The organism is Niastella vici, assembly GCF_002077945.1.
Taxonomy (GTDB): Bacteria; Bacteroidota; Bacteroidia; order Chitinophagales; family Chitinophagaceae; genus Niastella; species Niastella vici.
In genome coordinates this window covers 1-57,671 of sequence record NZ_LVYD01000049.1, presented here as the reverse complement: position 1 = coordinate 57,671, position 57,671 = coordinate 1, and the positions used below count along the sequence as shown (strand labels likewise).

At 48.8% G+C, this 57,671-nt stretch carries 33 protein-coding genes and 2 riboswitches (1 of these 35 running past the window's edge); of the genes, 24 read left to right on the top strand and 9 right to left on the bottom strand.

Annotated elements, in window-relative coordinates; translation table 11 throughout:
• Positions 1 to 374: the beginning of a PorP/SprF family type IX secretion system membrane protein gene (locus A3860_RS18920; protein WP_081148458.1), read on the bottom strand. It extends 661 nt beyond the left edge of the window; only the first 374 of its 1,035 coding nucleotides appear in the window; the start codon lies at positions 372 to 374; its stop codon lies beyond the left edge, outside the window.
• A 47-nt stretch (positions 375 to 421) separates the two neighbouring features.
• The gene (locus tag A3860_RS18915) at positions 422 to 2,344 is read right to left on the bottom strand and encodes a T9SS type B sorting domain-containing protein (protein WP_081148456.1); all 1,923 of its coding nucleotides are present in this window, start codon (positions 2,342 to 2,344) and stop codon (positions 422 to 424) included.
• 358 nt (positions 2,345 to 2,702) lie between these two features.
• Between A3860_RS18915 and A3860_RS18910 the strand changes: the two genes are divergently transcribed.
• Together A3860_RS18910 and A3860_RS18905 are read left to right on the top strand one after the other, a co-directional pair.
• Complete coding sequence (locus A3860_RS18910; protein WP_081148454.1) at positions 2,703 to 5,270, top strand: phosphocholine-specific phospholipase C; 2,568 nt, start codon at positions 2,703 to 2,705, stop codon at positions 5,268 to 5,270.
• Between the two features lie 166 nt (positions 5,271 to 5,436).
• Positions 5,437 to 7,818: a hypothetical protein gene (locus A3860_RS18905; RefSeq protein WP_143774176.1), complete on the top strand. Its 2,382-nt coding sequence runs from the start codon at positions 5,437 to 5,439 to the stop codon at positions 7,816 to 7,818.
• Positions 7,819 to 7,974: 156 nt separating this feature from the next.
• On the opposite strand, the gene A3860_RS18900 is transcribed toward A3860_RS18905, so the two are convergent.
• From A3860_RS18900 to dusB, 3 genes are all read right to left on the bottom strand, one after another.
• Positions 7,975 to 9,039 (bottom strand): YncE family protein, encoded by a 1,065-nt coding sequence (locus A3860_RS18900; RefSeq protein WP_081148450.1) that lies wholly within the window; start codon positions 9,037 to 9,039, stop codon positions 7,975 to 7,977.
• A gap of 9 nt (positions 9,040 to 9,048) precedes the next feature.
• Entirely contained in the window at positions 9,049 to 11,049 is a 2,001-nt protein-coding gene (locus tag A3860_RS18895; RefSeq protein WP_081148448.1) for a TonB-dependent receptor plug domain-containing protein, read from the bottom strand.
• A 157-nt stretch (positions 11,050 to 11,206) separates the two neighbouring features.
• Positions 11,207 to 11,412: riboswitch (cobalamin riboswitch) on the bottom strand.
• Positions 11,413 to 11,442: 30 nt separating this feature from the next.
• Positions 11,443 to 12,480 (bottom strand): tRNA dihydrouridine synthase DusB, encoded by a 1,038-nt coding sequence (gene dusB / locus A3860_RS18890; RefSeq protein WP_081148446.1) that lies wholly within the window; start codon positions 12,478 to 12,480, stop codon positions 11,443 to 11,445.
• A gap of 110 nt (positions 12,481 to 12,590) precedes the next feature.
• Here dusB and A3860_RS18885 point away from each other — a divergent pair, with 110 nt between their 5' ends.
• The 4 genes from A3860_RS18885 to A3860_RS18870 all read left to right on the top strand — a co-directional run bounded on the left by A3860_RS18885 (position 12,591) and on the right by A3860_RS18870 (position 21,020).
• Positions 12,591 to 14,213, top strand: coding sequence for a hypothetical protein (locus tag A3860_RS18885; RefSeq protein WP_081148444.1), 1,623 nt, complete (start codon positions 12,591 to 12,593; stop codon positions 14,211 to 14,213).
• A gap of 14 nt (positions 14,214 to 14,227) precedes the next feature.
• Entirely contained in the window at positions 14,228 to 15,568 is a 1,341-nt protein-coding gene (locus tag A3860_RS18880) for an SWIM zinc finger family protein (protein ID WP_081148442.1), read from the top strand.
• An 11-nt stretch (positions 15,569 to 15,579) separates the two neighbouring features.
• A complete protein-coding gene (locus A3860_RS18875; RefSeq protein WP_081148440.1) occupies positions 15,580 to 18,468 on the top strand; it encodes a DUF6493 family protein in 2,889 nt (962 codons plus the stop codon).
• A 146-nt stretch (positions 18,469 to 18,614) separates the two neighbouring features.
• Positions 18,615 to 21,020: an ABC transporter permease gene (locus A3860_RS18870; protein ID WP_081148437.1), complete on the top strand. Its 2,406-nt coding sequence runs from the start codon at positions 18,615 to 18,617 to the stop codon at positions 21,018 to 21,020.
• 2 nt (positions 21,021 to 21,022) lie between these two features.
• Here A3860_RS18870 and A3860_RS18865 read toward each other — a convergent pair whose 3' ends face one another.
• Positions 21,023 to 23,410, bottom strand: a complete 2,388-nt coding sequence (locus A3860_RS18865; protein ID WP_081148435.1) for an ABC transporter permease — start codon at positions 23,408 to 23,410, stop codon at positions 21,023 to 21,025.
• A 153-nt stretch (positions 23,411 to 23,563) separates the two neighbouring features.
• Between A3860_RS18865 and A3860_RS18860 the strand changes: the two genes are divergently transcribed.
• The 18 genes from A3860_RS18860 (at position 23,564) to A3860_RS18775 (ending at position 54,195) form a co-directional block, all read left to right on the top strand.
• On the top strand, positions 23,564 to 24,598 hold the full coding sequence (locus A3860_RS18860) for an aldo/keto reductase (protein WP_081148433.1): 1,035 nt from the start codon (positions 23,564 to 23,566) through the stop codon (positions 24,596 to 24,598).
• Between the two features lie 12 nt (positions 24,599 to 24,610).
• On the top strand, positions 24,611 to 26,086 hold the full coding sequence (locus tag A3860_RS18855; RefSeq protein WP_081148432.1) for a cobyric acid synthase: 1,476 nt from the start codon (positions 24,611 to 24,613) through the stop codon (positions 26,084 to 26,086).
• Positions 26,087 to 26,089: 3 nt separating this feature from the next.
• Positions 26,090 to 27,109 (top strand): pyridoxal phosphate-dependent aminotransferase, encoded by a 1,020-nt coding sequence (locus tag A3860_RS18850; protein WP_081148430.1) that lies wholly within the window; start codon positions 26,090 to 26,092, stop codon positions 27,107 to 27,109.
• Positions 27,088 to 28,029, top strand: a complete 942-nt coding sequence (gene cbiB / locus A3860_RS18845) for an adenosylcobinamide-phosphate synthase CbiB (protein ID WP_081148428.1) — start codon at positions 27,088 to 27,090, stop codon at positions 28,027 to 28,029. Before A3860_RS18850 ends, cbiB begins: the two co-directional genes overlap by 22 nt.
• Before the next feature lie 7 nt (positions 28,030 to 28,036).
• A complete protein-coding gene (locus tag A3860_RS18840; protein WP_081148426.1) occupies positions 28,037 to 28,594 on the top strand; it encodes an AAA family ATPase in 558 nt (185 codons plus the stop codon).
• An 11-nt stretch (positions 28,595 to 28,605) separates the two neighbouring features.
• Positions 28,606 to 28,904: riboswitch (cobalamin riboswitch) on the top strand.
• 32 nt (positions 28,905 to 28,936) lie between these two features.
• The gene (locus A3860_RS18835; RefSeq protein ID WP_216823470.1) at positions 28,937 to 30,154 is read left to right on the top strand and encodes an ABC transporter substrate-binding protein; all 1,218 of its coding nucleotides are present in this window, start codon (positions 28,937 to 28,939) and stop codon (positions 30,152 to 30,154) included.
• Entirely contained in the window at positions 30,154 to 31,233 is a 1,080-nt protein-coding gene (locus A3860_RS18830; protein ID WP_081148422.1) for an iron ABC transporter permease, read from the top strand. The genes A3860_RS18835 and A3860_RS18830 overlap by 1 nt, the downstream gene beginning before the upstream one ends.
• Entirely contained in the window at positions 31,230 to 32,240 is a 1,011-nt protein-coding gene (locus A3860_RS18825; protein WP_081148419.1) for an ABC transporter ATP-binding protein, read from the top strand. The genes A3860_RS18830 and A3860_RS18825 overlap by 4 nt, the downstream gene beginning before the upstream one ends.
• Before the next feature lie 31 nt (positions 32,241 to 32,271).
• Complete coding sequence (locus tag A3860_RS18820; protein ID WP_081148416.1) at positions 32,272 to 34,434, top strand: TonB-dependent receptor; 2,163 nt, start codon at positions 32,272 to 32,274, stop codon at positions 34,432 to 34,434.
• A gap of 10 nt (positions 34,435 to 34,444) precedes the next feature.
• Positions 34,445 to 35,044, top strand: coding sequence for a cob(I)yrinic acid a,c-diamide adenosyltransferase (locus A3860_RS18815; protein WP_081148413.1), 600 nt, complete (start codon positions 34,445 to 34,447; stop codon positions 35,042 to 35,044).
• A 526-nt stretch (positions 35,045 to 35,570) separates the two neighbouring features.
• A complete protein-coding gene (locus A3860_RS18810) occupies positions 35,571 to 37,673 on the top strand; it encodes a fibronectin type III domain-containing protein (protein ID WP_081148410.1) in 2,103 nt (700 codons plus the stop codon).
• A 15-nt stretch (positions 37,674 to 37,688) separates the two neighbouring features.
• Positions 37,689 to 39,494, top strand: coding sequence for a hypothetical protein (locus A3860_RS18805; RefSeq protein ID WP_081148408.1), 1,806 nt, complete (start codon positions 37,689 to 37,691; stop codon positions 39,492 to 39,494).
• 25 nt (positions 39,495 to 39,519) lie between these two features.
• Positions 39,520 to 43,770 (top strand): hypothetical protein, encoded by a 4,251-nt coding sequence (locus A3860_RS18800; protein ID WP_081148405.1) that lies wholly within the window; start codon positions 39,520 to 39,522, stop codon positions 43,768 to 43,770.
• Positions 43,771 to 43,863: 93 nt separating this feature from the next.
• Complete coding sequence (locus A3860_RS18795) at positions 43,864 to 46,059, top strand: fibronectin type III domain-containing protein (RefSeq protein WP_158085306.1); 2,196 nt, start codon at positions 43,864 to 43,866, stop codon at positions 46,057 to 46,059.
• 21 nt (positions 46,060 to 46,080) lie between these two features.
• The gene (locus A3860_RS18790; protein ID WP_081148401.1) at positions 46,081 to 48,831 is read left to right on the top strand and encodes an ADP-ribosyltransferase domain-containing protein; all 2,751 of its coding nucleotides are present in this window, start codon (positions 46,081 to 46,083) and stop codon (positions 48,829 to 48,831) included.
• A gap of 3 nt (positions 48,832 to 48,834) precedes the next feature.
• Positions 48,835 to 49,323 (top strand): hypothetical protein, encoded by a 489-nt coding sequence (locus A3860_RS18785; RefSeq protein ID WP_081148399.1) that lies wholly within the window; start codon positions 48,835 to 48,837, stop codon positions 49,321 to 49,323.
• A gap of 46 nt (positions 49,324 to 49,369) precedes the next feature.
• Complete coding sequence (locus A3860_RS18780) at positions 49,370 to 49,711, top strand: hypothetical protein (RefSeq protein WP_143774175.1); 342 nt, start codon at positions 49,370 to 49,372, stop codon at positions 49,709 to 49,711.
• A 50-nt stretch (positions 49,712 to 49,761) separates the two neighbouring features.
• Entirely contained in the window at positions 49,762 to 54,195 is a 4,434-nt protein-coding gene (locus A3860_RS18775; protein ID WP_143774174.1) for a hypothetical protein, read from the top strand.
• 186 nt (positions 54,196 to 54,381) lie between these two features.
• Here A3860_RS18775 and A3860_RS18770 read toward each other — a convergent pair whose 3' ends face one another.
• The 3 genes from A3860_RS18770 to A3860_RS18760 are packed head-to-tail and all read right to left on the bottom strand — an operon-like array spanning position 54,382 to position 57,455.
• Positions 54,382 to 54,879 carry a hypothetical protein gene (locus A3860_RS18770; RefSeq protein ID WP_081148393.1) on the bottom strand — a complete coding sequence of 166 codons (498 nt, stop codon included), beginning with the start codon at positions 54,877 to 54,879 and terminating at the stop codon, positions 54,382 to 54,384.
• Positions 54,880 to 54,882: 3 nt separating this feature from the next.
• Positions 54,883 to 55,638: a succinate dehydrogenase/fumarate reductase iron-sulfur subunit gene (locus A3860_RS18765; RefSeq protein ID WP_081148391.1), complete on the bottom strand. Its 756-nt coding sequence runs from the start codon at positions 55,636 to 55,638 to the stop codon at positions 54,883 to 54,885.
• A gap of 5 nt (positions 55,639 to 55,643) precedes the next feature.
• The gene (locus tag A3860_RS18760; RefSeq protein WP_081148389.1) at positions 55,644 to 57,455 is read right to left on the bottom strand and encodes a fumarate reductase/succinate dehydrogenase flavoprotein subunit; all 1,812 of its coding nucleotides are present in this window, start codon (positions 57,453 to 57,455) and stop codon (positions 55,644 to 55,646) included.
• Positions 57,456 to 57,671: the final 216 nt, after the last annotated feature.

Sequence of the window (57,671 nt, the reverse complement as noted above, 5' to 3'; positions counted from 1 at the left end):
AAAGTAGTTTTATCTTCATTCAACAGTTTGTGGTAATTAACAACAGGAAATAATTGGGTGCGTTGCAGTTTGGCATCACCGGCCACATCATTGGTAACCTGTATGCCGGTGGTTATAAAATCACCGGTGGCAAAACCGCGCAACATTTTACATTCGGCACTTGCCGCCATTGTTCTATAGGGAACGGTAACGCTTTGCCATTGATTGCGATACGCAGCGGTGAGGCGGAAATTGCCGTTGAAGATGCCCGCCAGCGCCGGGTTACGCAACAACGGGAATTCATAGAATTGCGAAAAATGAATATCCTGCGCCCTTATGATCAGCACAGGAAAGCATAGCAATATAAAAAAATAGCAGGGTAAAGATCGGCGCATGAGCTTTGAACTTTTAAACTATGAACTGTCAACTTTGAACTGTGAACTTATTTCAACAGCGTAACATTTCCTTTATACGTATTGATAAGGTCATTCTCGCAAACCACATCGGCCATATATACATATACTTCGGCCGGCCCTGTCACTCCTCTTACTTTTCCATCCCAGCCAAATGCAGGATCATTGGGGGGAAAGTTCGTTTTTTCAAACACCAGCTCGCCCCAGCGTGAGAAGATGCGGAACGAACGCACCAGGGCAATGCCTTTGCCGCGCACCATCAGCACATCATTCAGTCCATCACCATCAGGCGTAAATGCATTCGGAATGAACACCTGCGTGTTCAGGCAAAATGTTTTGATGCTCATACTATCGGTGCCCACACAACCATTTTGATTGGTGACCGTAGCGCGGTACGTAATACTCTTTTTAACGGAAGCTACCGGTGCTGAACAGGTATCACAACTAAGGTCATTGGCAGGTGTCCATTTCCACGACACAATTGGCCCATTTTGCGTTTTTGGCGCCAGTGTATATGTGGTGCCGGTTGCCTGCACTACATCGGGCCCCACATCAACCCGGGGTTTTGGATTTACATTCACCTTTACAAAACCGGTATCGGTAAAACACTGGTGCCCGTCGAAGCCCACAACCCGGTAAGTAGTGGTGGTAGTTGGTGCAGCCACCGGGTTAGCAATATTACTCCGGCTTAAGCCGTACCCCGGCGACCAGCTGTATTGCACGGCACTGCCCTGTGCCTGCAGATTCACGGTTTGCCCCTCGCAAATGGTTTGATCGGGCGATACCGTCACGTCTATAGGTTGAAACACAGTTATGTTCATGGTGTCTTTATCAACACAACCACTTTCAATACTGGTAACTGTTACTATATAGGTGGCCGGCCCGGGCATGGTACCAACCGGTTGGGCAACCGTTGTATCTGACAAAAAACTGGCGGGCGACCACGCATAGGTGAACCTGTTATCGCCGGGTGTGCCAATGGTTATCTGTTTACCGGGACATACCAGGGTATCGTTACCCGCATTGGCCAGTGGCAAAATGGGATTAATGGAAGCCTGTAAGGTATCGCTGCAACCAAAGCCGTTGTAAGGGATCACCACTACATTTATTGTATGAATTTCCGGCGCGGGGTCAAGAACCAGGTTCTCACCCGTGCCCAGGTATGTTTTAAAATTATCATCGTACCATTTGTATTCCTGAAAACCACCCGGCCCTTTAAAGCTGGCAATATTCACTTTGCAGTCATAATGCGCCGAAGCGGTCACATTGCATTCGCCCACATCTATATAAGCATAGCCCCAATGCGCCCCACGGGTACAGTCAGCCGTAGTGAATTCGAGTTGCAGGGTTTTGCCTGCATACGCATCGAGGTTCAGGAAAACCGATGACCAGGTTTTGAATTTAACAGAAGCATCCACTGAAGAAACCTGGAATCCTGGCAGCGAAGCAGTGGCAATGTATTCGCTGGAAGCACAGGTGAGGTAAGAATTGGTTTGCACATCGAGCATGCGGGCAATAAACCGGGGCTGCTCGATCTGGTCGTGACCGGGGTCCTGGAACACCACGGCATAGCGGTAAGTAAGGGAGGCGTCTTTTGAATTGGTGGGAACCGTAAACTGATAAGTAATGCGTTCGGCTTCCGACCCATTGATATTATTACCCAGCCGAACGGCATAGCCACTGCCATCGGGCGGATTTATGGGAAATAAACCATATGGATCAACGGTAGTGGCGGCCCCTTTGGCATATAGGGTATGCCTGCCTGTGACCGGTGGCGATGGCGAAACAGTTATGGTATTCTTATTATTGCTTACACTGGTAAACCCGGTGTAGCATTGCCAATTGGTAAACGAGCCCGATTCAAAGTCAATGTTAGCCGGACAGGTATTGGCTTGACCGCAGGCATGGTGTATATAAACAATAAATACGAATAAGGTAAAGATCCCTTTCATAGGCGTACGAATTAACGGATTGCCGGCAGGGAATGGAGGTAGGTATCAATTCATTTTACAAATACTGTGCAATTATTCTTTATGTCTCTTTTTGTTTATTAACATCATTTTAATTTTTTATGCATTCAACCCGGGAATGTCATTTAACCCTATTTTTATGTGGTGAGTGGTGAATGCCCGCCCGGCTGAACGTCGTTCGGGCGGGGTCAATCGATTGCACAATTTTGAGCATCCTTTTAATTCGTAATATTTATTTTCGGAGATTATTCACCCTTGTCCTTTGATCATTCACGAACTGCAAATGCATCATCATTGCTCTTTAACTCATTTGATTATTTGATTAACCAATTACCCAAACATGGACACCCGCAGAGAATTCCTTAAAAAAGCCTCGCTGTTAACAGGCGGCGCCGGCCTTATGCAACTGTTGCCTCCTTCCATTGCCAAAGCCCTTGCCATTGATCCCGAAGCCGGCAGTACCTGGAAGGATGCGGAACATATTGTATTCCTGATGCAGGAGAACCGGTCATTCGATCATGCGTATGGAACGCTGCAGGGCGTGCGGGGCTATAATGATCCGCGGGCCATTCGCCTGCCCAATAAAAACCTGGTGTGGTTACAAACCAATAAGGAAGGCGAAACCTACGCACCCTTCCGGCTCGACATCCACAATACCAAGGCCACCTGGATGAGCTCCCTCCCCCACTCCTGGGCCAACCAGGTTGATGCCCGCAATGAAGGCCGCTACGATAAATGGCTCGATGCCAAACATTCGGGCAACAAGGATTATTCCGCCATGCCCCTGACCATGGGTTACCATACCCGGGAAGATATTCCCTTCTATTATGCGCTGGCCGATGCCTTCACGGTTTGCGATCATAACTTTTGTTCATCCCTGACCGGCACTACCCCCAACCGCCTGTATTTCTGGAGCGGCACCATCAGGGACAAACAGGAAGAGAACGCCCAGGCCAATGTCTGGAATGAAGATGCCGATTATAATACCATGGTGAACTGGGCTACTTTTCCCGAGCGGTTGGAAGATGCCGGTGTTTCCTGGAAAGTATACCAGAACGAATTGAGCGTGGGTGTGGGGTTTGAAGGAGAAGAAGATGGCTGGCTGGCCAATTTTGGCGATAACCCGCTGGAATACTACAAGCAATACAATGTGAAATTTCACCCGGCGTATATCGAGCACCTGCCGAAAGAAATTGAAAAGACCACCGCTGAGATCAAAAAACAGGAAGCGCTTTTACAATCAACTGCGGCGGGACCAAATGGTTCCGATAAAGAGAAAATACAAAAACGCATAGAGCAGGGTAAGAAATACCTGGCCATGCTGGAAGCCGATCAAAAAAAATACACGCGGGAAAATTTCGAACGTCTTTCGGCCCGGGAAAAAGCCCTGCATACAAAAGCATTCGATACCAATAAGAAAGACCCCCACTATCACGAGCTCACTACCATCACTTATAAAGACGGCGATACCGAACGCCAGATGCAGGCGCCCAAAGGCGATGTACTGCACCAGTTCCGTGATGATGTAAAGAATGGCAACCTGCCAACCGTATCGTGGATCGTGGCGCCGGAGAATTTTTCAGACCATCCATCTTCTGCCTGGTTTGGCGTATGGTACATCAGCGAAGTGCTCGACATACTTACGCAAAATCCTGAAGTATGGAAGAAAACCATCTTCGTACTGACCTATGATGAAAATGATGGTTATTATGATCACCTGCCGCCATTTGTTGCACCGCACCCGCACAAAAAGGAAACCGGCAAAACTTCAGAAGGCATTACTACCGGCGCCGATTATGTAACCAATCCGGCTCAGCAATCAATAAAAGACCAGGTACGCGAAAGCTCGATCGGATTGGGCTACCGCGTTCCCATGGTAATAGCATCGCCCTGGAGCCGCGGCGGCTGGGTGAATTCAGAAGTGTTTGATCATACTTCTTCCCTGCAATTCCTCGAAAAGTTCTTATCGCACAAGACCGGAAAGAAGATCGAGGAACCCAATATCACCAAATGGCGGCGCACCGTGTGCGGCGATCTCACCTCTGCCTTCAGACCCTGGAATGGCGAAAAGATCACGCTGCCAAAATTCCTGGAAAGAGATGAATTTATAGAAGGCATTCACAAAGCACAGTTCAAACAATTGCCTAACAATTATAAAAAGCTGAGCGCCGATGAAATAGCTACTATCAATAAAGACCCGCGCCATGCCCCCTTTATGCCGCAGCAGGAAAAAGGCATTCGCGATGCCTGCGCCATTCCTTATGAATTGTATGCCGATGCCGCGTTGAGCAATGCTAACCGCAACATCCTGAACCTCTCCCTGCAGGTTGGTAATAAAGTGTTCGGTGAGCAAACTGCCGGCTCGCCCTTCCAGGTGTATACACCCGGTAAATACCAGCAACAGGTTATGCATAACCGGGCTTATGCGGTAGCAGCAGGCGATGTGGTAACAGATGAATGGCAACTGGGCGATTTTGAAAATGGCATCTATCATTTGCAGGTGTATGGGCCCAATGGCTTCTTCAATGAATTCAAAGGCGACCAGCACGACCCATCAGGCGTAGAGGTAGCCTGCAAATATGAATTCGATCCTGCCAATCATAACCCAACCGGTAATATTGTGCTGCGGTTGGCCAATACGATCCTTAAGCCGGCCGATGGCCGGGGAACGGTTGAATTTGAGCTTGTTGACAATGCGTATAAAACGCCTGCACAGCAGATCACCGTGCCTTCAACCAATCAAACAATCAAGTATCAATACGTTACCATCAATACCGCCAAAAGCTTTGGCTGGTACGACTTTACCGTAAAGATCAAAGGCAATGCCGTCTTTGAACGCAGATATGCCGGCCGCGTAGAGAACGGGCAACCCGGCAAAACAGATCCATTTATGGGCCGGGTTATTTGATCGTTGGGTGCTTCCTCTTATTAGCAGAAGCACACCCTTACAAAAGACATGACGATGGTCAATGGCTCACCAGCAACCAGTAAAATACATTGGCAGTATTATATTAGTTTATTTTAACTTTATAGTACTGCCTCTTTTCATTTTACTCACCGCTAAATACTGCGTCATGCTCGAAACAACTGCCCCTGTTGGCAACTGCGTTAAGATATTAGCCGCTGATACAAATGTGTTCGATAACCAGGTAACTATTGACAGCAAGATCTCCTTTCGGCCATTTGTCAATTACCTGAAAGATAAAATACACCACAGCTCCAATACAAAAGCAAGAATATACAATTATCTCATTGAACGATTTGAGGAAGTGCCGGCATTGATGGAACCGGTAACAGATGCGCATTTGCTGGAGGAACACCACGACCTGCTCGAACTACTCGGCACCACACTTTTTCCCGCTGTAAGCGAAGAGGAAAAAAACATTTTCACCATGGGTGTGCCGTATGAGTTCTCCATCTTCAATTATGCAGAGCCATTCAGAAAATTATTCACTGATGAGAACGGGGAACATTTTATGCTGCCCGATAATATGACAGGCGATTTTCTGAAAGAAACACAATGTGCGTTGTTGTATGAACACGTGCTCGATAAATTCTACAATATAAAACTGAACGAAGACCCGCACCTGGTATATTCGATAGTTGATAAAGACACCGGCATGAAACGGTTTTACCGGTTGCGGTACGATAGGCGTTTCATTGATATTTCCCTGAAAGGCAGCTTACCCAATATAGGCAACTGTGCGGTTTGCCTGAACTCGCTGCGCATACTTGACCTTGACCGGCAACTGCAAACCATGCCGCTCGATCTCTTTGAAGTGGAAGGCTTTGGCGTATGGATCGCTGAAGACTTCACCATTCAGGAATCACTTGACTCTATCAGAAAAATATTATTGCGTCATGAAGACTGCGACCTGGGCGTGGTGCAGAACCTGAAAAAACACATCCATGCCCTGGTGGGGGTTAGTGATGTGGAAGTAGGAATTACGCCGTTTATGCAACTCAATGGCCGGTTCGTGCTCGATGAAAATTGTGTAAAGCACGGCATCGTGGGTAAGAACTGGCGTTTGAGTGACCCCGAAAGCGTGGCCACTTACAATGGAGTTGTTGGTTTTTTCAGCGAACACCCCGAACCTGTTGCGCTGAGTGTTTTCGATGAAAAAGTACTGCAGGTAGCGCCTTTTACCAAACCGTTATTAGAAGCCGGGGTAAGAAGTTATATGCTGTACCCCATTCAGAATAATGATGGTTTACTGGGCTTACTCGAACTGGCCTCACATATACCTAACAAGATAGACCAGGAAGTAATGAACCGGGTTGAAACAGCCATGCCCCTGTTATCACTGGCGTTACTGAAGAACCGCGACACATTCGGCAACCGCATTGAAAAGCACATCAAGGAAAAATTCACCGCCCTGCAACCAGCCGTTGAATGGAAGTTTGCCGAAGTGGCCTGGGAATACCTGCACAACGAAGATAAAGAAGAAGCACGCCCCGTCAGTGGCAATGTGGTCTTTGATAATGTATATCCATTATATGGCGCCATCGATGTGCGCAATTCTTCTGTTGAAAGAAGCCGCGCCATTCAAAAAGACCTGAAAGCCCATATTCAACTCGTTAACGAAACCTTTGATACGCTGCAAAGCCGGTTACAACTGCCATTACTGGAAGGATTGAAGTTCAAGAATTTTACATTCAGTCAGGCCATTGACAATGGATTAGCGGCCGAGGATGAAGTGCGCATCAATGAATTCTTCGAAAAAGAAGTGCAACCGGTGCTCCTGCATTTGCAAAGCAGCCATCCGCAGGCCCGGGAAATAATCACCAATTATTTTAACCTGGTGAACGACAGCGATGGTTATTTATACCGCAACCGAAACGATTACGAACAATCTATGGCGGCTATCAATGAGGCAGTGCTGGAGAGTTTCGAAAAGCAGGAAGAAGCGATGCAGCAGTCGTACCCGCATTATTTTGAAAAATACAAGACCGATGGCGTTGAATATACCATCTATATTGGTCAGTCTATAGCGCCCAATAACCCGTTCAATATGCTGTACCTGAAGAACATCAGGTTATGGCAGTTGAACTCCATGGCCGAGATCGCGCGCATTACCCATGCATTGATACCTTCATTACCGGTACCGCTGCAAACCACCCAGCTGATCCTGATCCATAGCCTGCCCATCAGCATTGGTTTCCGCAAAGATGAACGGCGTTTCGATGTGGAAGGATCGTATAACATCCGCTACGAGATCATGAAGAAGCGGCTCGATAAAGTGAATATCCGCGATACCAATGAACGGCTTACACAACCGGGAAAGATAGCCATGGTGTACAGCAACCCCAGGGAAGCGCAGGAATACCAGGAATACATTTTATTCCTGCAAAGCAAGAACCTGTTGCTGCCGGGTATGGAATCACTGGAGCTGGAAGAATTACAGGGCGTAAGCGGGTTGAAGGCGCTAAGGGTGAGTATTAACCTGGAGGGATAACCAACATGTCAGGTTGGTTGTAAAATAGAGATATCAGGAAAATGAAGTAAGAAGTAGGAAGTAAGAGATAAGAAATCCGCGAACTTCGTACTTCCTACTTCCTACTTCCTACTTCCTACTTCATATAACTACGACCTCAAAGATCAAATGTCTAAACTATTGCCTGATAAACGCCACCGTATTCGGACTGATCCCCGGCGTTACCTTAAACGAAAATTTCTTCTTACCGTTCTTGTCAAAACAAAAAACTTCGCCGGAAGAATTATAATCTTTGGCATCTGTTATATAAACATCACCAGAGTTAGCATCGATATTTAATCCATATGGCGTGGTCACCCTGGTGCCATCGGTTATGAAGTTGCTGCTTTTCTGTGAAAAATCAGTGGTGCTTAAAACCCGTACATAAGGCACACCCAAATAACCACCGTTAGCATACAGTTGCCCATTAAAATAACGAAGATTACCAACGGCTGTATCTGCAGATTTTACAACGCTGTTGGTAGCAGTGCTTACTTTAACCAGTTTAGGCTTAATGGAAACATAATCACCGGTGCAACCTACATAAATATTACCGGCATTATCAGCCACCACACTGAAGGGGTTTACACCTACTACTATTTTTTGCAGCTCAGTGAATGTACTGAGGCTCACTACAGAAATGGTAGAATCGAATATCGGGTTAAATCCTCCTGAATTGGCTACATATAATTTGTCGCCGCTGATGGCCATTTGTTCAGGATTGGCGCCCACCATAATATTTTTCTCAATGGCCAGACTGGTAGTATCAATCACTGCCACCGTACCATCATAAGCAGATACCAGTACTTTATCTTTATAAGCTACGGCATACCGGGGTAAGCGGTAAACACTACCGTTCTTGAATGGGATATTCTTCAGCGCTGTTGCCGTCATTACATCAATCACCTCCACATAGCTCGATCCGTTCATAACAATATATGCTTTGCTGCCATATATAAGCAGGTCATTACCGGTATCACCCAAACCGCTTCCGTTTACATTGGCAAAATAGTCAGTAGTAGCAACACCCGTATTGAAATTGTAATAAGTAAGGGTTGTATTATTGTTGTTGAATTTTCCTTCACTGAGCACATACACACCGGTAGCAACTGGCGGGGTGTCTGTATTAATGTCATCCTTTTTACAGGAGACCATACCTGCCACCAAAGCTACCAGAGGTAAAACGAACCTGATCTGTTTCATTGTAGTTGATTATAAATTGTTAAGTTGTAAACCAAGTTTAAACGAACGGCCCGGCATTGGAAAATACCGCACTATATCATACTGCCTGTTCAGCACATTATCTACCGCCGCCCGTATTTGTACACAAAAAGTCTTCATGGGTTTTGTCCACGCTACAAAAGCATCCTGTGTGCCCCAACCATCCAGTTGGTTATAAGGATTGTTCTCGCCTAATGTATACCGTGTTGAGGAAAACACCAGGCTATACCCCCCACTCCATTCGCGGTATTGCAGGCTAACCAGCCCCGAGCCGGAATGGCGCGGCGTATAAGGAATATCGTTCTTATAAGTGGCCGATGTTTTATCGGTAACATCAAGGGCCTGCTGCCAGGTATAGGCCATGCGGGTGAACCAGGTAACCGCACCGGTTAGTTGTCCGGCGCCTTCTACATTTACATCGATGCCTTTAATATCTACTTTTCCCAGGTTTAACATCGTCCAGGAAAAGAGATTTTTATTGGGAACCGCAATGATCTTGTCATTTACCCGGTTGTAATATCCATCTGCACTGATCGTGAATTGCTTCAGCACTTTATTGATTGACTTCGAAAATACCAGTCCGGCATTATACTGGCGCGCATATTCAGGCCGCAGATCGGGATTTCCGATCCAGTTATAATACAGGTCATTGAAAGTGGGCATGCGAAAGATGTGTTTGTAAAACAACCGCACCATGAATGGACTGCTCTCTCCCAACTTCAAATTACCTGCAATGGATGGCGTTAGTTTGTTGATGGTGGCAGCGGCTTTTCCACTCCCGGTTTTATCATTCACTGTTGATAATAACAGGGAACCGTTCAATTGCCACAAGCCGCCATTGTAATGTGCCGCTACATTGTTCCAGAAATAGCGGCGGGTTGGTGTGGCGAAATTGGTGAGGTTAGCGGTAAGCTGCGAATACGCTGCGTCTGAGGCAGCAGCCAATGTTAACCGTTCCCCAATGGTATGATCGATGGCCGCAGCAAAATAATATTCCTGTTGCGTATACCGGTTATCGAGCCCGCCCTGGTTATTCAAAAAATCAGGATCGGTATAGCGGGTATAGTTGCGGCTGTATTTGCCAGAGATCAACAATCCGGTATTGCGACCAAGCGACTTGCGGTAACGGCTTTGAAAATAGGTATCTGTATTCCAGAGATGTTCTACCGATCGCTCATTGAAGAAAACAATAGCGCCCGGCAATCCGCGGCTGCTGTGATAACCGGTAAACTTCACCTGCAAAATTGAACTATCGTTGAATTGTTTTACGCCGTTGAGCTCACCCTGAAACGATTTCATATCGGCATTCTGCCGTTTTGTATCTTCTGAATAAGCGCCATTGCTTATATGGAACGGGTAATCGCCTTTTGAGAACACAGCCTCGGAGCTAAGGCCGATCATCGCCTGCTTTGGCAATTTTAATTGCAGGCTGCCGAAGGGTTGCCATAAACCAAACGATCCTGCTTTTAAACCGGCCTGCCATTGGTGAGCGGGCAACAGCAGCGCATTCATCGAAGGCGTATTGATCGACAATACCGCCGCATAACTGTATGCCCGCGCCGGTTGCAACAGCGTGGCCGGGCTGCCCTGTTGCAGATCGATCGATTGTACAAAAGTGGTGGAATACCGGCTGAGGTCAACCTGTCCGCTCTGTACGTCAGACACCGGAATACCATCGTATAAAATGCCGGTATGCGCTGCGCCCAAACTTCTAACCGAAACAGTTTTCAAGCCACCCACCCCACCATAATCCTTTACCAGCACGCCGCTGAAATAGCGCGCTGCATCGCCCACCGAAGGGGCGTTCAATTGCTGCAGCGTTTCGCTGGTAAGCGATTGCAACGGCGTCACCGCGGTGAAGGTGCTTTTCTTTTTCAGCCCCGAAACCGTCACTTTTTTTAAAGTAGACACACTGTCGCCCGACTGCGCCCGGCATAATGATACAGGCAACAATACGAGCCACCAGCATAGCCGTATGTGTAAGGTGTTCATTCGTTATTTTATCAACCCGTTAATACATAAAACGTCAATAGGATACAGGTTGAAGCAACAGGACCCCGTAAAACGAATGGGAAAAAAAGTAAAAACAAAAGGAGAATTTGCGCCTGCAAAACATCGATTGTTCTCACCAGCTTTTTTCCACGAAAGCCGCGAATTCGTTGTTATGGCAGGTCTTCTGGCTCAGGGCCCAGCTTATTTGCCTTCCCGTTTCCGGTACAATTGGAACAGTGGCATTGTAGAATAAGCTGTTTCACTTACGTGAAGCCTTTTACAGCTGCGGGACAGCCCCGGACTTTCACCGGGTTCCCTTTTAACCCCGGCGCAATGCCGGGGACCAATAACGGGCGCAAGGTAAACAAAAAGTTGTAATATTTGAACGAAACGCTACAACGGACAATTCTCATGATAATTCACCAGCTCAATGGGCGCGCGTTCTATTTCGAAGCCCTCATAGCGAAGTAATATTTCATCGAGCACATTGTTTATTTCATCGGGGCTGGTGAGGGTCACCAAGCGTGAGCGGTAATCTTTAATGCCCGGTAAGCCTTTGAGGTATTGAAAATATTGCTTGCGCATACTATACACGCCGGCGACGGGGCCTTTCCATTGCAATGATTTACGCAGTTGTTCTTTACACACCGTAATGCGTTCGCGCACCGTGGGTGGCGCACCCATTTCACCGGTTTGCAAATAATGCCTGATCTCGCGGAAGATCCAGGGATACCCGATCGCAGCGCGGCCTATCATGATGCCATCGACGCCATACCGGTTTTTATATTCCAGCGCTTTTTGCGCACTGTTGATATCACCATTACCAAAAACGGGTATATGTATCCGTGGGTTGTTCTTTACTTTGGCAATAAGGCTCCAGTCGGCCTCGCCTTTGTATAACTGGCAGCGGGTGCGGCCATGAATGGTCAAAGCTTTTATGCCCACATCCTGCAGGCGTTCGGCCACCTCTTCAATATTTTTGGAAGCATCATCCCAACCGAGGCGGGTTTTTACGGTCACCGGTAAACTGGTGCTCTTTACGCAGGCTTCGGTAAGCCGTACCATTAAGGGTACATCGCGCAATACGCCAGAACCGGCGCCTTGCGCCACAATGCCTTTTACCGGGCAACCGAAATTAATGTCGAGCAGCTCGGGCTGTGTCACATCTACAATTTTAGCAGCCAGGGCCAGCCGCGCTTCATCGCCGCCAAACAGTTGAATACCGGTAGGCCGTTCTTCTTCAAAAATATCCAGCTTTCGGCGGCACCGGATGGCATCGCGGATCAGGCCTTCACTCGAAATGAATTCCGTAAATACCAGGTCGGCCCCGTTGGCTTTGCAAACCACCCGGAAAGGCGGGTCGCTCACATCTTCCATGGGAGCCAGTAACAACGGAAAATCAGGGAGTTGTATGTTTCCTATTTGCACCATTCGACTGCAAAATTGCAGTAAAAAGGCGGGGCGGCAAAACCTTCGGCCTCATTTCTATATTTTGTAATAAATGATTATAATTACCGACCTATTCAAACAAACCCCTGGCCATGCGAAAACTATTCCCCACCGCAATCACGCTCTGTGTATTGCTTTTTTCCTGTACCAATCATAAAAAAACCGCTATTAAAACAACGCCGGCATTCAAACAAACGGCGCTCGATTCAGTGTATATGGCTATACGGCCGGCCATTCAAACGTTCACTATCAACAACAGTAAAGGAACCCGCATAAAGGCCGCCAACGGAACAGAAGTGCTTGTACCGGCTGATTGCTTCGTTACTGCCGATGGCGATAAAGTAGAGAATGTACAGCTCGAAATAGTGGAAGCATTTTCACTGCCCCAATTTGTTACCTCGGGATTAGCTACCATTTCTGATGGAAAACTATTGATCTCAAATGGCATGCTATACATCAATGCAAAATCGGGTGAACAGAACCTGCAGTTAAAAGAAGGTACGGCCCTCACCGTTTCTATGCCTACGATGAAAAGTGCCAACGGGTTTCAACTGTTCACCGGAGATGGCGATAACTGGACGGTTGACAGTTCCGTGCAGGAAGACTATTATGAAATGCCGCTGCCGCTCGATCTGTTATATCCCGAAGGAAACAATTTTTTTTGGTATTGTATAAAAGATGGCTATCATGTGCTTGATAGTAACGTGGTAACGGTAACTAATAAGAAATACGAAAATACGGTCATAGCAACGGAGGCGTTCAGGAAGCGTTATTACGCCCTGATGTTTATGATGTTCCATACGAGCTATTTTGAAAACCCCGGCGATACCATTCCTGACAGCGACTGTAAAGACCAGAAATTCAATCTCGACATCTGGAAAGTATATTTTGAACACCCAAACCGCTCTTTCAAACAATCTGATTCCATCGCCGAAAAAATGTATGTTGACTATTTTAAAGCCAATAAAGAAAAAATAGCGGCCTATTGTGATGAGGCTAATAAGCGCGCACGAAGATATTATGATAACTATACGGATACGGATTATGTATTTGATTTCAGAAAAAAATCGCTGGAAGAAGATTATATGGAGCCGCTTTACTGGTTTCCTGCTCCCCGCAGGGAATTAAAGCTTATTGATGACCATGGGGTAAACCTGGAAGCAACCAATGCCTATGACCAGCTGGTGGCAAAGGGAGTAAATAAAAATGAGGCCAATGAGATCATGACCTACCATTTCAGGCGGCAGGATAAGATCAGAAAGCTGCAAAGCATTAAAGATTCCATTGTCAAACACAACAAAGTGATGAAGCAATATGAATCCGCCTTATTCACCATAAATAAACTCGGCTGGATCAATTGCGACAAGTTCTACGACGACCCCAATGCCGGCAAGGCGTATATAACTGTAACTACCCGAAAAAGCAAACCATTAAACAATGTTGATTATTCGCTGGTCATACCTTCGCTCAATGTACGGCTTTCGGCTTTCCAGGATAGCAGCGGCAACTATTCCTTCACCGATAAAGAAGGAATGTATACCAAACTGCCCATAGGCCGCGAAGCGGTGATTACCGGCATATCGCGGCAGCACGATTCTGTGTTTTATGCCAGTGAGAGAATAAAGATCTCCGATGGACTGAATATAAACCTGCCCATGAACTATATCAAAACAAACAGTTTGAAAGATTCGCTGCAGCTGGCATTGAAAAATTAACCAATTGTATCTCCATGACCGATCTCATCACTTACCAGTACGCTTTTCCATCGGCATTGAACCCGGCCGGTGATCAGGAAGAACTTTTTCTGGCCAAATACAGTGAAATAGAAAAGAATGATAACCCCTGTTATTTCTGGGGAAAGCTCACCGACCCGTTTATAACAGCCCGGTGTTTGATCACCCTTTCCAATGTGGTGAAGTCGAGCTTTAATTTATCACCCGCAGAACTGGCCCAGTTAAAAGATCCTATTGTTACCACCGGCAATGGCCTCATCCGGTTCGAAGGCTTTTCGCATTGCGCCGGCGTATATGCCCGCGTTGACGTGTTACCCGATGGCCACGATGGTGAATTCCCGGCAAACGGCACCACCAATATAGATTTCAATCAACCCATGATCACCGCCTTAAGCCGCATCAGCCGTAACGAAAACGTGGTGCTCTCGGTTGGCCGCAGGGAACTGAGCCTTTCTCATAACAATGAAAAGATCGTTGAAAAAAAAGTTCCGTTGCCGGCAAAATGGATAAAAGGTTTATCAACCGTACAATTTTTTATGGCCGCCTCGGAGAAGGCATTTTCTTTCAACCGCACCGAAGCGTTGCAACTTTTTCAGTCGGTACCAGCCGGAAAAACAAAAACCGATTATTACCTCATCTTGCGGGGCAATAAACCCGTTTTTTCGCCCGTACAATCTGCCAGTGGTATTTGCATTGGCGGACTGCACCGGTTGAAATTGTTGGAACCGTTAATCCCTTATATCGACAGGCTGCAGGTATTTCCTCATAACCAGCAGCAATCCACCACCTGGCAGTTATATTTTGGAAAACTGCGATTCAGCTTTTCGCTTTCCCGCGATGCCTGGCGGGGTTTCTCCGGTGAAGGGGCAGCCCTGGAATCGTTGATCGAAGCCGTTCCCGACGCATGGATCGATGCCGTTGACAAATATGCCTACGCCAACCAAACATTCAATGCGGCCCTGCTGGCAGTGAACGAAGGGGTGGCATTGCAGCAGATCGATCAAATCGCCGGCCGTTTATCGGCCATGGGCTTATTGGGGTACGATGTGGCGGAGAACCAGTTCTTCTACCGGCGTTTGCCTTTTAAATTAAGCCGCATCCTCAGCCTCAACCCCAGAATGAAAGAGGCCGAAAAACTGCTGGCCGAAAATAAGGTAACCATTGTTGCGCATAGTGGTGATCGTACAGAAGCCAAAGTAGCCGGCACCGGTGTTGACCATTTTGTTATAATCGACGGGGAACAGGAACGTTGTACCTGCACCTGGTTCAGCAGGCACCAGGGCGAAAGAGGTCCCTGCAAACATGTACTGGCCGTAAAAAGGAAACTGACCAATTAATACAACCCGTAATGAACGTAATAGAAAGGTTCAAAGAAATTATTGCCAAAGAACTGGAAGCGGAGTTACTGCCATTCCTGAAAGCCTTATCGCCCGATGAAAAGAAACAACTGACGCCTTTAATAAAGACCTGGTCGCAGGAATACCGGGCTTACCGAACTGGATTCGAACAGGAAGATGAAACAGCCAGAACCCGTTTGCAACAGGAGATGGTGCAGCAATGTGCCTTTGTTTGCCTTAACCGCGCCGATTATGAAAGATCAGTTTTTCATGGCTGGTTCCTGCAACAACCTGTCTTCAAAGAGATCATTGAATGGTATGTTCCTCATTGGCTCAGTGATTATGTTAACGGAACAATAGATCATGAATTCATCAGATGGGAATACAACTGGTTAATGGATGCAGTTGAAATAGGGATCCTGCAACCATCAAAGGAAATTGTGACAAAAAGTATTCCTGCCATCATCTTTGAATACGACACCAAGGCCCGGCATTATGTTTGCAAACCGGAAAACCTGTTGAAAAGACCAATCACCTTACTGGAACATATCTGGTATTTGTTCCAGTATGAATCAAACCTGCATAACTGCGACCGGTTTTTCCGGTTTGATGAGATCCCCGAAAAAGGGAGATCAAGATGGCAGTCGGTGTTCCTGCAATTAGCGGCCGAAGGAACAATCGACCGGCAACGCCTGCTGAAAGAATCGTTGCTGGCTTCCAATAAAAATTTCAACAAGGTACTGTCGGGCTGGTTCATCCAGTTGTTCACCGATTGTAAACCAACTACCGTTGAATTAATAGCGCTGCAAAAAGAATTGATCAGCGTGCTCAACGCCCCGCATAGCAAATCTGTAAACGCGGCACTGAACGCCATCAAAAACATTCAACCCGAAGCTGCCTTTAACAGCCAGCCATTGCTCGATGCAGCGCCTGCCTTGCTGGCTTCCGATACCAAGGCTATTGTTCAAACCACTTTAAGTATTCTTGAAAGTATCAGCCGGCAACAGCCGCAACATGCCACCAATATTGGCCTGCTTGCCTGCCATGCATTCATTCACCCCGATGATGGGCTGCAGCAAAAAGCAGCCAAACTGATCACAGCGGTCATAAAGCCGGGCGACGCCTCCCTGCCCGAAGCGCTGGAACCTTATAAAACAACGCTGCTCACATCGGCCCGCAAGCTACTGACCGGTTATATGGAGTCATCCCCTTCAGCCACTCAATCAGCCTCCGCCATATACGCAGAAAACGAAACGCCTGCCAATAAAGAATTAGTTCCCATTAAAGCTATTGCCTCCATTGACGAACTGATCTTTCTGGCCAGCCAGGCATTTGAAAATAACCAACCCTGGCATATAGCCGTTTTCCCGGCAGCACTGGTTCAATGGCAACAAAAAATACAACCGGCCGACTGGCAAAAATTTGAACCGGCCCTGCAGCGGGCACTTAAAACCAAACCGGCCACCTTTACCGCCAGGCAGGGCGACCTCGATTACCTGCTGGCGCTTTTTTTCATACAGGCATGTGCGCATTGGGTGAGCCTGTATCCGCAGCAAACAAAGGCATTGCGCAAACAGCTTGAAAAATTTCCCCCAGCAGCCCCGTCCTCAACAGCGACTTATACGCCCTCTTCTTTCCACGCACAAATAGAAACCCATTATGTATTGAACCCCTGTGGCCCTTATCAGCACCTGCTCGATTGTGCCTTGCAAAAGCTGCAACAACCCGATCCATTGCCCCTGCTTTCTACCCCTACACATGAACCGGGCTTTATAGACGCCCTTACCTTAACCGAAAGGTTGGTGCAGTATGAAGAAAGCAATACCCCGCCGCACGATATGGACCTGCAGGTAGCCATCAGCCGTTGTTATTTGCATAATACCGGGCCGGCAATTGACCTGGCTGAGAAAAAGCTGGGCGGCGAGTATCGCAATCTGTTATTATTCCTTTTTGATAAACATCCGGAGCCCCAGCCCCCTTTTCAATGGCGATCGGCCTGGATGATAGCCTCGCTAACCAAAAAGCAAAAACGCACCTATAAGGCATTTGGATCATTCCCCTGGTATAAACAACCCTTTTCGTACTACTCAGGGCAACACCAGTGGGAATCGGTAAGTGAAGCGTTCGAAGAGAAAGACCTTGATCGCAAAAAGATGGAAGTGCGAACCGTTACCCGGTACCGCACATCGATGCGGGTGATAGAACATCCCAACACGATAAAGGCAGATAACGCCAGCTTAACCAATCAGCCACTGATCATTGGCGATTACCTGCGATTTAAAAAATATGTCTCCATTAGTCACAACGACTTTCACCGCATCCTGTTGCTTACGCCCAACAACCCCGATCCCCTGCTGGCCGATACGCTGAACACCTGCCTCACCTGGCCGCAGTTTTGGGAGGAGGAAGATAGAAAGGGGGCGACGGCCGCCGTACAGGCATTGCATTCCACCATGGAAGGATTTGGCAATATGGCGCATGTATTTGTTGCTACCTGTATGCTTAGTGCCGATAAAACCATTGCCAACCTCGCAGCCGAGATCTGGATAGCTGGCGTTAACAATAATACGATCAGTTCGGCTGCCATTGGCGAAGCGCTCGGCATTCATGAAAAAGTGGAGTTTGCGCCCATCAAACGGTTCACCGACCTGGTTATGCAGCGGCTCATCCGCCTCTCTCCCAGGCACAACCGGGAATTGCAACTGGTGATTGAACAGGTTTTGAAACAATTGCCCGGTGAACCTATTACCAATGTAAAAAAACTGCTCGAGGTCTACCTGGAGCTGCTTGCCTTGAACAATAGCCAGGTGAACGACCCATCGGTCATTGATAAATTAAACAGCTGGAAGGGTACAAAAACCATTCAGAAGATTGCCGCAACGTTATTGGCCAGCAACTGACGGCCCCGTTTGTGTCCGCCCCAACCGTACACTATTGTAACATATCCGAACAGTTCCCCCATAACGGTACCCACCCGCTGTGGTTGATTACTAATTCCTTATAAATATGGCATTCTGCTGGCTGTAATTGCCGGGAGCTATAGCATATGTTAAAAAATTATTTCATTGTTGCAGTCCGGCACCTCACCCGGCACAAACTGTTTTCTACCATCAATATCCTTTGCCTCGGCGTGGGCATTGCCTTTACCATGCTTATTGGCAATTATGTGATCCAGGAAAAGAAGGTGAACCTGTTCCTGCGGCATGCAGAGAACCAGTACCTCATCAAGAGTAAATGGAAAGTGGCCAACATGGGTATCGACATTACCACCATCGCTCCCCTGGCCAAAGCCCTGAAAGAAAATTACCCGGCGCTGGTTGAAAATTATTACCGCTTCAACCCGTTTACCATTGTGGCATCGGCCGGTGAAAAACATTTTAAAGCAAACGTATCTATTTGCGATACCAGCCTGGTCTCCATGTATGGATTTAAATTGCTGCAGGGCGATCCACAACATGCATTCACGAATAACAGCTCTGCAATCATCTCGCGCAACTTCGCCCTGAAATTATTCGGCACTACTAACGCCATTAATAAAACGATCACGGTTACAGGAACCGCTAACAAACAGGATTTCATTGTTTCGGCCGTGCTGGAAACAATGCCGTATAATACCGTCAATCAAATTGTAGATAAGGACGGGTATGATGTGTTTGTACCCTTTGAAAGGAACCGGATGTTTTTGGCCGGAAATAACTATTTTGACGACTGGAATAACTTCTACATCGTAGGCATGATCGAGTTAAAGCCAGGCGTTTCACCGCGCGATATGGCCGCGCCGGTAAACCAGTTATTGAACACCCGGTTGCCTGCTAATTTGAAGGGCCTGCTACAGGTTGAATTGGTGAACCTGAACGACTATTACCTGAAAGACCATAATGGCGGCGCCGCGCAACAAATGACCACCACCCTGTTGCTGGTAGCGGGGTTCATCATTTTGATGGCCATTATCAATTTTGTGAACATCAGTATTGGCACCTCCACCTACCGGTTAAAGGAAATTGGCTTACGAAAAGTCTTCGGCAGCGCCCGCCGGCAACTTATTATACAATATCTAGTTGAATCCATTCTGCTCACTTGTATTGCCACCATACTATCCTTATTCATTTATGAAGGCATACGGCCTTTCTTTAACCAGTTATTGAACACGCATATTGAACCCGTTTGGCAATTCAGTAAAACCCAGGCGGGCTGGTTGTTATTATTCGTAACCGGGCTTGGGCTCATGGCCGGCCTGTACCCTGCCCTTGTCCTCGCTTCCGCCAACATCATACATGCAGTTAAAGGAAAGATAGATATGGCGAGGGGTGGTCTCCTCTTACGAAAAACACTCTTAGTGGTTCAATTCACCCTGGCCGTTTTTGTTTTTATCAGCGCCCTTACGGTCTCCAAACAGGTTACCTATTTCTTCAATAAAGACCTTGGTTATAATAAGGAACAATTACTGGTAATAACCGCCTTTCCCAAACAATGGGATTCCGCTGGTGTACTAAAAATGGAAGCCATCCGGGATGGACTGCTACAATCGGGTGTGGTGAAAAGCGCTTCCATGGCCTTTGAAGTACCCGACAGGGTACCACCCGTCACTACCGACCTGTTTCCCCAGGGCGGTGATAAAAAGCCAATCGTTGTGCCTACCATTGCGGCCGATCAATATTACGCTGCCACCTACGGGTTAACCATAAAGGAAGGCGCCTTCCTGCAAAATAACCCCGGCACCCCCACGCAGTGCGAAATGGTGTTGAATGAGACCGCCGTAAAAGCCTTGCGATTGACGGCGCCGGTAGGTTCCATTGTAAGGATGCCCAATGGATTTAATTGTAAAGTGGTGGGTGTTGTAAAAGATTTCAATGTTACTTCCCTGCAGCAGGCGATCGGTCCGCTGGCATTTGTGCCCACCCGGGTTACCCGCAGTTACCGCTACCTCACCGTTAAACTGAATACGGCTGATCTTGGAAACGCCATCAATACGGTGAAAAAGAAGTGGCGCGAATTATCGCCCAACTCGCCCTTTGAATACACCTTCATGGACGACCGCTTTCAATCGTTGTTTGAAGCGGAACTGCAATTAAAGAAAGCTACCCGGCTGGCTACCGCCCTCAACCTGTTTATCGTGTTCATGGGTTTGTTTGGCGTAGTGGCGTTTACCCTGGCCCGCCGCACGCGGGAGATCGCGGTGCGAAAAGTATTAGGCGCCGGTGTAAAAAATATAATCGGCTTGTTTTTCCGCGATTATGCGCCCCTGATCGTTATTGCCAACTTCATCGCCTGGCCCCTGGCATATATGACCACCGATCACTGGCTGCAGCATTATGCTTATCGCATACAACAGGACCTTATTCCTTACATTACTGTTGCCATGGTCATTACTATTGCCACCTTTGTATTTATCAGTGTCCAGTGCTATAAAACAGCGGTGAGGAACCCGGTAAAGAGTTTGAGAACTGATTAAGCTCAGTTCTCTTTCAGGCATTTAACGGGATTAACCATCGAAGCTTTTATGGTTTGAAGGGCGATCGTTAACCAGGCAATAGTCAGTGTTACCAGCATTGCAGCAATAAAATAGGTTGGCGTTAGCGCTATCCTGTAAGCGAAATCATTTAACCACGAAGCAGCGAGCAAATAACTAATGGGCAGCCCCACCAGCAACGCCGCCAGTACGATCTTTGTAAAATCGGCCGATAGCAGGTAAACTATGCTGAACCGGCTTGCACCTACAATTTTCCGGATGCCTATTTCCTTTATCCGCTTCTCCGCAGTAAAAGCAGCCAGCCCAAACAATCCCAAACAGGAAATGATAATGGCCAGTGCGGTAAAATATTTCGACAGTTTTGCGATCAGCATCTCGAAGGCATATTGCTGCTGATACTCTTCATCCAGAAATTTATAATCGGGTATTGAACCCGGGTTGAATTGTTTATAAAATTTGCTGATGGCGCCAATAGTCCCGCTCCTATTATTTTTATGAAGTTTAACCATCACCAGTAAGGTATTCTCGGGCTCCAGTTTGAAAATAAAAGGCTTTATGGCAGCGTGCATGGAATTAAAATGAAAATTCCGGGCAACGCCTATGATCTGCTTTTCTTTTCCCCATACTTTGATCTTTTTACCAATGGGCGCTGTAAGTCCCATGGCTTCCACGGCCGCTTCATTTACAACAACGGCTGAAGAATCGCCAAAATTTCGGGAGAATGTGCGGCCTGCAGCCATTTCAATACCCAATGTTTCCAACAGTTCATAATTTACTGCGCTTTGCTCAAAACGGATCTTATCATCTGCGTTTTTGTCGTCCCAGGTAACACCACCACGTGGTTCACCGGCAGGCATCACGATCGTATTCGTAATACTGGAAGCCTGTACCACACCGGGAATACTTTTTAATGCAGCGAGGAACCGGTCGCGTTGCTCCGCTGCTTTGCCCTGCATTTCAAAATATACTACGTTGTCTTTATCATACCCCGGCTTTTTAGACTGAATTAGTTGTACCTGGTTATAAACGACCATAATGGTGACGATAAAAATTACGGCTACAGAGAACTGAAAGAACACCAGTCCCCTGCGAACCCATCCGTCACGTACAGAGCCTTTAAAACTTCCTTTGAGCGTAAGAACCGGTTTTAACCGGGAAAGATAAATAGCAGGATATATTCCGGCAATAATCCCTGTAATAAGGGCCACCCCGATTACTGAGGCAATCAGCCAGCCGTCAAAACCTGCACCCAGCTGTTTACCGGTTAATGCATTAAAGGAAGGTAATACTATAACAACAAGCACCACGGCAATGATAAGGGCCATAAAACTTAATAAAACCGATTCGCCCAGGAACTGCCTGATCAGCATGCCACGCTCAACACCTAATACCTTTTTTACACCGATCTCTTTTAACCGCTCTGCGGCCTTGGCCGTTGACAGGTTCATGAAATTGATACAGGCAATGAGCAGGATACAAAAAGCAATGATCACAAACAATTGTACATATTGAATACGCCCGCCGGTTTGTACGCCATTTTCATAGTTGTTATACAGATAGGCATCCCCATAGTTTGCCAGGAATAAAGTGGCGGTTGATTGGGAGAACTTACTTTTTATAAAACCGGCTATTTTCTTATTGAACGCATTTACAGATGTGCCTTCACGAAGAACAAGAGGTTTATTAAAAGGGCCGCCGTTTATAGTGGCTTCACCAGTATTCCCGTTCATTTCTTTAAGGATAGCCGTCCATTCATCAAATGGTAGCAAAAAATCGAACTGTGTAGAAGAGTGGCGTGGAAAATCCTCATACACACCGGTAACAACCGCTTCCCGCGATAGGGAGTACCATTTCCATTGTATAACCTTACCCACAACCTGGTCAGTGCTGTTGAATAATTTCCGGGCCAACCCGGCAGAGATAACAATTGAACGTTTATCAGCGAGCACCTGGTCATTATTACCCTGCAGCAGTTTATAAGAAAAAGCATTAAAATAATCTTTACCTACAAAATTGCCGGCGCCTTTTACGACATTGTCTTTTTCTGCGCCGGATAAACTAAATGAGCGGAACCAGGCAGCCGGTGTTGTGGTAACCACATATTGCACTTCAGGGAAGCTGCTCTTTAATGCTTCGCCCAGTATGCCACTGCCGGCTTCCCCGGTAGTGAGGCGATCATTCTGCCGTTCATTCACCATTACTTTATATAACTGTTTCCCATGAAATTTATCAATTGTGCATTCATCATAGATCCATAAACAGATCAGGATGCTACACGCCAAACCGGTCGACAGTCCGAACAGGTTTATGAAAACCGTGGACTTATGTTTTTTAAAATTGATATAGAAGATGCGTAATTGATGCCTGAACATGACCAGCAGTTTTAAGAAAGGTTAAATTGGATCGCATTAATATAATAAGATGAATGATCTTTTATTTTCCATAAATTGAATTGTTCCCAATTTCGAACAGCCAATTCCGGTATTTTTGCGCTCTTAATTGAAGCACAAAAAAACTGGACAACCATGGAATACACCCAACTCGGCAGTACCGGCCTTATTGTATCTAAACTGGCCTTTGGCGCCATGACCTTCGGCGACGATCCCTCCATTAAAGCAGTGTATAAAGTTGATCAGCAACTGGCACAGGACATGGTGAACCGTTCGCTGGATGCAGGTATCAACTTTTTTGACACCGCTGATGGCTATGCAAACGGTCAATCAGAAACCATGCTGGGCAAATTGCTGGCCCCGCACCGGAACGATGTCATCATCTCCACCAAAGTGGGTTTCAGAACCGGTAACCCCGTTACCCAGGCCGGTTTATCAAAACGGCATATTTTATTCTCCTGCGAACAAAGCCTGAAACGGCTTGGCACAGACTATATCGATCTTTACATTTTACACAAGGAAGATCCCTTTACGCCACTCGAAGAATCCCTCGAAGCGCTCAACAGCCTCGTAACAGCAGGTAAAGTAAGATACGTGGGATACTCCAACTGGAGCGCCTGGCGCTCGGCCCTGGCGTATCAAATGCAAAAAGACAATGGCTGGGCTACCTTCTGTAATGGCCAGATGAACTATTCACTGGTTGGCCGCGATGTTGAACACGACATTGTTCCCTTTATGCAACATGCCGGCATTGGCATGACCGTTTGGAGCCCGCTCGCAAGCGGTTTCCTGAGTGGTAAATATACCCGCGAAAGCCTGAAAGACCCCAACAACCGCCTCTCCGGTTTCGACCTCCTGCCTTTTGATAAAGAGTTTGGATTTAAAGTAGTGGAGGTGTTGAAAAATATAGCCGCTGAACACAACGCTTCTGTTGCCCAGATCGCGTTGGCCTGGCTGCTCAGCAAACCGGTGGTGGCCAGCATCATCGTTGGCGCCAGCAAAATGCACCAGCTGGAAGATAACCTGAAATCGGTTTCCATCAAATTGAGCGCGGCACAATTGCAACAGTTGGAGGCCATCACAAAACCCACTAATTTATACCCGCAATGGTTCAATCAGCAACTGATCGATCCCAAACAACAGGAAATCTTAAGTAGCTTGCCCAATTAATTGTACTGGCCAATGAAGGAAACAACTACCGCGCTCCGCTCCTTAATGTTTGTAGGCACTGCCTCCGATGTTGGCAAAAGCATCATCACGGCAGGGTTTTGCAGAATATTAAAACAGGATGGCTACCACCCCGCCCCGTTCAAAGGACAAAACATGTCGCTGAACAGTTATGCCACGCCCGAAGGTTTTGAAATTGGCCGGGCGCAGGCGGTACAGGCGGAGGCGGCGGGTGTTCCCTGTCATACCGATATGAACCCGGTACTATTGAAACCCGTGAATGATAAAAGCTCCCAGGTTGTGTTGAATGGCAAGCCCGTTGGCACGCAAACGGCCTGGGAGTATTTTATGGCCAATGACCGCCAGGAATTGTTTGCCGAAGTAACGAAAGCATACGACCGCTTAGCCGCACGTTATGCGCCCATTGTACTGGAAGGCGCCGGCAGCATCTCTGAACTGAACCTCAAACAACGCGACATCACCAATATGCGCATGGCCATACACGCCAATGCCACCACTTATCTCATTGGCGATATCGACCGCGGCGGCATCTTTGCCAGCCTGTATGGCACCATGTCGTTATTGACGCCACCCGAGCGGGCCTGCATCAAAGGAATTATCATCAATAAATTCCGGGGCGACAGCCGCCTGTTCGAGGATGGCCGCAAAATGATCGAAGAATTATGTGGCGTACCTGTTATTGGCGTACTGCCTTATTTCAGGGATATCTTTATTGAAGAAGAAGATTCCGTGCAGCTTCAAAACAAACAACGTACCTCGGTAAAAGATAAAATAAATGTAGCCGTTATTCTACTCCACCGGCTGTCGAACTTTACCGATTTCGACCGGCTCGAAAAAGATCCCCGGGTGAACCTGTTCTACACCATTGACCCGGCAGAAATTGCCAACAGCGAGATCATTATTTTGCCCGGCAGCAAAAACACCATCGAAGACCTGATCGCGCTTAAAAACAATGGCGTGGCAGGGGCGGTAACTGCAGCGCATAAAAATGGGAAAACGGTCATTGGTATTTGTGGCGGTTACCAGATGATGGGCGAACTCATTGAAGACCCTTTTGAAGTAGAAAGTAAAACCGGTACCGTGACCGGTCTTGGCCTGCTCCCCCTGCATACGGTGCTGGGAAAAGAAAAAACAACCTTGCAACGGCACTTTACTTACCGGCAGTCTGCAGCTACCTGTACAGGTTATGAGATCCACATGGGACAAACAGCTGTTACCAGCGCAGGTCTTGAACCGGTGCTCACCTTTTCAGATGGCACCACCGATGGTTGTTACGGGAGTAAAACCTGCTGGGGCACCTATGTGCACGGCATTCTGGATAATGATGCGGTGATCAATGACCTGCTGGCGACGGATGACGCCACCACTTTTAATTACCGGCAATTCAAAGAAGAACAATACGATAAACTGGCCATGCTCATTCGCGAGCATGTTGATATGGACCAGGTATACCAAAACATGAAATCATAGCGTATGTTGCAGGGACATGGTGATGATGCTTACCGGTATCAACAAAAAATGCGGGCCAACTTCAGCACGAACGTGTGGTATGGCCGCGAGCCCGCCGGTTTGCAGGAACATATTTTTGCGCACTGGCCCGTCATCAATCAATATCCCGAAGTACAGGCCGAAAGCCTCGCCCGCAAAATAAGCCGGCATCATGGGCTCCAGGCTTCCCAACTGCTCATCACCAATGGCACTACCGAAAGCATTTATTTGATAGCACAGGCCTTTGGTAAAAGCCAAACCACCATTGCCATCCCCGCCTTTGCTGAATATGAAGACGCCTGCCGCCTGCACCATCACGAGGTTCACTTTGTACAGCAATGCGATGTACAGGCCGGACTGCAAACCGCCCCGGGCCTGTTCTTTATCTGCAATCCCAACAACCCTACCGGTCATGTGTTTACGCAGCTCGGTGAACTGATAACAACCAATCCACAAACCCTGTTTGTGATCGACGAGGCCTTTATTGAATTTACCCGCAACGTTCCCTCGTTGCTCACCCTGATCAATACCTGCGATAACCTCATCGTTATGCGTTCGCTTACCAAAGCGTTTTCCATCCCCGGTTTGCGGTTGGGGTATTTGGCGGCGAATGCCCAGATGATCTCAACCTTATTGCCATGCAAAATGCCCTGGTCGGTGAACGCCCTTGCCATAGAAGCGGGCCATTACATCTTTGATCATTATGCCAACGCTCCACTTCCTTTAACGGAGCTCTTCCGCGAAAAAGAACAACTGATACAACAATTGACGCAATTGTCATTTACGATCGATGACAGCCACACCCATTTCTTTCTGGCCAAAATGCCTTTCGGCACAGCCCGGCAGTTGAAAGCATACCTCATCGAAGCGCACGGTTTGCTGATCCGCGATGCCGCCAATTTCAGGGGCCTCACCGAACAGCATATCCGCCTGGCCACACTTACAAAAGACAACAATGAATTACTCACCCATGCCCTTACAGAATGGACCCAGCATTACTCCTGATACTGCCACTGTTAATAGGTTATGTCCTCGACCTGTTGCTGGGTGATCCCGAATGGCTTCCCCATCCCATCCGCCTGTTTGGCAATGCCATTTACAAAGGAGAAAAATGGTTGAACAGGGGCAGCAACCGGTTTTGGAAAGGAGCGCTGCTGGCGATCACCTTTTGCACAGCCGTATTTTTTTTCTTTCAGCTTTCGGCCCAATGGCTGTTAAGCTGGCATTGGGTCCCGTACCTGCTCTTCAGTACTGTATTCGTTTATTACGGACTGGCCAATAGATCGCTGATCGAAGAAGGCCAACAGGTATTTCAGGTGCTGGAAGAAAAAGGACTCGAAGCCGGCCGCAAACAACTCAGCCGCATTGTAGGCCGCGATACCAGCGCGCTTACGCCGCAACAGATACGCATAGCCGTGCTGGAAACTATGTCAGAGAATTTAAGTGATGGCGTGGTGGCGCCGCTGTTCTATTATGCTATTGCCGGCGTGCCCGGCATGATGACCTATAAAATGATCAACACCCTCGATTCCATGATCGGTTACCACAACGACCGCTATGAACTGTTTGGAAAGATGGCCGCCCGGCTCGATGATGTCGCTAACTTTATTCCGGCCCGCCTCACCGCCTTGTTAATGGCGCTGGTAAGCTGGAGCCGGCGCAGCCTTCAATTTATTTTCCGCTACGGCAACAAACACAAAAGCCCCAACTCCGGTTATCCCGAAGCGGCCCTGGCCGGCATCCTCGATACCCGTTTTGGCGGCCCCAATGTATACCATGGTAAACTGGTGGAAAAGCCATACATCGGCAAAAACGACAGAACCGTCCAGCATAAGGAGATCGAAATAGCCAGCCGCATCAATCACAAAGTTTGCGGGGTAACCATTCTGCTCGTTTGCGCCATCATTTATTTAACCCGTACATAAGCTACCATTGACTGCACCCAAAAAATACATCATCACGGGCGGCCCCGGCGCGGGCAAAACAAGTGTATTGCTGGCTTTAGAAAAGGCCGGTTATCCCTGTTCCCCCGAAGTGTCGCGCCGCCTCATCAGGGAAGAAGTGGCCAACGGTTCACAATGCCTGCCCTGGGCTGATCTTTCCTGTTTTGCCGGTAAAACGCTTGACCGTATGATAACGCAGTACAATCAAACGGCCGGCCATGCCCGCATCACTTTCTTCGACCGCGGCATACCCGATATCATTGCTTATCTGAAGGCCGCCGCCCTGCCTGTTCCTGATCGCTTTTACACCGCCCTGCAACAGCATCCCTATCAACCGACCGTCTTTATTTTACCACCCTGGAAACAGATCTATATAAACGATGCCGAGCGTTGGCAAACCTGGGAAGAAGCAGTTGCATTGCATACCTCCATCCGCGAAACCTACCGGGCATTGGGTTTTACGTTAATAGAAGTGCCGCCGGCCAGCGTTGAAAACAGGATGGAAAGCATCCTCGAAAACCTCCCGGAATTTAAAAAACAGCTGTAACCAAAATTATTATTACTTTCGCCGCCGAAGGTAGCAGCATTCGCTGCTTTAATAGGGAATCCGGTGTAAGTCCGGAACAGTCTCCGCTGCTGTAAGTTCTTTGGTGAATGGTGAAGGGTCAATGGTGAAAGAGCTGCTCAATTTTTGAGTTTCGCTATTAATTTCGAAATCCGCAAAGCCGGGTGCTATTGACCATTGACGATTGACCATTCACCGCTGTTGCAACTCCATACCACTGACCCGGCATCCGGGACGGGAAGGTCGCCAACAGGGAACAAGTCAGAAGACCTGCCTTACAATACCATTTACTCACCGCTTTCGGAAGAAAGGCAAAGAGCAAAAATGAAATACAACAGATCAATTCTCACAGGCAGAAAACCTGGTTTTGGGAAGCATGCCCTGGCACTTCGATCATTAAGCATTGGCAGCATCTTTATTTTGTTGGCAGCACTGGCAGCCTGTAAACAAACGGCAAAGCCGGCCGGCACCACAACATCCGACAAGCCCGTTGCGCCAAAAACCAACATACAATACTCCAAAGGATTTACGATCCAGTACTTCGAGCATTACAAGCTGCTGAACATCGTCAACCGCTTCAGCGACAAAACCGACACACTTCATTATATCCTGGTACAAAGAGGAACACCGGTTCCCACCCACCATCCCGGCGCTATGGTGGTACAAATACCTGTACAAAAAATGGTGGTCACCTCCTCCATGCACGTAGGCATGGCCGATTTTGCGGAAGCAGCCAATGTAATAGCCGCAGTGGCCGATGACAAATACATCAACTCGCCCCTCGTGCGCAAGAACCTGGCAGCCGGCAAAGTGGTGGCAGTAGGCAATGGCAGCAACATGAATAATGAGCTCATCATTTCCCTGAAACCCGACCTGGTAATGACCATGGGCAGTCCCGATGCGCCCTTCAACCGGTACCAGCCGCTCATTGGCGCAGGCATTCCGGTAATGATGAATGCCGAATGGCTCGAGACCGATCCACTCGGCCGCTCAGAATGGGTGAAGTTGATGGCCGCCCTGTTAAATAAAGAAGAACTGGTGAACCAGAAATTCGATACGCTGGTAAAAGAATACAACCGCATGAAAGCGTTGGCGACTGCCGTAAAAGAAAAACCGCAGGTAGTGATCGGCCTGCCCTTCAAAGGCCAGTGGTTTGTACCCGATGGCGACAGTTACCTCACGCAATTCCTGAAAGACGCCGGCGCCAGCTACCATTGGGCCGATGTCATCAGCAAAGGCAGCCTGGCGTTGAATTTTGAAACGGTGGCGCCCATTGCCCTGAAAGCCGACTTCTGGCTCAACATGGGCAATTTTCAAACAAAAGCAGAAATTGCCGCCGCCGATGAACGCTATACCCGGTTCAACCCCTATAAAAAAGGAACGCTGTACAATTGCAACAAACGAATGAACGATATTGGCGCCAATGATTACTGGGAATCGGGCGCCGTGAACCCACACCTCATCCTGGCCGACCTCATCGCTATTTTTCATCCCGACCTGTTACCCGGCCACCAACTGTATTATTATAAACAATTACAATAATGAACGTAGCAATTCATACTGCTACCGGCAAATATAACTGGACGGCCTCCATTGGTAAAATGACGGCATTGGCGTTGCTACTGCTGATCGTGTTCCTGATGGATGTGGCATTCGGCTCTGTATCGATCCCGCTTCGTAATGTGCTTGATATTATGCTGTCAGGCAAAGCCGAAAACCCGGCCTGGCTCTACATCATCAAAGAGATCAGGATCCCCAAAGCCATCACGGCCGTTATCGCCGGTTGTGCACTACCGGTAAGCGGTTTGCAAATGCAAACGCTTTTCCGCAATCCCCTGGCCAGCCCTTCCATCCTGGGCATCAGCGCCGGCGCGGGTTTGGGCGTGGCGCTGGTGATGTTGTCGGCCGGCAGCGTTACCACCATTTATGCCATCAGTGAGCTGGGCATCTCGGGCACCTGGTTGCTGTTGCTGGCAGGTTCCCTCGGCGCAGCGGCCATCATGTTGCTCATATTGGGCATCTCTGTACGTATACGCGATAATGTTATTATGCTGGTAGTAGGTGTTATGATCGGGAACATCACCCTTTCCATTATCAGCATCTGGCAATACTTCAGTTCGCCCGAACAGGTGAAAGATTATCTGATCTGGACCTTCGGCTCCCTCGGTGGCGTCACCGGCAGCCAGCTGTACCTGCTGGCGACTGTAGTAGCCGTAGGTTTATTGATCGCATTTGCTTCTTCCAAAGTACTTGATACATTATTACTGGGCGAACAGTATGCCCGCAGTATGGGTTTAACCATAAACAATGCCCGCCTGCTCATCATCGGCAGCACCAGTTTGCTCGCCGGCAGCGTTACCGCTTTTTGCGGCCCCATCAGCTTTATTGGCATAGCGGTGCCTCACCTCGCCCGCTCGCTGTTCAATACAAGCGACCACCGGGTGCTTACGCCTGCCTGTTGTTTAATGGGCACTTCGCTGATGCTCATCTGTGATATCGCCTCCCAATTACCCGGCAGTAACTCCGTATTGCCTATCAACGTCATTACCTCCCTGATAGGCTCACCCATAGTTATCTGGATCATCATGAGCCGGAATAATTTAAAAAATTCTTTCCGATGAATAGCACCGCCCCTTTATTAAAAGCAAGCCGGTTGCACATCGGGTACAACAAGGGTAAGAAAGAAGAAAAAGTCCTTGCCGGCCCACTGGAGCTCGCGATCCATGCCGGGCAATTGATCTGTTTACTGGGGCCTAACGGCGCTGGCAAAAGCACCCTCATTCGTACCCTGGCGGGTTTACAACCTGCCATCTCGGGCACGGTGGAAACCGGTGGTAAAAATATCAACCGGCTTCATCCGAAAGAAAGAGCCAAACGGCTCAGCATGGTGCTTACCGGCCGCGTGGAAGCCGGCAACCTGAACGCATATTCAGTGATTGCCCTGGGCCGCTTCCCCTATACCAACTGGTTAGGCGCTATGCAACCCGACGACCTCAAAATTGTACAATGGGCCATGCAAACCACCGATACCACTTCCTATGCCGATAGAAAAATGATCGAGCTAAGCGATGGCGAATCACAAAAAGTAATGCTGGCCCGGGCCCTGGTACAGGATACGCCGGTGATCATTCTCGATGAACCCACCGCCCACCTCGACCTGCCCAACCGCATTTCCCTGATGCGTTTGCTGCACCAGCTGGCAAAAGCAACCGGTAAAGGAATTTTATTATCGACCCACGACCTCGACCTGGCCCTGCAATCGGCCGATGAAGTATGGCTGCAGCGCAACGATGGCCAGTTCACCATTGGCGCGCCCGAAGACATCGTGTTGAACGGGACCTTTGAAGCCGCTTTTCACAAGGAAGGTTTTGCCTTCGACAAAAACAGCGGCACCTTTATCATTCATAACAATGTGGGAAAACCGATAAGATTGGAAGGCGAAGGCGCGGCCTTCTTCTGGACAAAAAGAGCCTTGCTGCGTGAAGGATTTGCCGTCACCGATGAGGCGGCAGCAGGCATTCAGATCATAGAAAGCGGGAATACCCTGCAATGGAAATACAACAATGAAACACATAACACCATTGCAGCATTGCTGGCCCAATTACGTACCCACTATGGCATTCACTAAATAATTCTCTAAAGGACCAAATTAAAATTACATGAAACATTTGTTACTGGCCGGCGCCACGCTGGCCACCACTACTGCTTTGTGCCAACACGTACAAACAGACACTGTTAAAACACAAACCCTGGGACAGGTGGTGATAACCGCCACCCGTACCGAAGTACTCAGCAATAAAACGCCGCAAAGCATCACGGTTATCAGCCGTAAAGACATCGAAAACACCGGCGCCACGGAATTTACCGATCTGCTCAAAAAAAATGCATCCGTAAATATTGTACAATACCCCGGCTTGCTGGCAGGTACAGGTATCCGTGGTTTCCGCCCGCAAACAGGCGGGTTGAACCAGCGTGTGTTGTTGTTGATCGATAGCCGCCCGGCCGGAACCGGCAATTTAGCCACCATCAACCCTTCTGATATTGAACGCATCGAAGTACTGAAAGGACCAGCTTCTGCCTTATACGGCTCGCAGGCAATGGGTGGCGTGGTGAATGTAATTACCCGCAAATCGGCAGGCGCTATCCGCAGCAGCGTATCGGCCGAATACGGTTCCTTCCAAACCTTCAAAGGAACCGTTACTACAGGTGGCAACATAACAGAGAAACTCGATTTCGATCTTTCCTTTACCAGCTTCGACCGCAACAAGAACATGAAGTTGGGCAATGGGAATGTGTTCCGGAAACTGTTGCATGCCGATACCTATACTGCCAATTACCTCGACAGCCCGGTGGTGATCGACGACAAACGTTCCGACGGATTACGGCGCGAATACACCCGCCTCAATTATAACACCGGCAGTGTACGCGTAGGCTACCAGTTAACCAGCAACTGGAAGTTGAATGCCAAAGCAGAACGCTTTGTAGCTAAAAATGTAGAATCGCCCAGCGATATCTTTTACGGCAATGCACAGCCCAGTACCAAAGACATAGAACGGTACAACGGCGAGTTCAGCATTACCGGCACGCTCGGCAAACAGGAAGTAAGTGTAAGAGCCTATGCAGCCAGTGAAAAGAATTTTAACAACACGCTGGTATCGGGTGGCAATCTTATTGTACCCTACCTCTCTTTTCAAAGCAAAGCCGAATGGACGGGCGTTCAATTGAAAGATGTAGTAAAGCTGGGCCATCATACCCTCATTGTTGGTATCGACCACAACCGGGCTACCACCACCTCACAATCGTACAACGCCAACCGCACGGAAAAAGCGCCATTTTCGCCCAATTACGACCTGGTGTTCAGCGCCGCCTATGTACAGGGACAACTGAGCTTTCTGCACGATAAACTGATCATCAATCCCGGTGTACGGTACGACATCATTACGTACGACGTAAAGAAAACACCCTTGCTCGATACGTATGCCCCCGGTAAGGAAAGCAATCCATTTTTCAGTCCAAGCCTCGCCGCGCAATACCAGTTGTTAAAAGACCTCACGATCCATGCCACGGTGGGCCGCGCCTATGTAACCCCCGATGCGTATAATGTAGCCGGTTATTCAGAAATTATTGCCGGTAACAAAGCCACGGTAACCCAGGGCAATCCCGATCTGAAGAATGAGAACAGTATCAGCTGGGATGGCGGCCTCCGGTATCAGCATCCATCAGGCTTAGCTATTGACCTCACTTATTTCTATACCGATGTAAAAGACCGCATCACCACGCAAAAGACCGTGCCCACCACACCCGATACCACGGCCAGCGGGTATGCCATCAGTTCCCGCACCACGTATATCAACGCCAACAAAGGCGAGATCCGCGGACTGGAAGGCGAGCTCTCGTATGATTTTGGCGCGCTGCAAAATAAGCGGTATGCCTTACGGGCATTCATCAATGCCACCAAAATAGTCGAGGCACAGGAAATTACCATTGCCACCAACGGCGCCAAAACCGCCAAAGACATTTACAATATTGCCAACCTCACTGCCAGCTATGGCGTGGAATACAATAACAAAAAAGGAATTGCCCTGCACATAAACGGCCGTTATGTGGGCCACCGCAAGGACACCGATTTCAATGATGCCAAATCACCCGAGATCGTGTATCCTGAATTTATGGTGGTTGACGGGTATGCAGGGTATACTTTTGCCAAAAAGCATACGCTGGGGGTGTTTGTAAATAACATCACCGACGAAAACTATTACGAAAAGCGTGGGTTCAACCTGGCCGGCCGCAATGTCAATGTTCGTTATACCATCACTTTCTAAAATAATCACCATGAAGATCTACACAAAAAAAGGCGATAAAGGCACAACCGGCTTGTTCGGCGGAAAGCGCGTATCCAAGGATGATACCCGCGTTGAATGCTTTGGTACGCTCGATGAAGCCAATTCCACGATCGGACTGTTACGTGCCAAACTGGGCAATGAACACGAATGGCAATCGAATTTGCACCGCATCCAGAAAGACCTCATGGATATGATGTCGCACCTGGCGCGGCCATCCGACACCAAAAAGATAAACACCAATCCCATCCCCGTTGACGGCGCGGCTTTTTGTGAAGCCTGGATCGATGAACTGGAAAATGCCATGACCTCGCCTTCTGATTATTTTTTATTACCGGGTGGTAATGAGGTCTCGGCGCTTTGTCACGTAGTGCGCACCCAGATCCGCCGCGGCGAACGCAGGCTGGTAACGTTGATGAAAGAAGACGAAGTGCATGAAGCCATTGCGGCTTATGTAAACAGGCTCAGTGATCTTTTCTTCACGCTGGCCCGGGCCGAAATGGATAAGGCCGGGGTGGCTGAAGAGAAGTGGAAGTTGTTTTTGTATAAGCGGTTCAAGGATAAAGAACCAGATAATAAGCAAGAAAGCTAATGAAGTAAGAAGTAGGAAGTAAGAGGTAAGAAGAACCCGATATTCGAGACTCAAAACAAATAGCGAGGCCCGGCATTCAAACTCTTCTTACTTCCTACCTCCTATTTCGTTTTCCTATTCTCTCCAAACTTTCCATTATACCACTATCATACATTCCGATACCCATTAACCATCCCCCAACAAACGCGCTTTTCCCCAAAATCTGCACGAAAAAAGGCCAAATCAACACAGTTACAAACTCGGGGCGCAAAAGCTGGCATAAAGGAAAGTATTTATCTATTTTAGCGCCACGATCCCGATACCCTTACTAAAAACCATAGACGCCATGAGAATGTTTACACACCAATCGCGTACTTACTTGCCCGATATACTACTCCTTAATGGGAGAACTTACACGTAACAATTGCAACCATATAACAACCGATAAGCATTCACGGACAAAATGTATTTTTTCTGGTCTCCCCCTTTAGGGGGCCGGGGGTACTATTCCTATAATCCTGTATCTGTGTAAATGACCCTGATCCCTATGACGTTTAACACCCTGAAAAGGCTGACCCCAGTCCTTTGTATCACGCTGTTTGTTATGCCCCTGTTGAGCCGGGCGCAAAAGACCAAAGCCAGCGATTTTATTTATGTGGCCACCGATGGAAAAGGCAACGCCATGCGTTTGCGTTGGGCGCCTTCCTCGGCATTTTTGTGGCAACTGGGTAACCGGTATGGTTATACCATAACAAAGTATTCGGTCTCCAAAGACGGTACCCTGCCCGCCGGTTCCCCCAAACAGGAACTGATCTCCGCTGCACCGGTAAAACCCGCCCCCGCGGCCTTACTAAAAACCTTTGCCGAAAGAGATTCCATGATCGCCGTAATGGCATCACTCATCTACGACAGCACACCCGTGGCAGCCAGTGGCACCGGCAGTATTGCCGGCCGCAATTCCCAGTTGACCCAACGGTTTGGTTTTGCGCTGTTGATAGCCGACCTCGATTACGGGGCTGCACAGGCGGCGGGACTGGCCTTTACCGATAACCATGTTCAAAATGGCGAGCGTTACATTTATAAAATAACGATCAATATACCCGAAGCGCTGAAAAAAGAAGTGCCTTATATAGAAGGCGCGGTGTTCTGTGTGGGTGGCGAAGCACGGCGCATGCCCGGCATAGGCATGCCCGATCTGGAAATAAGCGACAATTACGCCACGCTCAAATGGAACATCGAACATTTGACCGGCTTTTACACCGCTTATGAAATTGAACGGTCAGGCGATGGCATACATTATTCACCCGCAACCGAATTACCATTTGTACAAATGTCGAAAGGTAAGACGCCTACCCTGGCCACGTTTACCGACTCGTTGTTTCAAACCAATACCGATTCCATTTATTACCGCGTACGGGGCATCAATGCGTTTGGCGACAAAAGCGCCTTTTCCCCCCGGGCGGCGCAGCGCAATTTCATTATCCCGGTGTACCGGCCGCATATCGACAGCGCTTACAATGTACCCGGCGCAAAGGTGCGCGTATGCTGGCGGCTGCCCGATAGCATTGCCCGCAAAACAGCAGGCCTGCATTTGCTGGTAGCCAATAAAGCGGAAGGCCCTTATTTCCCCGTTACAAAAAATATGTTATCACCTGTTGAGAACGGGTATACCGACTCGGTGCATTTTGTAAGCAATTACTATAAGTTGTCGGTAGTGTATAAACAAAACAACAAGACATTTACATCGCTCCCCTATCTGCATATGGGCGAAGATTCCATTGCCCCCATAAAACCGGTGGTCATAAAAGCCGTCGTTGACTCATTGGGGAAAGTGACCCTTCGCTGGAAGGCCAATCCCGAAGCCGACCTGCTGGGTTACCGCGTGTTCCGCGCCAATGGGTTAAAGGAAGAGTTCACAGAGATCACCCGCCATCCTTATGCTGATACGGTGTGGCAGGATGCACTCAATTTAAATACGCTCACCACGCATGTGTATTATACCCTGCTGGCGGTTGACCGCTATTTCAATGCCTCGCACTATTCAGATACGGTGATGCTGAAACGACCCGACACCGTAGCACCGGCGCCGGCCGTCATTGCCAATGCATTTATGAAGGGAGAAACGGTACAACTGGCCCTGCTGGCCACGCACAGTCCTGATGTAATGATGTACCGCCTGGAAAGACTGAATACAGCCACTTCAAAAGAACCCGTATTGCTGGCACAACTATCACCTTCAAAACAGGACTCTTTGTTTTACACCGATACGGCGGTGGTGGCAGGCAACACTTATCAATACCTGCTGTATACCATCGACAGCAGCAACAACCGCAGCGTAAACCGCTCGGGCCTCGTGCTGTTTGACCCGGCCTTTCGCAAAGCCGTGCAGTTTAACCAGGCATCAGCCGACAGAACCAAACAGCTTATTCAACTGCAATGGGAATACCCGCTTACCGGCGTGCAGAAATACATTATCTACCGCAACAAAGCCGGCGGCGCCTTCACCACCCTGTGCACATTGACGGGCAATGAAAAGCAGTATACCGATAAGGAAATAAATATCAACAACACCTATGGCTATAAGATCAAGGCTGTATTCGACGATGGTAAACACAGCCAGCTAAGCCCGGTGAAAGAAGTGATCTATTAGTAACCCCCGAACCCTATGGAACAAAAAGATACCTTATTACAAAAAAAATTCCTGGCTGTACTGGTGGCGGCCCTGGTGCTGGGGCATACCGCTTCGGCACAGTACACCCTCGATGCGGTGGACCAGGTTGGTTTTAAAAAAGGGATCCACATGAACGGCAGCTTTAACCTGAGTTCCGTGGCCTATGCGGCATCGGGCATCCCCGCGCGCCGCAATCCCTTCGACTGGTTTGCCACCGGTTCCATCAACCTTAATTTGTTTGGCATTTCGGCGCCCTTATCATTCAGTTACACCAACGCACAGCTGAGTTATTCGCAACCGTTCAACCGCATAAAAATAATTCCGCAATATAAATGGGCCAAACTGCACCTGGGTTCAGGCTATATGAACTTCAATGACTATACGCTGGCCAACCATGTGTTCACCGGTTATGGTATTGAGCTTACGCCAAGGCAGTTCAAATTCATGGCCATGAAGGGTACCCTGCAACAGGCCGTACCCTATGATCCGCAGAACCCTTCCGCCATGGCGTATAAACGCAATGCCATGGGTTTCCTGGCCGGCATCGACAAGGGAAAATGGGGCGTTGAGCTGAGTGCGTTGCAGGCAAAGGACGATCCCAATTCTATTCCGGTAATTCCGCCAACAGCGACGGTGTTCCCGCAGAGTAACCTCGCCACCTCCCTCAAGGTAAAAACACAGGTCACCCGTTGGTTGCGTTTCGATGCCACCTATGCCCTGTCGGCCCTCACCACCGATAACCGCGACGGCACGGTTGATAAAGAAAGCACCGGCACACCCGGTGGCGCGTATTCGCTGCTGGCGGCCCTGTATCCCAAAAAGACCAACACGTCGTATTTCGATGCGGTGGACCTTTCAGCCGGGCTTATGTTCAGCCGCTTTAATCTGCAGCTGAAGTACAACCGCGTAGCGCCGGGCTATACATCGTTGGGCGCCTATTATACCAACAACGACCTCGAGAATATCACCGTAGCGCCGGCCATTGGCTTGTGGCACGGCAAGATCAACCTGAGCGCCAATGTGGGCGTGCAACGCAATAACCTCGATCATTCAAAGAACGCCACCAATAAACGCATCGTAGCCTCCGGCAACCTGGCCTTCAACCCCAGCCAGCACTGGAGCTTCAATACTAACTTTTCCAATTTTACCATGCACACGCGGGTAAGGCCGCAAAGCGATCCCTTTTATGTGAACGGGCTCGACAGTCTGAACTTTTACCAGATCAACCAAACGCTCACGCAAATGGCCATGTATATGTGGGGCGGCAACAACAACCGGCAAAGCATTCTGTTAACCGTAAGCCGTCAGCAGGCGCAGGACGAAACCAATGCAGCCACCAGTACGGCCAGCACCAGCACTTTCCTCACCACCAATACCGGGTATACTTATATGCAGGTGCCCCATGCCTTCAGCGTGTCGGCTGCCTTTAACTATTATACCAACAAGGTGCAGGAGATAAAAACCAATTACCTGGGGCCCAGCCTTACGGTCACCAAAGGGTTTATCCATAAGCTGTTGCCCGTAAATGCGGGCGTTACCTATAATGCCACCACTATCAATGGCAATAACGCGGGCAATGTGCTCAATGCGCGGCTGGGGGCCAGTTTCAGCCTGCCGCTGGCCAAACAGGCGCCGGCAGCCATGCCCACCACGCCCGGTAAACCAGCCAATGCAAAACTGGTGAATAAACCCCGGCATACATTCAACTGTAACCTCCAGTTCACCAGCAAAGGCGCTTATGGCGCTAATGCCGCTTATAAAGAATGGACCGTGAACACCGGCTATGTGATAAGTTTTTAAAAAAGAAGATGAAAACCGTACGATTATGAAGACCCAACAAAACCTTATTGAATTGATATACCGGCGTTGTACAAACGGTAAAAGAGTATGGCTTACCCTGGTGGGCCTCGTGCTGGCCATGGGGCTGCGTGCGCAATGCCCCGGTTGTGATGTGAGCGTAAGCGCCCATACGATCTGGTATGCAGCCACTACCCATAGTGATGCCAACTGGGGGTATAATCCCTGGGGGGTGAACCCGTACCGGCGCAACGATCCGGAGTTTACCGAGAACGGGGGTATTATTCCCAATAACGATGGTATACTGCTGGCCGGTTACGACTTTGTTTCAGACGCCGTTACCTGGTGTCCCTATTATAATGATAAATTGTTCTATTATGATCCGGAACATTCATTTACCCGTTCCTGGAGGATCCCCGCCTATCCTATCAGCAAAATTTCCCAAACGACGCCTATTGACAAAGTGTTTTCCCGGTTGGGCATAATTTTTACCACCGGCACCACCTGGAACGACCCCTGCACCCCGCAGGACCTGTGGATCACGCCATCGGTTAACGACGGTGGCAAAACCACCACCATCAACGAGGTTTTGTACGGGCATGAAAATGCAAAAACATTCTGCGGCGAACATTACAACCTGATGCGTTCTTTTAATTATACAGTTGAATTGCCAAAGTGGAATGCTAATGCTGCTGACTTTCTAAGTGTTTGCCAGGACGCAGGTACCACCTACTACCTGCCCAATTACTTTTCCGTTTCCGGGGTAAATTTTAATGTCGACAACCAACTGGATACCGCCTGGCAATTCCCCGACTTCCCCGACCTCACCGAGCAATACCAGTACGATCACGGTATGTACACCGTTAGTTACCCACAGATCTGGGTAACCGACTGGAGCTATCCCGGTGGCGGATACTACACAGATGATCTTGACAATCCTATCTATACCTACAACTACCCTGATTTTCCCAACTATACCCAGGACTATCAGCGGTCGTATGGCATGTATAGTATTGTTACCAAATACATCACCACCCTGAATCCGGCCGATCTGTCGCCCGGCGTGCATACCATCTACGCCAGTAAAACCTACGATAACGGGGCTTACGATGGCACCTTTGGTTCGCACCGCGGCGAAGTGCAGTTCCCGTTCACTATTACCATACTGCCCGCCGCACCTATAGTAGGCAATGTATCAGTTACGCCCAGTTGCCCGGGTGCGCCCAATGGCACTGTTACCATTTCTGGTGTTAGCGGTGGCGATGGCAATTACCGGTATATCTTACGCAACGGGGCCGGCAATACTACGGCTTGCGATCCCGAACAGGGCACCTGCTTTGATGTAAGCGCCTGGGGCCGTTTTTCGGGCGGCGCCTATACCATCACGGGCATAGGCGAAGGCGAGTATACGCTGTGGATCGCCAACGCCGGCAATACCACGGGCGCCTGTGCACGCACCTACCCTGTTTCCGTTACCAAATTATCGGTGATGGATACGCTGCCCATCACCATCCAACATATCAGTTGCCCCGGTGGCAACAACGGGCTTATACAGGTAACCGATACCGGTGGTCTGGCCCCCTATACCTTTACCTTGACCGCGGGCAGCAATACCATCACCAATGCCACCGGCGAGTTTAAGACCCTGCTTGCCGGCACCTATACCATGAGCACCAGCGATGGTTGCGGTCACCTGGTGCAACGCACCATTGCCCTTAGTGAACCTTTGCCCGTGACCATCACCACCACCGCATCGGCCACCGATTGTAATAACCCCGCCAATGGCGCTCTTGAGGTCACTGCAGCGGGCGGTTCAAACACCTTCGATTATTACCTGTACGACAATAGCGGCAATACCGTCGCCCAACAACTGGCCAGCACCGCCACCACCTGGCAAATTCCCGCCCTTGGCGCAGGCAATTATACGGTGTCGGTTAAGAACACCGCCGCGGCGAGCTGTGCAGCTACCGAAAAACCAATCACCATCGATGGCCCACCGGCCCTGGTGCTCACGTTTAAAGGTAAAACCAACAATACCTGCTCCTACGATGCCCTCGGCACGCTGGCGCTTGAAGCAAGCGGCGGACAGCAGAACGGATATATCTTCTTTATAAGAAATAATCTCACGAATGTTACCCTGCAATCCACTACCGGTAATTTCAGCAATTTACCGGCAGCCCCCTACACCGCCTGGGTGCGCAATGCAGACCTTTCCTGTCTCGATTCAACTATTTACGCATCAACCATCGACATCTGGGCGCCACCGGCGTTGAATATAGTGGCCAGCGCTACCGATATTACCTGTAACGGCAAAGGCGATGGCACCCTGCAGGCCAGTGTCGGCGGCGGTACGCCCGGGTACAATTTGCAATGGCAGTTATGGGATGCCCAGGCTGCCAACTGGCTGCCTGCGGGCCGCACCGGTTTGTCGGAAAATAATCTGCCCGAAGGCAGCTACCGGTTGCTGACAACCGATCAAAACAATTGTACCGGTTATTCCAATACTGTTACCATTGCTGAACCCGGCACCCTTACGATCACCGCGGTGAACCGTACCGATATAGTTTGTTATGGCGGAACCGGTTCCATTCAAATGACCGCGAGCGGTGGAAATGGCAGTTACGTATATGAAATGTCAACCGATAATGGAACCAGCTGGAATGCCTTTACCGCGGCAACGGCCCTGCCGGCTGCCAGCTACCAGCTGAAAGTAAGCGATGCCAAAGGCTGCAGGACCCTGTATAATCAAACGGTGGATATCACTACGCCTGCCAATCCATTGGCCATAAACTATACCCTTACCAATTATAATGGGTTCAATGTGCCCTGTTACGGCAGCACCAATGGTGTGGTGCAGTTACAGGCAACCGGTGGCAATGGCAGCACCTACACCGGATATACTTTTGCGGTCGACAATGGAGCGTACAGCGCTACCACACCCGTTACCACCGGCGCCGGCACGCATACTTTTTCGGTGCAGGATGCCCGCGGCTGCGTGGTCAACACCTTCGCTACCTTAACACAACCGGCCGCGCAAATGCAGGTAACCATCAGCAGTCAGCGCAACAATGATTGTGCGGGCGGCAAAGCAGGTGAAGTAACTGTTGCAACATCCGGCGGTACCCCGCAATATAGCTTTAGCATCGATGGCACCACGTTCCAGCCATCACCTGTATTCAGCGCCCTGGTTTCAGGCAGCTACCAGGTGTTGTCGCGTGATGTAAATGGTTGTACCAATACGGTACCCGTAACCATTGTTGACCTCAATGCCCCCATCACCAGCGTGGCGGCCATCAGCAATGTGTTATGCTACAATGGCAACGACGGACAGATCAGCCTTACGCCCGGCGGTGGTGTGGCGCCCTATAATTATGCCTGGAAGAACAGTACGGTTACTGGTAATGTGTTGAGCAACCTGCCAGTTGGCAGCTACGCAGTGACCATTACCGATAGCAAGGGTTGTAATTACACTGCCAGCTATACCGTAGCACAGCCGTTGCAACCGTTGTCGGCCACTACGGTTGCCCGGCCGGTTTGCGTCAACAATCCATTTGGCAATATTATATTTTATGCACAGGGCGGTACCGCGCCGTATGTATATTCCATCAATGGCGGTACAGCCTACAGCAGCACTATGCAGTTCAACAATATCGCTGCAGGCAGTTACCCCGTTACCGTAAAAGATGCCAATGGTTGTACCTGGGCAGGTAATGCCACCATTGCGGTGAACGGCACCAACCCCACCCTGAATTTTTTGGTGAGCACCAATCAAAATGCGCTCGATACGCTGCAGGTGTTGGAGGTATGTACGCCAAAGCCCGATTCCATTCAATGGACATTCGATGCCAGCGCGCAGATCATCGATCACAATATGTTCAGTCCGCTCATTAAATACCCTAAGGAAGGCAGTTACCCCGTGATCATGAAGGCCTGGTTTGGCGGTTGCGATTTCACCACCAGCAAGGTGATCACTATTAATCCATACGATCCCAATGTGGTGAACAATTACAACAACCACTATGGTATCGATACGGTGGTGGCGGCGCCCAATCCCAATACCGGCAATTTTACGCTGAAAGTAAAACTGTTTAAAAAACAGCGGTTGTTGGTGAAGATCTATTCCGTGGCGGGCATGCTATTGTGGAACAAGCAATGGGATTATACCAGCGAGGTGTCGGAGGCCGTGTCGCTGCCATCGAATGTGGGCAATGGACTGGTATTTATAAAAGTACTCACTGATGATGATGCGCGTGATGTACCCATAATGATCGCCAAATAAACAGAACACGTACCCTATTAAAAAACATTGAACGAACCAATGACTATGAGGAGCCCGTATTTCTCAGCCCGGTTAAAAAGATGCGTGCTGTTTATGATGAGTGCGTTTTGCCTGGTGCAGGCAGCGTGGGCACAGGTGGCGCCGGTAGATATTACCGTGCAGCTGGTGCCCCCGTATACCAGCCGTATTGTAGATTATGTGTCGCCCGGCAACGAAAAGCTGCGCATCATTGCGCTGCAGCGCGACCTTACGCAAGCCTCGTACCGTTTCTTTTTACGTATGGAGGTGAGCGTGAATGGACAGGTGCTGTTCCGCACCAGCCGTAACTGGCAGCCAACGCCCATTACCGTGGCGCCCGGCACGCCGGTTATCCTCGATGGAGCCGACCTGCAAGCGTATTTCGATGCCAATCACCTCGACTTCGTGAATTTCAATCGCGACCGGTATGTGGCCAATCCCAATTTGCCGGAGGGCTATACATCTATTTGCTTTACTGCGTATGACTATAGCCGGCCCGATGTGGCGGTAAGCCAGAACAATTGCGGTAATTATTTTCTGGCCCTGCCCGAGCCGCCGATGTTAAACTATCCGGCTTGTGGCATGCAGGTGCGGGCGTTAATGCCCCAGCAGGTGATCTTTAGCTGGGTGCCCATGAACATGGGCAATGCCGCGGCCCAAAGCACGGTATATGAGTTGAGTGTGTATGAGAACCGCGACAACCGCAATCCTAATGATATTGTGCAGAACGTGGCGCCCATTTATACCACCCGTACTTCGGCTACTACGGTGGTGTATGGCCCGGGCGAGCCCATTCTGCAAACGGGATTCAATTATGTGTGGCGGGTGCAGGCCGTGGATGAAAAGGGGCAGCAGGCGTTTAAGAATAACGGGTTCAGCCAGCCCTGTTATTTTACGTACAGTACCGACAGCAGTGTGAACTGGAACAATGCGCAGCCGCTAAAGATCTACGCCCTGGCCATGACGGAAAAGAACGCCAAAATAGGCTGGCAACCCGATAAGGATATCTCCTACGATAAATACACGGTGTATTACCGTAAGCAGGGTAACGACAACAACTGGTTCAACAATACGCTTACCGATACGGTATTTTTTGTAAGCAACCTGGAAGCGAATACCACGTACGAAACGCGGGTGCAGGGCATTAAGGGCGCCAGTTCAGGTATGTACAGCGATATTGTTCACTTTACCACGCCGCAAAAGAAGGTGGTTGATTGTAAAGAGAGCGCCGGTATACTGGCCGCCTATAACGGCAAGCCCTATACCCGGGGTATGCATAATGACATTGTGCATTATGGCACATTTGAGTTAACGCTCGATAACATTCAACAGGGGCAACCGGGTTATTACAGCGGTACCGGTACGGTTACCATCCCGTTCATGCTGGGTATGACGTTCAGCGTCACCTTCAACAATATTCAGATAGATGATGCCATGCAGGTAACAGCCGGTGAAGTGATCTTCGACAGTGAGGGGGTTGATAAATGGCTGGCGAGCACGCAAACGGTGAATACCGTTATCAAAAACCTTAGTGATGGTATCAAGCAATTGTTAAACAGTACCGTGAATGGCGATGATAAGGCCTGGATAAAATTGGAAGAACAGGTAAAAGAGCTGGCGAAACAGGAACTGCCGCAGGTGTTGAACGACAGCCTGAACAGCGCCCTGCAGCAAATGGATAACGCAAGAACCGCTTATGCCGAGGCCAAACAGGCCTATAGCAATGCCACCACGCCCGAAGCCAAACAGGCTGCGCAAGACAAAATGGACGCGGCGGAGAAGCAGTTCAACGATTCCAAGAAAACCATTGACACGCTGGAGCAGCAGAAGGCGGAAATGGCCAATAACGTTACCAAATACATGCTGAAGGCAATCAAACAGCTGAAAGCGGAAGTGGATGCGTTACAGAAAGATAATGCGAGTACGCCAAAATCAGCCACTACCAACAATGAGGCGGCTGATGATGTAGCAGTGGTAATCTTACGGAAAACCACTATTACCGGAAACAGCGGTATCGATAACCTGGAAGACCTGTCGAAAGCGAGATTGAAGACCATCGCCTCCAAATATTTTATCCTGGTTAACAGCCTGTTCAGTTATTATGGCGAAAACGACAAGCCTTCATTTGAAGACGACAATGCCATCAAAGGAAAAGAGCTGGTGAAATATGCTATTGACCTGTATCAGCAGAAAGTACCGGAGCAGGAACTGGTGCAAAAGCTCCACGACAAATTACAAACCATGCTGATCACCATTTCAAAACAACTATAAGCAGATAATAAAAAGATTTGTATGAGAAACATAGTTGCGCTTTTATTGGTATTGACCTTTGCCGGTGCGGCTTTTAACAACTCGTTTGCCAATAATCCCGGCGTTAAAACCGGCAAACAGCAATTCAATGAAAGAGTGATAGACCGGCTGTCGAAGCAATTCGTGGCCACGGTGACCTATAACAAAACTCATAAGAACAAAAAGTATTACATAAAAGACGCCGGAGATATCCCGTTCTTTAATGCCTGGTTCTCCAGTGAAAATGCCAGCAAGTTGTTACTCGACAATTATCTGGCGCTCGACACAAAATACGAAGAGCACATCAACGACTATATAAACAAGTTACGGGAGCAATACCTTCCTGAAAAATACAAGGACTTCCAGATCTACTTTATGGTAGCAGGCATGTTTTATACGCCTGATGTTTCAAAAACAGATGTGGATATGGACCTTGACTGGAAAAAGGTGCGCTCTATTTCGTTTGACAATATGCCCGCCACGGCAACCAATGCACCCTATGCTACAGGCACAAATGATGAAGCGGTGCTCCAGGATTATGACAAGCGGGTAACAAAGGCCATTTTCGAGACGGTACAGGGCAAGAAAAATATTACCATCTCAAAGACCGATAAAACAATAATCATTTACAAATGGTTCCTGTTCGACATTGACTTTAAAGATGGAACGCTGGAAAGCTATCTGAAAGGCAACACGACCGATGCCAATAACATGCTGAATACTGCAACATCAGCTGCCCGGCCGGTCATGTTCATGGAAGATGGTTGTTTGTATAAGAAAAGCTCAGCCGTATTAAATGAAATAACCTCGCTTCAGCAATTCCTTGCGTTGGATGGAGATAACAGCGACCTTATAAGCGTGGCGAATATGACCGAGCAGCGTAACAAGCTGATGAAGGACGTTACCAATGCGTTTGTTTATTTTTATCAGAAGGAGAATTCCTTAATACCCGATGATTTTTGCACCCGCCCCGATGCGGAAAAAGAAACTATCCTGGGCAAACTGGCGGCCACTTATAAAAATGCCCCTACCGGCGACTGGGAGACCGCGCCCTTCCGCAACCCGATCCTTTTTTCAAATATAAACTGGGAAACCCGGAAATGTATCCTGAGCTATCTGTTGAACAAGACCGATTGCAACGATGCCAAGGGGATGTTTATGAATAATGCCTGCGAAAACATGGTCATTGATGCCATTGGCGGCGTCAGGGAATCGGATAAAACGCAATTACTGGAATATTTTAATGATCCCATCTACTTTAAGAAGTTAGTCGACCGGCTGCATGATGCGGGGGGCGAGGATAATTATACCGGGGTAATTTATGCGCTTGCCAGCATGGCGGCAAGTGTAGGGTATTGGGATGAAAATAAAAACGACATCAGCGATGCCCTGTTCGATTTTCACAATACCAAAAAGGATGTCGCAACCTTTATTGTTCAGGAAACAGATTTTGATCAATCTATTGATTATAGTAAGGGCCTGCATTTCAAGATCTCCTGTGGACAATATTCTTTTAGTGATGGTTCGTATCAGAAAATATCCTCTTCCGAGGACAATTTTGATTGTAAGCCGTTCACTCCGGTGCAGTTTGTTTACAGTGATAAACTGGAGTTTGTTGTACAAAAGCCGAATGGAACCTACCCGGTACCGGGCGAAATAGTGACCGTGCCGGCTTTATACCTGCAATGGTTGGTAAGTACTGATTTTAAAATGAGTTCGATAAAAAAGGCACACACCACTTTAATGGTGGTCTCCCTGTTAAATGGCGTTGGCACCTTCGCTACCGCTACCAGCATAGGCGCCAGGATCTGGGCAGCAGGTGATGTGCTTGCTACATCAGCCTCATTGGTATGCACAAATACTGAATTCAGATCATATGTTAAAGAAAGATGGGGCGATGATGGCCTGGATGTGCTTGGAACAATCAACACACTGGGCTCCTGGTATGGTGGCGCCTATTTGGGAAGAGGCGCGCTTAAATACCTCGCCGATAAAATTGAGCGGCGTGCTGTTATTGCAGCGATCGGACAAATGAGAAAAGATATAGAGCTGGCAAGAAGATTCGCCCGGCAGGCCGATGCCATTGATGATGCCGCAGTTGCAATGGATAAGGCGGGGATGAAGTTGATCCAAAGTGTATTGGAAGAATCCGAATGGGCCGTATTATTTCAAAACAGCGATCTGGCGTCGTACAAACAAGCATTGCTTTCTGACCCTTCTTTAAGGAAGCTTGGCCAATACATTATGCTCGAGGAAGAAGCAGTTATAAAATATTATACTACAAATGCGGGGTATAAAGAATTTAATAAGGCGCTGAGAGGTGAAATTACAATGACAGATTTCTTTATCAAATATGAAAAGGCATTAAACCAGGCTCTTAGCAAATTGCCTGCTTATCCGCAACAGGCTGTTTTATGGAGGGGGCTTAAAGAGATAGATTTAGATAGAGTAAAGGATCTGTATAAAGTAGGTACGGTTGTAACAGAAAACGGATTTGTATCCTGTGCGAACAACGTAAACGACTTTATTAAATCAAGCAGGATGAGAGACTTTAATATAATAATTAAAATTGAAGGGAAAAGTGGTAAATTAATCCAGGAAGCGTCAACTTTGCCTGAGGAAGCCGAGGTTTTAATTAAAAGCAAAACAAATTTTGAAGTAATAAAATCAGATATGCAATTACATCCTGATGTCAGGTTTGAAGATGCTAACGGTTATCCTATGATTTGGACAATAGTTTTAAAAGAATTATAACTTATGAATACAGTTCAAGATTTTAAAAAACAACTTTCAGATGTCGAGGCTAAAATATCAGAATTGCAAATAAGCCCTTCTACCTATGAGACCATTGCATTATTGAACAAAAGGCTGTTTCTGGGAAAAAAGATAGCTCAAATTGAGTGGAATGAGCTAAGTGATACGGAAAAGGGAAAAAAAAGGGATCAAGACTTATTTTCAACTGAAAAGTTTTTCCAAAAATATCCGGAAGATGTTAAAAATAAATATTTATATAAAAAGCAGTATATTCTTCTGGTCCAAAAGGTAAAGATTTTGATAAATATCAGCTCTTTATATCAGCCCCTTTTCAGGACTTTATTAATTGTTTTGGACAGCAATGATTACATAAATATTCATGATAATATATGTATTAAAGCTTTATTTGAGCAGATTAAATCTGACGAAGAAGCAGCTAAGGAATTAGTGAATGCGTATATGATGTTGTTGCAAATACCGTATGAAATATAAAGTTTGGAAATTTAATCGAACCCTGACCTATAGAACAATCTATACTATGAGTAACAATTTCGAACTAAGCGATGAAGAAAAAAGTATCCTTCAGAAACAAAAAGACCTGGTAGAAGCCGGTAAGAAAAAAGCGGAATCTTTTTGGCTGGAAGAATACCCTCATTTTACCATCGATGAAAAAATTAAATACTGGCTTGCCAGTATTCATCGTGGCATGCGCACGCAGGGAGAAGCTACTGCAGATGAGTACAGCGAGTTTTCTGCTGCATGGTACCAGCATGTGAAGGAAAAGGAGCCGGATTTTGATTCGCTATTTGAAAAAGTTGTGCCGTTGTTAGGATTTTATTTTGACTGGAAGGAATATGAAAAACGGATAAAAGCAACGTAAAATAATAACTGATTTCGACTGACCCATTTCGCCCTACAGAACATACTTCTATGAAAACTATCCGTACAACCCTACACCTGTTGTGTATGCTCCTGTTGGCAGGGGCCGGCACATTTGCGCAAAGCAAAACCGGCGATACCGCCCGGGTGAACTATGCTATCAACCTCAGTAGTAAGTTGGTGAACGACAACCGACTTGTCAGTGACCTGCAGGGCGCTGCCAAAAGCCAGCTACCCGTTGGCATACCCGCCGAGGTGGGCGGCTCCCGCGTAGTCATCTGTGTTGATTCGGCCAAACTCACGCCAAGGGGCGCGCTCTTCAACGCCTATGCGGCCATCGACTTTCCGCAAACCACCAAAAAGCTGGCCTTCGCCGCCAAAGACATCGCCTTCAATCCCGGCGGTATTGGCGGCAGTAGCCAGGCCCGCCTGATGCTCATCTCCGAAGTATCGTTCCCCGTGTTCAATAACGTTACCCTGCACCTGCTGCCCGATGGCGGCAACTATGTGGAATGGGATTGTAACGGCTTCAAAAAAGTACACCTGAAGGGAACATTCACCTTCGACCGCTCCCTCATCATCCCCGACTCCCTCATCGATGATGGCGTGTCGGAAGTAACCGCCAAATTTGAAGTGGATATTACCGACCCCAAAAATTTCCTGGTCACTACAAGTATATCACCGTTTACTTTACCTACGGCAAAGGACCTCTCCTTCGCCGTATACGATCTCACGGCCGATTTCAGCGATGTGGCCAGTCCGCCAAATGCGCAATTCCCGTCGGCCTATCAACAGGAATTCGCCGGCGATATCAATCTGTGGCGTGGCTTTTATGTGAAAAAGGTCTCGGTGGGGCTGCCCGCTTTCCTCGCCGGCAAAACCGGCCGCAAGACCGTAGAGGCGTATGATTTCCTGGTCGACGACCAGGGCGTGAGCGGCACCATTGCCGCCAAGAATGTGCTCAACATGGGCGAAAGCGCTTCCAGCTGGCCGTTGTCGGTAAAGGACCTCTATATAACATTATTGCAGAGCAAGCTCATCGGTGGTGGATTGGGTGGCAATCTCAACATCCCCTTCCTCGGTTCCGATTCCATGAAATATACCGCCATCATTGCCGAAAACGAAGCGCATGGCTGGGATTACCGCTTTTCGGTTGAACTGCCCAGTGACCGCAAATTTAATATGCCACTGGGCGGCACCCTGTCATTGAACAAGAATTCGTTGGTTGAATTCGGCCGCATCAATGGCAAAACCTATGGCCGCGCCTTGTTAAATGGGTCCTGCGCCATCAATCAACCCATACTGAATGTGGAAGGCGTTCGCTTTGAAGGACTGGAACTGATCACCGAATCGCCCTATGTGGTGGCGGGTAAATTCGACTTTGCCTGTAACCAGGCCACGCTGGGCAATTTCCCTATTTCGTTCACCGAGATCGGACTGCAGGCCGGCGGTGGTAAATTCGGGTTAAGCTGTATGGCCAACCTGAATATTATGAACGCCAGCGACAACACCAATTCGGTGGGCGTGAAGTTCTTTGCGAAAGCCGCCGTGGTAGAAAAGAAAGAGACCAACGACAAAGGCGTCACCTTTACCTCGCATAAGTTTGAATTTGCCGGTATCGACGTCAGCAAGATCAAGGTCGATATCAGCATCAGCGCGTTTGCGGTAAATGGTTATATAGATATCATGAAAGATGACCCGGTGTATGGCAATGCGTTCAGCGGTAATTTATCGCTCACCATTCCCATCCTGAAAGATCCGGTTACCATCAATGCCATTTTCGGCAGCAAACAAACTTTCCGTTATTTCCATTTCGATATTTATGCCCCGCTGGGCAAGGTACCCATCTATCCCCCATCGTTGTACCTCACCGGTATCATGGGTGGCGTGAGTTACCATATGTCGAAACCCGATAATATCGCCGATAAACCCGATCTGGCCGTATTCAATGCGGCGGCCAAAGGCGGTTCCGATGCGGCAGATCCCATGATGCAGAAAAGCCTGACATCGACGCAAATCGGTTACCTGCCCGATTCTACGACTGCTCTTCATTTAGTGAGCGGCGTTACCATGGCTTCGCAAAGCGAGAAATCATTCAATGGCAATGCCATCCTGGAAATGGCGTTTCGCACCGGCGGTGGGTTAAAGTTCATTCAGTTCACCGGTGTGGCGTATTTCCTGAGCCCGGTTCAGCCATTTGATATCTCGTTACCTGAATTCCAAAAGTCCGCGCCTATTGCTTCCAGTGGGTCCAACCCGCAGGCAGCCTTCTGGGCCAAACTGAAAGTACTGTACGATAACGACAACCACAGCTTCCATGCCAACCTGCTCACCTACCTCAATATCGCCAATATCATCAAGGGCATCGATAACGGCATGGTGGGCGAAGCGGTGATCCATTTTGATCCGCACGACTGGTACATTTATGTGGGGCGCCCCAGCAAACCCATGGGTGTTGATATTGCGGGGCTGGCCCAGTCGCAGAGCTATTTTATGATGGGCACCAAAATTGAAAGCATTCCCCCACCCCCGCAGGAAGTAAAAGATATTTTGGGTGAAACCGATCTCGATATTGGCGGCGCCCTCGATGCGTATGCCACCGGCCGCGGCATCGCCTTTGGCGCCCGCATAAAGGTGGGCATCGATGTTAGCCTTACGCCTTTCTTCGCCTCTATAAAAGCCGGCGCCGGCGCCGATATCATGATCCGCCAGTATACCGGCGTTACCTGTAAAGGCAGCAGCAGTGAAATAGGCTGGAATGGCTGGTACGCTACCGGTCAGGCCTATGCTTACCTGCAGGCCAAAGCGGGTATTAAAGTTGGCCGCAAATCGTTTACCATCTTTAATGCAGGGCTGGCCGCGTTGTTACAGGCCAAATTGCCCAACCCCTCCTGGTTCAAAGGCGAGTTTGGCGGCCGGTACAGCGTGCTGTGTGGCGCCGTAAAAGGAAGTTTCAAGATCAAGTTCACCATCGGCGACCAATGTGAAATGGTAACCGGCGGCAGCGAGATCGGCGACATCAAAGTGATCCAGGACCTGAAACCCGATGATAAGCTGACCGGCGTTGATGTATTCACCTATCCGCAGGTGAGCTTTAATGTACCTGTTGAACAGGAAATGAAGATGATGAATATGGACGACAAAATGGAAAGCTATCGCATTAAACTGGATGAGGCCAGCCTGTACAACGGCAACACGCCGGTGAGTGGCAGCCTGCAATGGAACAGCAGCAATGATGTAGTGGCCATCGGTACGCCCGATGTGTTGCCGCCGCAGCAGGCGTTGCGTTTTGCGGTGAACCTGCATTGGGAAAAGAAAGTGAACGGCGCCTGGCAGCCGCTGATGAACGATGATGGTACGCCGGCCAAAGAAAGCAAAACTATTTCCTTTACCACCGGCGAGGCGCCCACCACCATTCCGGAAAACAACGTGGCCTACAGCTACCCGGTGAAGGAACAATATAATTTCCACCCCAAAGAATACGGCCAGGGCTATATGCAGCTGAAGAGAGGGCAGCCCTATTTGTTCCAGGCAAGCGATACGGGCGGCAGTTATACGTATGTAGCGCGGTTAAGCCCATTGAACGGGGCCAGCCCGGTGGAAACGTCATTTACGTACAATGACGCCAGCCGCACCATCAGCTATACCATACCACCCAACATGGCACTGGGCACTATTTACAACCTTGACTTTGTAAAAAAGCCCGCGAAGAGCGGCGCTGCTGACCGCAACGTAACGCAGAATGCCCAAACAACCGGCGATGCCGACAATGCGGTCACCGTTACCAGCAACAACCTGACCGGTACTATTACCCAAAACCTCGAGCACAACCTGTATAACAATTATTTCCGTACCAGTAATTATGCCGCGTTCAGCGACAAATGGGATGGGCTCAACAGCTGGCAGGACCTGTTCGATATTGCCACCGGTAATCTGTACGTGCTGGCCAAACGCGGTTCCGCCCCCGAAACCTTTGATCATTTGGAACTGTACGGCAAAGACACGCTAACACCGGCGCTGGTGCAAACTGTGGCGCTGCCTTCAGCGGCCTGGTACAGCAATGTGCAAAACCCGTTGATGTATGAGCTGTATGGAAGCAGTGGCCTGCATGTGAGCTGGCGCGATGAAAAAGAGAAAGGCGTTGGTCCGTTAAAAGCGGTTAACTGGCGGAACCTGGGTGCACCGGGCGATTACTCGCTCACCACCGACGACCTGCAGAACAGTTATGCCAATGCGAAGGGCGGCCAGTTACAACTGGAATATTACCTGAGTTGGTATGCGTTCCAGGATTTCATTGACCTGCGCAATGCAGCGGCATTCCAGTACATACAGTTAAATGGAAATGTGCCCGAAGCCACGCGCCGCCTGCTGAGCGCGCAACAGTTTACCGATCTGTTGCCGGGCAATTATCCGGTGAAGGTGCAGTATATGCTTCCTGGTATACATAAAGTAACTTCTACGAAACAATTGCAGATCAGTTTTTAATATAAGCCGAAGTAAGAGGTAGGAGGTATGAAGCAGGAAGTAGGAAGTAGGAAGAACCCGAAATTCGAGACTCAAACTAAATAGCGAGGCCCGGCATTGAGACTCTTCTTACCTCTTACTTCATACTTCATTACCCTATTCATTCCTTACGTTACAATTAAACAAAATTATTCTTTTCAAAAAAACTTACTCTAGTGGAGGCTCCACATACTGTTCCTCAGCCGGTTCCAGCTGATGCCGCATAATGAGGCGGGCGCAGGTATTCCACCGCAACAGGGCGTCATCGTTACCGGGCGGGCGTATGGCTTCCGCTTCTTCAAATAATTCCATGGCTTCGCGCAGCCATTCGTACGCGGCAAAATGACTGCCGCGCATGCCCCGGGTGAAAATGGAGAGGCCTTCCCGTTCACAAATGATGCCTGCATAATATTTTTGTTCATACTCATTTGGCAGCCGCAACAGTAGTTGACGCGCCCGGCTTATATCGGCCGGATCGGCCGTGCCGAACTGATCGGTAATGGCCAATAGTAAAGTAATAATGGCTTTTGCATGTTGCGGATCTGCATCCAGGATGTCGAGGCAGATGCTTTCGGCCAATGCGGGTTCGTTCAACAGTCGGTAGCGTTCTGCTTTTTCAAGCGCTGCGGGAATACATTCCCGGGCGATATGTTTTATTTGAAACATGGTTTACGATTTAATTGTTTTCTTTGAGCGAAAGAGTCGAAACAATCTTTTTACCGGATCATAAAACCGGTCGGCCACCCTTTCCTTCAGCGGAATGATGGCGTTGTCGGTAATGGTAATATCTTCAGGGCAAACCGAAGTACAGCATTTGGTAATATTGCAATAGCCGATGCCGTTTGCTTTCTTTAGATCATCCATACGGTCTTCTATATCGAGCGGATGCATTTCCAACGCAGCGGTATACACCAGGAACCGCGGGCCAATAAACCGGTCATAGAGCTGGTGTTCGCGCAGCACATGACAAACATCCTGGCACAAAAAACATTCAATGCATTTGCGGAATTCCTGTACGCGGTCAATATCCTGCTGGTACATGCGCCAGGTGCCGTCTTTGGCATCGGGCGCGCGGGGTTTGAATTTTTTTATTTTTTTCTTTACGCTATAATTCCACGACACATCGGTTACCAGGTCTTTGATCAGCGGAAAGGCTTTCAGGGGTTGTAACAACACCGGTTTATCGAGCGGGAGCTCACTGAGTCGCGTCATGCACATGAGTTTGGGCAGTCCATTGACTTCTGCCGAACAGGAGCCGCATTTGCCGGCCTTGCAATTCCAGCGTACGGCCAGGTCATTGGCCTGTTCGGCCTGGATCTGGTGTACGGCATCCAGCACCACCATGCCTTCGGCCACTTCGGTGGAATACATTTCAAATTTTCCACCCGATGCATCGCCACGCCATATGTGAAAATCGGCTTTCATAATTTTTATTTCATCTCATCAATGATTTGAATAAGGTCAGGTCGCATAGCGGTAAGAGTTTCCCTTTTTACCAGCATCTCCCCGCCCTTGCCTTTTACAATGATCAAATTACAGTTGCCCGTTTGCTCATCTTTTTTCGGGTAGTCTTCCCTGAAATGGGCGCCGCGGCTTTCTTTCCGTTCAATGGCCGCGCGGGTAATGGCTTCCGAAACGGTCAGTAAATTTTGCAGGTCAAGGGCCGTATGCCAGCCGTTGTTGTATTCGCGGTTCCCTACTACTTTTACCTGGCCGTATCGCGCCTGCAGTTTTTGCAATTCGTCCATTGCTTGTAATAATTCATCTTCTTTACGAACGATGCCAACAAGATCCTGCATCACCTCCTGCAGGTCGTATTGCAGCTGAAAGGGATTTTCACCGGTGGTGCGTTCAAACGGTTCCAGCACCTGCCGGGCTATGCTGTTTACTTCCCGTTCATCGATAGTGGCGGGCCAGTTGGCTGCAGCAAATCGCGCCGCATGCTCGCCCGCGCGTTTACCAAACACCAGCAGGTCGCTCAATGAATTACCACCGAGGCGGTTGGCGCCGTGCAAGCCGGCAGCGGCTTCACCGGCGGCAAACAAACCCGGTACGGTACTCATTTGCGTATCGGCATCAACGCGAATGCCGCCCATCATGTAATGCGTGGTGGGCCCCACTTCCATGGGTTCGTTGGTGATATCGATATCGGCCAGTTTTTTAAACTGGTGGTACATGCTGGGCAGTTTTTTCTTTATGTAATCTGCCGCATGGGGAATTTTTGATTTTATCCAGGAGATGTCGAGAAAGACGCCGTTGTGCGGACTGCCCCTGCCCTCTTTGATCTCGCGAACGATGCAACGGGCCACATGATCGCGGGTAAGTAATTCGGGTGGCCGTTTTGCCTGTTTATCGCCTTGTGTATAGCGCCAGCCTTCTTCTTCGTTATCAGCTGTTTGTTGTTTATACAATTCGGGGATGGCCTCAAACATAAAGCGTTGGTGCGCGTTATTGAGCAGGATACCGCCTTCACCGCGCACGCCTTCGGTTACCAGGATGCCACGTACGCTGGGCGGCCATACCATACCGGTGGGGTGAAATTGCACGAACTCCATATCCATGAGTTCGGCCCCGGCATTATAAGCCAGGGCATGGCCATCACCGGTATATTCCCAGCTGTTGCTGGTAATTTTATACGCGCGGCCAATGCCACCCGTAGCTATAACAATGGCTTTGGCGCGAAATAATTTGAACTGTCCTTTCTCGCGTTCATAGCCAAACGCGCCGGCGATGCGCTCGCCCCCTTTCAGCAAGGAAATAATAGTGCATTCCATGTGCACATCAATGCCCTGGTGAATGCCATGGTCCTGCAGGGTGCGGATCATTTCGAGGCCCGTACGGTCGCCCACATGCGCCAGGCGCGGGTATTTATGGCCGCCGAAATTGCGTTGGAGAATGCGGCCGTCTTTTGTGCGGTCGAACAGGGCGCCCCAGGCTTCCAGTTCGCGTACGCGGTCGGGCGCTTCTTTGGCATGCAGTTCGGCCATGCGCCAGTTGTTGAGGTATTGTCCGCCGCGGAGGGTATCGGCAAAATGTACGCGCCAGTTATCGCGTTCATCCACGTTGCTTAAGGCCGCGGCAATACCGCCTTCGGCCATTACGGTGTGCGCCTTGCCCAGCAGCGATTTGCAGATGAGCCCTACCGACACCCCATGGGCCGCCGCTTCAATGGCCGCACGAAGGCCGGCGCCTCCGGCGCCGATGACGAGTACATCATAATCATATGTGTCGTAAGTAGACATGATTTGAATTTCGTGAATGTGAATACGTTTGTTACCGGTTGCCAGTTCCCGGTTTCCGGGCCTTTAATGCGGAATGCCTGTCAATAATCAACCTCCCCAAAATTGAGCCCCGGCAACTGGTACCCGGTAACCGGTAACTGGTTCTGCCCCGGCAACTGGTACCCGGTAACCGGTAACTGGTTTGAGCCCCCGGCAACTGGTACCCGGTAACCGGTA

What these genes read in the sequence shown, in the direction of transcription:
- A3860_RS18805 (WP_081148408.1), top strand. Translation starts at nt 37,689, where the DNA reads ATGGAACAAAAAGATACCTTATTACAAAAAAAATTCCTGGCTGTACTG.
- A3860_RS18885 (WP_081148444.1), top strand. Translation starts at nt 12,591, where the DNA reads ATGCGAAAACTATTCCCCACCGCAATCACGCTCTGTGTATTGCTTTTT.
- A3860_RS18915 (WP_081148456.1), bottom strand. Translation starts at nt 2,344, where the DNA reads ATGAAAGGGATCTTTACCTTATTCGTATTTATTGTTTATATACACCAT.
- A3860_RS18830 (WP_081148422.1), top strand. Translation starts at nt 30,154, where the DNA reads ATGAACGTAGCAATTCATACTGCTACCGGCAAATATAACTGGACGGCC.
- A3860_RS18880 (WP_081148442.1), top strand. Translation starts at nt 14,228, where the DNA reads ATGACCGATCTCATCACTTACCAGTACGCTTTTCCATCGGCATTGAAC.
- A3860_RS18910 (WP_081148454.1), top strand. Translation starts at nt 2,703, where the DNA reads ATGGACACCCGCAGAGAATTCCTTAAAAAAGCCTCGCTGTTAACAGGC.
- A3860_RS18770 (WP_081148393.1), bottom strand. Translation starts at nt 54,879, where the DNA reads ATGTTTCAAATAAAACATATCGCCCGGGAATGTATTCCCGCAGCGCTT.
- A3860_RS18835 (WP_216823470.1), top strand. Translation starts at nt 28,937, where the DNA reads ATGAAATACAACAGATCAATTCTCACAGGCAGAAAACCTGGTTTTGGG.
- A3860_RS18790 (WP_081148401.1), top strand. Translation starts at nt 46,081, where the DNA reads ATGAGAAACATAGTTGCGCTTTTATTGGTATTGACCTTTGCCGGTGCG.
- A3860_RS18820 (WP_081148416.1), top strand. Translation starts at nt 32,272, where the DNA reads ATGAAACATTTGTTACTGGCCGGCGCCACGCTGGCCACCACTACTGCT.
- A3860_RS18780 (WP_143774175.1), top strand. Translation starts at nt 49,370, where the DNA reads ATGAGTAACAATTTCGAACTAAGCGATGAAGAAAAAAGTATCCTTCAG.
- A3860_RS18875 (WP_081148440.1), top strand. Translation starts at nt 15,580, where the DNA reads ATGAACGTAATAGAAAGGTTCAAAGAAATTATTGCCAAAGAACTGGAA.
- A3860_RS18900 (WP_081148450.1), bottom strand. Translation starts at nt 9,039, where the DNA reads ATGAAACAGATCAGGTTCGTTTTACCTCTGGTAGCTTTGGTGGCAGGT.
- A3860_RS18785 (WP_081148399.1), top strand. Translation starts at nt 48,835, where the DNA reads ATGAATACAGTTCAAGATTTTAAAAAACAACTTTCAGATGTCGAGGCT.
- A3860_RS18810 (WP_081148410.1), top strand. Translation starts at nt 35,571, where the DNA reads ATGACGTTTAACACCCTGAAAAGGCTGACCCCAGTCCTTTGTATCACG.
- A3860_RS18800 (WP_081148405.1), top strand. Translation starts at nt 39,520, where the DNA reads ATGAAGACCCAACAAAACCTTATTGAATTGATATACCGGCGTTGTACA.
- dusB (WP_081148446.1), bottom strand. Translation starts at nt 12,480, where the DNA reads ATGGTGCAAATAGGAAACATACAACTCCCTGATTTTCCGTTGTTACTG.
- A3860_RS18860 (WP_081148433.1), top strand. Translation starts at nt 23,564, where the DNA reads ATGGAATACACCCAACTCGGCAGTACCGGCCTTATTGTATCTAAACTG.
- A3860_RS18815 (WP_081148413.1), top strand. Translation starts at nt 34,445, where the DNA reads ATGAAGATCTACACAAAAAAAGGCGATAAAGGCACAACCGGCTTGTTC.
- A3860_RS18760 (WP_081148389.1), bottom strand. Translation starts at nt 57,455, where the DNA reads ATGTCTACTTACGACACATATGATTATGATGTACTCGTCATCGGCGCC.
- A3860_RS18895 (WP_081148448.1), bottom strand. Translation starts at nt 11,049, where the DNA reads ATGAACACCTTACACATACGGCTATGCTGGTGGCTCGTATTGTTGCCT.
- cbiB (WP_081148428.1), top strand. Translation starts at nt 27,088, where the DNA reads ATGGACCCAGCATTACTCCTGATACTGCCACTGTTAATAGGTTATGTC.
- A3860_RS18850 (WP_081148430.1), top strand. Translation starts at nt 26,090, where the DNA reads ATGTTGCAGGGACATGGTGATGATGCTTACCGGTATCAACAAAAAATG.
- A3860_RS18825 (WP_081148419.1), top strand. Translation starts at nt 31,230, where the DNA reads ATGAATAGCACCGCCCCTTTATTAAAAGCAAGCCGGTTGCACATCGGG.
- A3860_RS18865 (WP_081148435.1), bottom strand. Translation starts at nt 23,410, where the DNA reads ATGTTCAGGCATCAATTACGCATCTTCTATATCAATTTTAAAAAACAT.
- A3860_RS18765 (WP_081148391.1), bottom strand. Translation starts at nt 55,638, where the DNA reads ATGAAAGCCGATTTTCACATATGGCGTGGCGATGCATCGGGTGGAAAA.
- A3860_RS18905 (WP_143774176.1), top strand. Translation starts at nt 5,437, where the DNA reads ATGCTCGAAACAACTGCCCCTGTTGGCAACTGCGTTAAGATATTAGCC.
- A3860_RS18870 (WP_081148437.1), top strand. Translation starts at nt 18,615, where the DNA reads ATGTTAAAAAATTATTTCATTGTTGCAGTCCGGCACCTCACCCGGCAC.
- A3860_RS18775 (WP_143774174.1), top strand. Translation starts at nt 49,762, where the DNA reads ATGAAAACTATCCGTACAACCCTACACCTGTTGTGTATGCTCCTGTTG.
- A3860_RS18855 (WP_081148432.1), top strand. Translation starts at nt 24,611, where the DNA reads ATGAAGGAAACAACTACCGCGCTCCGCTCCTTAATGTTTGTAGGCACT.
- A3860_RS18795 (WP_158085306.1), top strand. Translation starts at nt 43,864, where the DNA reads ATGATGAGTGCGTTTTGCCTGGTGCAGGCAGCGTGGGCACAGGTGGCG.